Genomic DNA, 57,671 nt, shown 5'->3' with positions numbered 1-57,671 from the left:
AAAACAATTTTTACTTCGGAATTTAAAGCGTGTAATTTATTGATTACGATTGATAATACATCCCAAGATTGAATGATGCCAATTTTAACTACTGAAATTTCAAAACGGTCAAACAGGGTTTCAATTTGCGATAGAATCACTTCTACATCAGTCCAAATACATGCTTTAAAATCAATATCATTCTGAACGGTTATTGCGCTACAAACGGACAAACCATACACACCATGTGCTTCAAAAGTTTTAATATCTGAAGTTAAACCAGCTCCTCCCGAAGGATCGTGACCTGCTATAGTTAATATGTATTTGTTGTTATTCAAAATAACGCTTCATTTTTTTAAACTCCTTTAAAGGCTCGCTACTATTCCATATGCCTCCTAAAACACCAACGCCTTTAAAACCTAGTTTATTAAATTCTACAAGGTTTTCAGTGGTAACTCCGCCCATACCAACAATCCTTTTATCGATGTGATTTACATCAAAACCGCGACCTTCATAACCTTGTTTTGAGATAGACGAAAACACCGGACTTAACAGATGATAATCGAATTCAAAATAACAGGTTTCTAAACCTTCAGGTTCGTGAAAGGAAGAACTTATGGATTTACCAAACATGTTTAAATTTTTAAAGTACTGCCCAGGATTATCAATGTTATCCCTTCTTTTTTGCTCCTGAAAATGAATACCTTTTAAATTGAAATCGTTAATCAATTCATGAAAATAATGCACTACAATTCTATGGTGATATTTTTTATCTATTTGATTTAAATAAGCGCAATGTTCTTCGTAATTTTTATTTGGTTTCCTTAAGTGATAGTACTGCAAACCTTCTTGAAATAACTGATGTAGTATTTCAATTTCGTTTGGAACGTCTTTTTCCGGTGCTATTAAAACTATCATAATCTTAGCTCTTGGCTTTTAGCCCTTTACTATTCGCTCTCTTTTTTATTCAAAAGCAAATAGCTAAAGGCTAACAACTATAAATATACCTCTGAACCTTTCTCTTTAAATTCTTTAGATTTTTCTTCCATTCCTTTTTGCAACACTTCGTTATCATCCGATATTTTATTTTCTGCAGCAAAATCACGTACTTCTTGAGAAATTTTCATTGAACAGAATTTTGGTCCACACATAGAACAGAAATGTGCAATTTTTGCACCTGCCGCTGGTAGCGTTTCATCATGATACTCACGAGCACGTTCTGGGTCTAATCCTAAATTAAATTGATCTTCCCAACGGAACTCAAAACGAGCCATACTTAAGGCATTGTCTCTGTGCTGAGAGCCTGGGTGCCCTTTAGCTAAATCTGCAGCATGTGCAGCTAATTTGTATGTAACAACACCTACACGTACATCTTCTTTATTAGGCAATCCTAAATGTTCTTTTGGTGTTACGTAACATAACATGGCGCAACCGTACCAACCAATCATGGCAGCACCAATACCAGAAGTAATGTGGTCGTAACCAGGAGCAATATCAGTAGTTAAAGGTCCTAATGTATAAAAAGGCGCTTCGTCACAAACTTCAATTTGCTTTTCCATGTTTTCCTTAATCATGTGCATTGGTACGTGACCTGGTCCTTCTATAAAGCATTGCACTTCGTGCTTACGCGCAATTTGTGTTAGCTCACCTAAAGTTTCTAATTCTGCAAATTGCGCCTCGTCATTAGCATCGGCAACAGAACCTGGACGTAAACCATCTCCTAAAGAAAAGGCAACATCGTAAGATTTTAAGATTTCACAAATCTCCTCAAAATGCGTGTACAAGAAACTTTCTTTGTGGTGCGCTAAACACCATTTTGCCATAATAGAACCACCACGAGATACAATACCTGTTACACGTTTAGCTGTCATGGGTACATAACGTAATAATACCCCAGCGTGAATGGTAAAGTAATCTACGCCTTGTTCTGCTTGTTCAATTAAAGTGTCACGGAAAATTTCCCAAGTTAAATCTTCGGCAACACCGTTTACTTTTTCTAAGGCTTGATAAATGGGTACGGTACCAACTGGTACTGGAGAATTACGTACAATCCACTCGCGCGTTTCGTGAATGTTTTGCCCTGTTGATAAATCCATGATATTATCTGCTCCCCAACGGCAAGCCCAAACTGCTTTTTCTACTTCTTCTTCTATTGATGATGTCGTGGCAGAATTACCAATATTTGCGTTTATTTTTACTAAGAAGTTACGACCTAAAATCATAGGTTCTGCTTCTGGGTGGTTAATGTTAGATGGTATTACTGCACGTCCTCTAGCAACCTCTTCACGTACAAACTCCGGAGTAATTTTAGCTGGAATTGATGCTCCAAAATGTTCTCCTGGGTGTTGCTTTCTAATTTCGGTCATTTCATCTATTCGTTGGTTTTCACGAATAGCAATATATTCCATCTCTGGAGTAATAATACCTTTTTTTGCGTAGTGTAGCTGTGTTACGTTTTGTCCTTTTTTGGCACGTTTTGGTTTATGCTTTAAGTCAAAACGCATGTGATCTAAACTTTTATCGTTTAAACGCTCATTACAATATTTAGAGGTAAAAGAGTTCAATTCTTCTACATCACCACGATCTAAAATCCACTGCTCTCTAATTCTTTCAATACCATTGTGTACATTGATTTCTTTGTTAGGATCTGTATAGGGCCCGGAAGTATCATAAACAGTAACTGGTTCGTTTGGCGTTTTCTTTTTCGTCATAGAATCAACCGTATCACTCAGTTCAATTTCACGCATGGCCACCTTAATTTGTGGATGTATTTTTCCTTGTATGTAAATCTTTTTAGAATTAGGAAATGGCTTCCTTGTAATTTGCCCTTCTTTTGGTGCTGTGTCTTTACTTTTCATTTTGTCTAAGCTATTAGAAGTTGGCTTTTGGCCGTTAGTAATTAGATATTTGGTTTTATAGTATTGCTAATGGCTAACAGCCAAAAGCTAATGGCTATCTTATCCGCCTTGTGCGGCCTGAATTATTAAAATTTTATTGTTAGGATTTAAAAGATGGGTTTCCCAAGAGGAATTAGGAACCACAGTATCGTCTATTGCTACAGCAACGCCTTGTGTTGGAGATTTTAACTCGTTTAAAAGGTCTAAAACATTGCTATTTTCTCGCATTTTTAACGGAGAATCATTTACATAAATAGTAATCATATACAGTATATTTAAATATGCTGTAAATAATAAAGGCTTAAGATATCTTTGAAAAAAAACACAAAAAGAACAAATGTGTTTTATGAAAAGGTTGTAAATGTATATTGCAATACACTTTTCAACTTTTCCCTTCGGCGGTACTAACCGCATCAGGTTCAAAGGGTATGTCTCAGTTCCAAAAAGTAGGAACACCCCTAAAGTTTACAGTTGTAAATATATAAAATATTTAAATAAGATTAGAAACGAGTATTTTTTTCTTTTAATTACCTTGCGCTCATGCAAAACTCATTAGTAAGTATTCTTATTCCTGTGAAAAACACGGAAGATTTTTTAGAAGAATGTTTAGATTCTATACTACAACAAGAATACAAAAACTGGGAAGTTTTAGCTATTGACGATACATCAACCGATTCTAGTTTAGCTATTTTAAAGAGCTTTTCAGAGAAAGACACTAGAATAAAGGTGTACTCTAATTCTGGCACAGGGATCATAGATGCCTTACGTTTAGCTTACGCAAAAAGTAATGGAAAATTCATAACAAGAATGGATTCTGATGATATAATGCCAACTAATAAATTAGCTGTTCTAGTAAATAATTTAAAAGAAAATGGCAAGGGGCATGTAGCAACAGGAAAAGTAAACTACTTTTCAAAGGAAGGTATTAGCAATGGTTATGCACGTTATGAGAAATGGCTAAACGGGCTGACCGAAAATGGAACTAATTTTAAAGAGATTTACAAAGAATGTGTTATTCCTTCTCCTTGCTGGATGGTTTATAAAGAGGATTTTGAGGATTGCGGTGCTTTTTTTTCTAATAGATATCCAGAAGATTACGACCTAACATTCCGATTTTATGAAAAAGGGTTAAAAGTTATTCCTTGTTCAGAAATGCTTCATTATTGGAGAGATTATACTACACGTACCTCTAGAACTAGTGAACATTATGCGGCCAATTATTTTATAGACTTAAAAATGCATTATTTTCTAGAGTTAGATTTTAACCCAAACAGACCATTAGCCCTATGGGGAGCGGGCAATAAAGGAAAAGAAATTGCAAAAATCTTAGATAAAAAAGGTGTTGCCTTTACTTGGCATTGCGATAATTCTAAAAAAATTGGAAAAACGATTTATAAAAATATTATGCAACATTTTAATACAATTAACGATCTAAAAAATCCGCAATGTATAATTACTGTTGCCAACCAAGAGGAACAATTAGAAATAATAAATTTCTTTAAAGAAAGTAATAAAAAGCAAGGCAAAGATTACTTCCTCTTTTGTTAGAAATATTTTTTTTTAAATATTGTTACGTAATTCCTAAATAAACCAATAAACAGGTGCACATTTTTTAAGTATCTTTGGGAAATTAATTTGATGAATGCAATTTAAATATCCGGAAATTCTTTGGGGGCTTTTTCTACTAATAATCCCTATAATTATTCATCTTTTTCAACTTCGAAAATTTAAAAAAACTCCTTTTACAAATGTTAAACTATTAAAAGAAGTTGTTTCTAAATCTAGAAAAAGTAGTCAACTTAAAAAATGGTTGCTTTTAGTCACTCGATTAGGAATTATAGCCGCTTTAGTACTTGCTTTTGCTCAACCATTTTTTGCAAACAAAACAGCGTTAACGGAAAAAGAAACGGTTATCTATTTAGATAACTCCTTTAGCATGCAAGCGATTAAAGAAAATGGTTCCTTACTTTCTAATGCCGTACAGGAGTTAATAAAAGAAACTCCGAAAGACCAAAAAATAAGCCTATTTACAAACGATAAGGTGTATAGAAATGTAGATATTAAAGAAATACAAAATGATTTATTATCTATTGAAAATAGCAATACGCAATTACCCCTAAATGCTATATTGTTAAAGGCCAAAACACTATTTTCTAAAAATACCGCTTCCATTAAAAATACTATTGTTATTTCTGATTTTCAAAGGAATATGATTTCTTCAGAATTAGATTCTTTAGAAAACACAGACACTCATTTTGTTATAAAAAGGCCCGATAATAATCTAAATGTAAGCATTGATAGTTTGTATATAGATACTGTTATTAATGAAAATATAAATATAGTAGCTAAATTAACCAGCACTTCCGAGTTAGAAAGCACCCCTGTATCTCTGTATAATGGAAAAAAACTAATTGCAAAAACATCTGCTTCTTTTAATACCAACAAAAAGGCAGAAGTAACTTTTACTATACCAAAAAATAACACCCTAAAAGGATTAGTAACCCTTACAGATAAGGGGCTAAAATATGATAACAATTTTTACTTTAACCTAGACAAAAGACCAAAAATTAAAATTCTTGCAATTGGAGAAAACAATTCATTTTTAAAAAGAATATACACCAAAGAAGATTTTGCTTTTTCGGAGTACCAATTAAAAAATCTTAATTATAGCTTACTTCAAAAACAAAATACAATAGTACTTAATGAACTTACTAATATCCCTAATGCCCTTACCACGGCTTTACATTCGTTTACAAAAGAAGGTGGAACCTTAGTGGTAATTCCTAGCAAACAAATAAATTTGGATTCGTATAATACGTTAACTTCGGTATATTTCTCAACAAAACTAAATAAAGAAATTCCAAAAGAACAAGCTATTTCAAACATACATTTTTCGCACCCGATTTACGCTCAAGTGTTCGAAAAAAAAGTTACTAATTTTCAGTACCCTAAAGCACAATCTACCTACGAACTACAAACAAAGGCATCTGTTGCTTTATCTTATACCAACCGAACCCCTTTTTTAGTAGGGCAGGGTTCTTTTTATCTTTTCTGCGCCCCTTTATCCAAGGAAAATTCTAATTTTAAGAATTCGCCCTTAATAGTACCTACTTTTTATAATATGGGAGAGCAAAGCTTAAAGTCGCCACAACTATATGCAACATTAGGAGAGGAACTCAAAGTAGATATAGCAATGGAAACGAATAAAGACCATATTTTGTCCGTAGAGAAAGAAGAATACCAGTTTATACCAAGACAAGAATCGCATGCCAACAAAACTAGTTTGCACTTTGTTGAAAATCCTATTTATGATGGGGTTTACAAAATAACAAATAAGAAAAACCATATTCAAAATATCAGTTTTAATTATTCTAGAAACGAGAGCGATTTAAATTATATCTCTTTGGAAAATCTTAATTCTAAAACTATAGAAAACAGCCTAGAAACGTTATTTAGCAAAATGCAAAAAGATAATTCTATAAATGCGCTTTGGAAATGGTTTGTTACTTTTGCATTACTTTTTATGATTCTAGAAATGTTATTTCAAAAATTTTTAAAATGAGTAGATTAAATAATGTGTTTTTTCTAATAAAATAGCCAACGCAACACTATGAATGTACTTTTAAAATCTGCGACAATAGTAAATAGCTCTGACAAAAAATATCATTTAAAAAAAAGAGATATTTTAATAAAAAATGGAGTTATTGCTTCTATTGGCACTAAAATAGATTCTCCATCGAATACTAAAGAAATAAAATTAAAGAATCTACATATCTCTATTGGCTGGTTTGATAGTAGTGTAAACTTCGGTGAACCCGGTTATGAAGAAAGAGAAACTATTGCTAACGGCTTGTTAACCGCCTCTAAAAGTGGATTTACAGATATTATCTTAAACCCAAGTTCTACCCCTGTTCCCGATAGTAGTTCAGACATAGTTTTTTTAAAGAATGCAGCACAAAATAAAGGAGTTAATTTACACCCATTAGGATGCTTAACCAACTCAGCAAAAGGAGACTCATTAGCAGAATTGTTTGATATGCAAAATTCTGGCGCCGTAGGGTTTTATGATAACAAAAAAGCAATTACAAATCCTAATCTTTTAAAAATTGCGTTACAATATACAGACAGTTTTGAAGGACTTGTTTACTCTTTTCCTTTAGACACCAGAATTGCAGGAAAAGGGCAAGTAAACGAAGGGGCAGTAAGTACTAGACTAGGTCTAAAAGGTATTCCAGCGCTAGCGGAAGAACTTCAAATTGTAAGAGATCTATTGGTTTTGGAATATGCAGGTGGAAAACTACATATACCCACTATATCGACTGCCAATTCTGTAAAATTAATTGCTGAAGCAAAGAAAAAAGGTCTCAATGTTACTTGCAGCGTAGCCATACATAATCTTATATTTAGTGATGATGTTTTACAAGATTTTAATACAAACTACAAGGTATTACCACCTTTGAGAACCTCAAAGGATATAAGAGCATTAATAAAAGGCGTTAAAGATGGTGTTATAGACTTTATAACATCGGACCATACCCCCATAAATATTGAAAACAAAAAAGTAGAGTTTGATAATGCCGATTACGGAACTATTGGCTTAGAAAATGCCTTTGGAATTTTAAACCAAATGTTTGGGCTTGAAAAAACAATTATACTTTTAACTAAAGGAAGAGATCGATACGGTATTACAACACCTCTTTTAAAAGAAGGAGAAAAGGCATGCTTTACTCTTTTTAACCCCGATGAGACATTTAAAGCAAAAATAGAAGATAGTATCTCTACTAGTAAAAACTCTGCGTATATAGAAAAAGAGCACAAAGGAAAAGTATATGGCGTTATAGTTAATAACAACATATTATTTTAGCTATCTTTAACTTTTATAACCAACTAATAAAACCTAATACAATTATGGATCAAAGCACGAAAGAACAAGGAAAAACAATGGCTATTGTTAGCTACATTACAGTTATTGGATTATTAATAGCTTACTTTTCTACTAGAGGAGATAAAGAAAATGAATTCGTAACTTTTCATATAGGGCAATCTTTTAGAATTTTTATTCTGGGAATCGTAATATCAATATCTGTAGGAGTTCTTGTTTCTATTACAGGTCTATCTATATTAAGCTACCTATCTTATGCCCCATTAGTACTTATGATATTAGGAGCTATGAATGCTAATAATTTAAAAGAAGAGAAATTACCAATTATAGGTAATATTGGTTAAAATTGCTTTAACTGTATAGAAAACACAAAAGAGGTGCAATTAGCACCTCTTTTTTTGTATCAAAATTTATACCTTGCCAAAAATTTAAAGAATGCCAGAAGGAAAAACTACCGCCATAACCGCATATTTTACAATTGTTGGTGCTTTAATTGCCCTAAGTATGAATATGGAACCTAAACACGAATTTGCAAGATTCCATACCAGACAGGCTTTTGGGCTGCATTTAACATTTTTAGGATTTGCTTTATTTTTAAGCCAATGGTTTAATGAATATGCTTGGTATGGTCTTTACGTATTTTATGTTGTTTTATGGGGGTATGGCTTTATTGGTGCTATTACCGATAAAAAACAATCTGTTCCTGTATTAGGTCCTTATTTTCAAAAATGGTTCACTTTTATCCAATAATATATGACAACTGCCCCACTTTCTTTAGAACATATAATTAAACCGTCTACAATAACAGAAGGTAAAATTCCTGTTCTTTTTATGTTTCATGGTTACGGTAGCAATGAAGAAGATTTATTTTCTTTTGCTCCCGAATTGCCTACCGAACTTTGCATTATCTCTGTTAGAGCCCCCTACCCTATGCCTCCTCAAGGAAATGCTTGGTATGCCATTAATTTTGATGCCGACAATGGAAAATGGAGTGATGATGAGCAAGCCAAAGAATCTAGAGAAAAAATAGCTTATTTTATTGATGAAGCGTGTGAGGCATATCATTTAGACTCAGATAACGTAACTCTTTTAGGTTTTAGCCAAGGTACTGTTCTTAGTTATTCTGTTGCTTTATCATACCCAGAAAAGGTGAAAAATGTAATTGCTTTAAGTGGCTATATTAATGAAGCTATTCTTAAAGAAAACTATGCCGATAAAAAACATACCTCATTAAACATATATGCTTCACATGGGTCTGTAGATCAGGTAATTCCTGTACAATGGGCACAAAAAATTCCGACGTTTTTAAATAAAATAGGAGTTCCACATATTTTTGAAGAATTTCCTGTTGGGCATGGAGTTGCTCCGCAAAATTTTTATTCTTTTAAAAACTGGTTAGCAGATAAAATTTAATTACTACGAGTATATAAAAGATGATCCACTAGGGAAAAATCAACCCCCAAATCATCTTTTAGTTCGTATTTTACTAATATTTCACCCCAATATTTTCCATCGGAAAAATCTGCTATAATCCATTTATGGTTTAAGATTTTAATTTTGTTTATTTTAAAATCATTTTCCATACCTTCATAAGGAACCAACGGGTTACTTCCCTTTGATTCATTCGTTTCTAACAATTTATCAGCAATATAATTAGAAGAATCTTCTATATTTAAATGGTCATAATACGCTAAAGCATCATCATTATTTTCTAATGAAAAATACTGCATTTCTAAAGCCTTTAAAGTGGTAGTTTGCAGAGAATCTTTTAACTGCTCTACAACAATTTCTTGCTTTTTAATTCTGGCTTCATAAGAATCTACCATTTTACCGCTACTAACAAAAAAGTATAAGGCTATTAGGGCTGAAAAAATAAAAAGATAAAGAAAGAGTCTGTTTTTCATATACTAGTTTTATTGGTAATCAAGATTTAAATGTTTCTAGGTAATTTACTAAATACTTATTACAAGGTTATCGTAGGCCAAATGTACATTTTTTGGTAATTTTTTTTCCACTTCTTCATGAAAACCTAAGAGATGACTAATATGAGTAAAATAAGCTTTTTCTGGTTTTACTTTGTCCACAAAAGCTAAAGCCTCATCTAAATTAAAATGTGAATGGTGCTCCTCTTTACGTAAGGCATTAACCACAAGAACCTTAGAACCCCTTATTTTTTCTATTTCTTCTTCTGCTACCGTTTTTACATCGGTTAAATAAGTAAAATCTCCAAACCTATAACCAAAAACTTGTAAATTGCTATGATAAACCTCCACAGGAATAACGTGTATTCCTCCCACAACAAAAGGGGTATTATTTTCTACGCTATTTATATTTACTGACGGAGCACCTGGATATCTATTTTCTTTCGTAAAAACGTAATAAAACCTTTGTTTTAATGATTCTACTACTCTTTTGTGTGCATATATAGGAATATCTCCTTGTCTAAAAACAAATGGTCTTATATCATCTAAACCTGCAACATGATCAGAATGTTCGTGGGTAAACAATAATGCGTCTAATTTTGGAATAGGGTTGGCTAGCATTTGCTGCCTAAAATCCGGTCCACAGTCTATTACAACATTATATTCTCCCCAAGATACTAGTACAGAAACCCGTAATCTTTTGTCTTTAGGATTATCACTTAAGCATACAGGATGTGTACTCCCAATTACAGGGATTCCCTGCGACGTACCCGTTCCTAAAAAAGTAATTTTCAATCTATATGGTATTTATTTCAAATTTATAACATATTTATTTAATAGATTACCCAATCTTTCTAACTTTGCTAAAACTAAAACAACAAGATGGCTTCAGTTCTTAAAAGGGATAATGCTTTTGAAAATATTCCTTCTATCAAAGCAAAAACTTTGCGTATAAACCTTAATCCAGATATTTACGGAACCTTTGCAGAAATTGGTGCTGGCCAGGAAACTGCTAGGCATTTCTTTAGATCAGGTGGTGCTTCTGGTACTATTGCTAAAGCAATGAGTGCCTATGATAAGGATTTTAGTGATGCCATTTATGGTGTAGAACAAGATGGACGATACGTTTCCCAAGCTAGGTTAAAAACCATGCTTAATAGTGAAATGCATTTAATGGAAGAACGTATTAGTAGAGAAAACCACCCGGAGCGCTTGTTTTTCTCTTATGCAAATACTGTTGCCACAATAGATTTTTCTAAACGTTATAAAGGGCATGGCTGGGTCGGAATCCGTTTTCAACTAGATCCAAAACAAAAAGAATTCGATGAAATTATTTTACATGTTCGCTTTAAGCAAAATGAAGCTCGCTTACAACAAGAAACATTAGGAACTTTAGGTGTTAACTTAATATATGGTGCTTTTTATAAGTACCATAAGCCTAAAAAAATATTAAAATACCTATATGACCATATAGATAAGGATACGATAGAAATTGATATGATTAATTTCTCTGGACCCAACTTTAAAAATGTAGATAACCGTTTAATGAGTTTGCAGCTTATTAAAAATGATATGACAGATGCGGTTATGTTTGGTCCTGATGGAAATAACTTATTACCAGCAGCGATTCTTTATAAAAAGAACATTCTTGCTCTTAGAGGTAGTTTTAGACCTGTGACGAAGGTTAATGAAGATATGTTTAAAAAATCGTATGATATTTTTGTACGAGATAAAATGGTCAACGAAGAAAAGACCATTGTAATTTTTGAAATTACGCTATCCAATCTAAAGGCTTCTGGAGAGATTGATGAACAAGATTTTATGGATAGAGCGCAATTACTTTGCTCTTTAGGACATACAGTAATGATATCTAAGTTCCAAGAATACTATAGACTCGTAGAGTATTTTAATAATTATACTAAATCAAGAATTGGCCTTACTATGGGAGTAAATAACCTAGTAGACATTTTTGATGAAAAATACTACAGACACTTAAGTGGTGGAATATTAGAAGCCTTTGGTAAATTATTCTTTAAGGATTTACAAGTATATCTATACCCAATGAAAAACGCAGAAACTGGACAAATTATGACCAGTAATAATGTTAAAGTACATCCTAGAATGAAAGAGCTCTATAAGTTCTTTAAGTATAATGGAAAAGTAATGGATATTTTTGATTACGACCCAGAAATTATGGATATTTTCTCTAGAGATGCTCTTAAAAAGATAATAAATAATGAGGAAGGCTGGGAAGAAATGTTACCCGATGGCCTACCAGAAATGATTAAAGAAAAGCAGCTTTTTATTAGAAAAGAAAATATAGAAGAGTAAAAATGAAATACATAATTAAAAAAGCATCAGATTTATCTGATGCTTTTTTTAGTTTTATACATCTAAAAGTTGAGCAGCATGATCTTTAGTCTTTACCTTGTCAATAACTAAAGTTACTTCTCCCTTTTCATTTATTTTAAAGGTCTTTCGATGTATACCGTCATACTCGCGACCCATAAATTTTTTAAGACCCCAAACTCCAAAAGCATTAATAACTGTATGGTCTTCATCTGCCAACAACGGAAAAGGAAAGTCATATTTTTCTTTGAATTTGGCTTGTCTTTTTTCGGAATCAGCACTTACCCCTAACAACTCATAACCTTGCTCTTGCAGTTCCGCATAATTATCTCTTAAATTACAAGCTTCTGCGGTACAACCTGGAGTACTTGCTTTAGGATAGAAAAAGATAATTAACTTTTTTCCCAAATAATCCGATAAATTTATCGTATTTCCATCTTGGTCTTTAGACGAAAAATTTGGAACTTTATCTCCTACTTTTAATGTTTTCATACACAATTTTAATTAGTTTTATCTCCATAGATATTTGCATAAAAATAAACCAATTATGACAATTAAGGAAAAGGTTCCATTTGTAATTAATACATTAAAAGAATTATACCCCACTATTCCTATACCATTAGATCACAAAGATCCATATACATTATTAATTGCAGTACTCATGTCTGCTCAAAGTACAGATGTACGAGTAAACCAAATAACACCTCTACTTTTTAAAAGAGCTGATAATCCTTATGATATGATAAAACTATCCATAGAGGAAATTAGAGAAATTATAAAACCTGTCGGCCTCTCCCCCATGAAAGCAAAAGGAATTTTTGGTCTTTCTAAAATGTTGGTAGAAAACCATAACGGAATTGTACCACAAGAAATGGTAGTCCTAGAAACTTTCCCTGCAGTTGGCCACAAAACGGCTAGTGTTGTTGTTTCCCAAGCTTTCGGAATTCCTGCTTTTCCTGTAGACACTCACATTCACAGACTTATGTATCGTTGGGGATTAACTAACGGAAAAAATGTAGTGCAAACAGAAAAAGATGCCAAAAGACTATTCCCTAAAGAACTATGGAACGATTTACATCTACAAATTATTTGGTATGGCCGGGAATATAGCCCAGCAAGAGGATGGAATTTAGAAAAAGATATAATTACTAAAACTATTGGAAGAAAAACAGTACTAAACGAGTATTCTAAAACCAAAAAAGCCCGTAAATAACGGGCTTTATATTTTAATTTAAGATGACATTAAACTTTAAATCATCATGCTTTACCGTATAAAGTGCTCTAGAATAACTTATTAGAAATTCTATAGTTTCTGTACTTGCCTTTACCGGACTGAATTTTTTTTGGTACTCAAAGTAAATTTTTTCCATATTTCTAATATTGTTATACAGGGATAACGCTACTAAATTAGAAATATTGTTTATCTACTTTTACAAATCTTATGCAGTAAGTACTATATTATTTTTCTCGATTATTTTTCTAAGGTTAATTAAAGCATAACGCATTCTTCCTAAAGCAGTGTTTATACTTACTCCGGTGTTTTCCGAAATTTCCTTAAAGCTCATATCTTTATAAATACGCATTAATAAAACTTCTTTTTGATCATCTGGTAATTCTTCTACTAAAATTCTTAAATCAGAATTAATTTGATCCTTAATAATTTGTTTTTCGGCATTTAACTTGTCATCCCCTATAACAGAAAAGATATTAAAATCATCACTCCCTTCAAACATTGGCATTCTTTTGTTTTTTCTGAAGTGATCAATTATTAAGTTATGAGAAATACGCATAACCCATGGCAAAAATTTACCCTCTTCGCTATAAGTACCCTTTTTTAAGGTTTTAATTACTTTAATAAAGGTGTCCTGAAAAATATCTTCAGTAATATCTCTATCTAATACTTTAGAATAAATAAAACTAGTAATACGTTGATTGTGTCTGTTGATTAATACTTCTAGTGCTTTTTCATCACCGCTAATATAATCTCTTACTAATTCTGAATCTTCAATTTGTACTGACATATTAATTTTTTGTTTTTAAGATCAGGGGGCTTTTCTTAGTTAATGGTTTGTATTTAATGGTTACTAAAAAATCTAAGTGATTTCTTAATTATGGTCTAAAACTATATAAAACATGGGCCGTGGTAAAAAGTATGTTGTAAAACCCCTACTTTTTGATGTGAAACAAGGGTTTTCTATTTTTTGTACAATATTGAAGTATTAATCTAGTTGCAAAAACAAATAACATTATACATGTAAATCGTTGTTCTATAGAATAATCTGCTCTTACAATTAAAAATTGCACACCCTTTTATTTACACATTACAGATTGTTTTTAATTTCGGCGTATAAAAAAACCCTTAAGACATATATCTTAAGGGTTATATATTATGTAGCGAAAAGCTTAGTTTAAATTACTCTCGAATTTTATTCCTTTAGCTTCTGTAATTTTTAACGATTTAGAGAAATTCAATAAAAATTGAATTGTTTCTGGTTGCGCTTTAACAAGCTCACATTCTTTTTGACTCTTAGTGTAAATTTTCTCCATAGTACCTTTGATGTTGTTTCATATGGATAACGCCATCAATGCACAATGTAATAAAACTAGTCGACCTTTTACCAATTAAATCGTTAAAACTATATTATACTCTTCAATAATCTTTCTAAGGTTAATTAATGCATAACGCATTCTCCCCAGTGCTGTATTAATACTTACACCCGTATTATCAGATATTTCTTTAAAACTCATATCCTTATATATACGCATTTCTAAAACTTCTTGTTGATCTTTGGGAAGCTCTTTTATTAACAAGGACAAATCTGTATCTATTTGCTCTTTTATTAATTGCTTTTCTATATTTAATCTTTCATCTCCAATTATAGAAAAAATGCTAAAAGTATCCGATCCGTCAAATTTCGGCATTCTATTCGTTTTTCTAAAGTGGTCAATTATAAGATTATGAGCAATACGCATTACCCAGGGCAAAAATTTACCTTCTTCATTATATGCTCCTCTTTTTAGAGTTCTAATAACTTTCATAAAAGTATCCTGAAAAATATCTTCGGTTACTTCGCGATCACCAACTTTAGAATATATAAAACCGTTAATACGTTTGTTGTGTTTATCTATAAGAGATGCTAACGCTCTTTCATCTCCATTTATATACTGTTTTACCAGTACTGCATCGTCAATTTGTAGTGCCATAGTTGTTTACTTTTTAGGGTTAAAATTGAGGGCCTTTTCTTATGAAAAGGTCTTGTGGGTACTATCTTAACTTAAAAAAGTAAATATGTTTCTATAGGCTTATTAACGTTTAGTGTTTATCAAATATAGGCAAAATTAAATGTTATTAACAAATGAGTTTACATTTTTTTTAACTTTTAAGCTCCGTATTAAATACTTTGCACATAAATTAAAGGCATATTGTATCTTTGTTTTTCTAAACAATATCATGTCTGTACTACTAGAAGTTAACCCGAAAGAAAATATTATAATTAAAGGTGCAAAACTGCATAATTTAAAAAATATAGATGTTGTAATACCAAGAAATAAGCTCGTAGTAGTTACTGGTTTATCTGGTTCGGGAAAATCTAGTTTAGCTTTTGACACCTTATATGCGGAAGGTCAAAGAAGATATGTAGAAAGCTTATCTTCTTATGCTAGGCAATTTCTTGGAAAACTTAACAAGCCTAAGGTAGATTATATAAAAGGTATTGCTCCTGCAATTGCTATTGAGCAAAAAGTGAACTCTACCAACCCAAGATCCACTGTTGGAACCACTACTGAAATATATGATTACTTAAAACTTTTATTTGCTCGTATAGGAAAAACCTATTCTCCTGTTTCTGGTAAGCAAGTAAAAAAACATACCGTTACAGATGTTGTAAATCATATTAAAACTTATAAAGAGAATTCAAAATTACTATTACTAGCACCTATTTCGATTGCCGAAGACCGAGACTCTTTAAAATCTTTAGAGCTTTTTTCAAAACAAGGCTACGCCAGAATAAAATATAATGGAAAAGTTTTACGAATAGATCAAGCTCCGGAAAATATTGGTAAAGAATTTGATCTAGTTATTGATCGTATTATAACAAAAGATGACGAAGATTTTTACAATCGACTCGCCAATGCTGTAGATACCGCCTTTTTCGAGGGAAAAGGAAATTGTATTGTTGAGGACCTAGAGACTAAAAATGAAACTCCGTTTAGTAATAAGTTTGAATTGGATGGAATACAATTTTTAGAACCAAATGTACATCTATTCAGTTTTAACAACCCTTATGGTGCCTGTCCAAAATGTGAAGGTTACGGAGATGTTATAGGTATTGACCAAGATTTAGTTATACCTAACACTGCTCTATCCGTATACGAGAACGCCATATTTGCCTGGAGAGGAGAAAGTATGAGCGCTTATAGAGATGAGTTGGTAAACTCTGCTTATAAATTTGACTTTCCCATACACAAGCCTTGGTTTCAACTAACGGAAGAGCAAAAACAATTAGTTTGGGACGGAAACTCTTACTTTACTGGCCTATATGACTTTTTCGGTATGCTAGAAGAGAAAAGTTATAAAATACAGAATAGAGTTATGCTTTCTCGTTACCGAGGAAAAACAAAATGTTCCAGCTGTAAAGGTAGAAGACTAAGAGAAGAAACTAATCATGTAAAAGTTGGCGATACTTCTATTACAGATTTAGTTAATTTATCTATTAAAAAATTAATTCCATTTTTTAATGACTTAACTTTAAATGAGCACGACGCTAAAGTAGCTTATAGATTGTTACAAGAAATAAACACTAGGCTAGAATTTTTAAATAACGTAGGGCTTAGCTATTTAACCTTAAATAGAAAATCGAACACTCTTTCTGGGGGTGAAAGCCAACGTATAAATTTAGCAACCTCTTTAGGTAGTAGTTTAGTTGGATCTATGTATATATTAGATGAACCTAGTATTGGCTTACATCCCAAAGACACCGAAAACTTAATCGTTGTATTAAAATCTTTAAGAGATTTAGGAAATACAGTCATTGTAGTAGAACATGATGAAGATATTATGAAAGCTGCAGATCAAGTAATAGATATTGGCCCCAAAGCGGGCACACATGGTGGAGAAGTTGTGGCCAACGGCACTCTAAAAGAAGTATTACAAAGCGATTCATTAACCGCTAGTTATCTAAATGGCTCCATGACTATTGAGACGCCTAAAAAAAGAAGGACTTTTTCAAATTTCATTGAAATTAAAGGAGCCAGAGAAAATAATCTTAAAAATATAGATGCTCTCTTTCCTTTAAATGTATTAACCGTGGTTACTGGAGTTTCTGGAAGTGGAAAAAGCACTTTAGTTAAAAAATTGCTATATCCAATACTTTTAAAAGAAGTTGGCGGATATGGTGAAAAAGCTGGGCAATTTACTTCTGTTGAAGGAAAATACAAGGATATAAAGCATGTAGAATTTGTGGACCAGAACCCTATTGGACGATCATCGCGATCTAACCCAGTAACTTATATAAAAGCTTATGATGATATTCGAAGCCTATTTGCCGGACAAAAATTAAGTAAAATAAGAGGGTACCAAGCAAAACATTTTTCTTTTAATGTAGATGGTGGTCGTTGCGAAAAATGTAAAGGTGATGGAGAAATAACCGTAGAAATGCAGTTTATGGCAGATGTACACTTAGAGTGCGATGCCTGTAATGGTAAACGTTTTAAGAAAGAAGTTCTAGAGGTAAAGTTTGAAAATGCAAGTATTGATGATGTCTTAACCATGACAATAGATAATGCAATTGCCTTTTTTAAACAAAACGAGCAAACCAAAATAGTAACTAAATTGCAACCATTACAGGATGTAGGCTTGGGTTATGTTACTTTAGGACAATCCTCTTCTACTCTTTCTGGTGGAGAAGCACAACGTATTAAACTAGCTTCTTTTCTTGTCAAAGGAAAAACAAAAGACAAAGCCTTATTTATTTTTGATGAACCAACTACAGGTTTACACTTTCATGATATTAAAAAACTTTTAAAGTCTTTTACCGCTCTTATAGAAAAAGGACATTCTATTGTTGTTATTGAACACAATATTGAACTTATAAAATGTGCCGATTATATTATTGATTTAGGATTAGAAGGTGGTGACAATGGTGGTCAGTTAATTTCTCAAGGTACCCCTGAAGTGGTTTCAAAGAATAAGACTTCTGTTACCGCTCCTTATTTAAAAGAAAAATTAGGATGATAATGTGTTTTTAAATTCATCCAATTGTATTTGGGAATACGTAACACTCGCTTCAACACTAAATCAAAATATCGTAAAGCGCTTTAAAACAGTAATATAAGAGGTGTTCGTGTTTTTTGGCACGCTGTTTGGTATGTACTAAGGGAATACAAATATTTGTATTTAAAATTTAAACCTTATATCATGAGAAAATTAGTACTCCTTTTTACAGCGATTGTTTTAGGTACTTTAAGTATCCACGCTAGTACCACTGATGGTAAGGTTGCAACACGCAATGCTTATCTAAACAATAACTCTTTTATTTTTGTTGAAAATGGCATTACGTTTTCCGTATTTTCAGATGGCGAATTCGATTTTTACATTAGCAACAGATTAAGAAATCCTAACAGCAATATAACTTTTAATTCTGGTTACGATTATAGTCCATATGCTCAATACGATGATTACGGAGCTGTAATTCAAGTAGAAAATGTTCCTATATATTATGACTATTATGGAAGAGTATCTAATATTGGTAATATAGATATTGGATATAGAAATGGAAGAGTTTTTAGAGTAGGTGGAATGTACGTTTATTATAACCGTCGCGGATTTTATGATTACCATACTGGGTATATTAATAGATACAATAGACATTATGTTTATAGACCATTTCACAGGTTCTTTTTAAGACCATCTATTAATCTATGTTTAGTTTTCAATAAACCATATAGAAGGTACTATAGACCAACACGCTATACTTACTATAATCCGTATAGATTTAATACTCGAAGAAGTTATGCTAAACTAGGTCGTGTACACAGATACAATAAAATTCGTTCATCTAGATCTAAAATCTATAGAAATGATAAAAGAGTTGCTAGACGATCTAATGCAATAAGAAGCAATAGAAATGTTAATAGAAACACAAAATCTAGATCTACGAGAAATAATGCAAGTACCTATAACAGAAATAGTACCATTAGAAGAAGTACTGTTCAAAGAGGGAATACAAAAACTAATAGAAGTAATACCGGTAGAATTTCTTCTACCAAAAGAGAAGTTACAAGAACCCCTAGAAGTACTACGGTAAAACGTACTACTAGCACTTACAGAAAACCTGTAAGTAGAACAGCTGGAAGATCAGTTGCTCAGAGAAGTAATAGTACATCAAGGAAAGTAACACAAAGACCAATACAAAGATCTTCTAGAAGCACTAGTATGTCATCAAGAAGTTCTAGCAACAAGAGGTCTATTAGTAAAACACCTTCTAGAAACCGTAATACTGTTTCTAGAAGCTCAAGCTCAAGAAGAGTTGCAAGTTCACCTTCTAGAAGCTCAAGAAGTAACACAAGGTCTGCTTCTCCTAGAAGTAGCAGAAGACAATAATAAAAATAGTTTTTAGGTTGGTTAGTTATAAACCCTGTAGCAGATTTATTTGCTACGGGGTTTTTCTCTTTCTACGCTTTTTTCCACAAAGCATTAACTGTCTTTAAATCTTTTTTCATTGCATCATAAACCACTTTTTTATCTACAGAAATAGTGCGTTTACCTTTCTCTGCACCACCTAAGTTATACTCTAAATGTAATGATACTGGTGGCTTTAATCCATATTGTTTTAGCAACTTAAAATAAGTGTCAAAATCTACCATTCCCTCCCCTATGGGAACATTAATGAGTTTCCACCTACCATTTACCATTCCCCATTTAAAATCTTTTAATACGATTGTTTTAATATGAGATTTTAAAAGTTTTAAACCATTTTCCCAAGAAACTCCACCTTCTACTGTGGCATGGCGAATATCATATTGAACTCCAAAATAGTTTGCATCAACAGTTTCTAAAATTTTTTCTACTTCCCAATAAGAACCTCCTATTCGCAATCCCGAATGATTTTGATAACAACCTACAATACCAAATTCTTTATTAACAAGTCCTAACTTCTTAACACTATCAGCGCATAAAGATAATGACTCCTGCATTGAAACCCCTTTCATAAAGGAAAACCAATTACTCCTATAAAAAGATACCCCCTCATTTGCTGCTGTTTTTATAACGTCAACATCTACAGAACTTAATGCATTTTCTACTGTTGTTGTAATCATCGTACAAGACGAGCCACCTTTTTTAATTGCAGTAATTGCTTTTGGCAAAGTAGTTAATACATTATTTGGCTCTACATGCCCTTTTGGTCTAACAGTTAAATCAACTCCCGAAAAACCCATTTCCGCGGCTACAGTACCTGTAGATTCATAATCCAAGAATTGTAAATGCTTGGAAAAAATAGAAACTTCTAAATCGGTTTGTAACTCCAATGAATTTTTAATTATTGGATTAGATATACCATTAAATGGTATAGTTCCCATAACTCCTAAAGCGGTAAGTTTAACAAAATCTCTCCTTGTTTTCACAATACTTATTCTTTTTCTACAAGCAAAAGTTTTTCCCCATGCCACGGGCAGAATTTCCAACTACCACTTAACAGCTCATTATCCGTTGGACATTTCTTTTTAGGAACCAAAGACCCCAAAGGCAAACGCCAATTAAAGCTTTCTCCGTTATAAAAAACAGAAAAATTAGAGCTTGATGTTGGGTCCAAAATTTTACTTCCTTTTTCATCAATCCCCGGGAAAACGTAAAATTCCATATTCTTGCCCATTTGTCCAATAATATTGCTCAGTGTAGGTTTTAGAATATTCAATAAATTTTTAGTTTCATCTGGTAGCTCCTCTTGGTTCAATGGCTTATAAACCATACTTTTATCTGTAATTATTTTAATAGATTCTAATTCATTGTACGAAAAACCTAAAGCACCAACTTTACCATCTAAAGCGGCAATTATAGTATAATTTTCTACACTACGAATAATGTCCTGCTTAGCTTCTTCCGTTACGTTCGGATTTCCTTTTAAAGCTACCTCCCAATACATGGTAGGAATCCACCATATAAGCTTCATATTCTCCCCTGTCTTCTTCCATTGCTGTACTTCTTTAATAAATACTATCATATCTACATCTTCAGTCTGACTGAAAGCCTGTCCATACGATGCCAAAACCAATATTAGTGTTGCTATATACTTTTTCATTTAAAATTTCTTAAAAATTGATTTATTAAAAGATTAATGTCTTCTGATATTTTGAATTTATATAAAATACTCAAATAGATACTTATAATTAAAATACTCTTTAAAAGTATCGCCAAAATAGGATGTATAGCAAAAGGAATAAAATAAAACAAAGTTCCTAAAAGTAAAAGAATAAAAAGAACAAAAAATGTCTCTTTAGATAGTGGGCTCATATTAAATTTCCTCTTTACAAAACCTAACTTTATAGAATTATAAATAAAGAATGCTAAAAAACTTGCTATTGCGGCCCCGTTTAAACCATACTTAGGGATTAACCATAAATTAAATAAAATAGTAAGTATGGCCAATAGAACTCCTAAAAGTAAAACGGCTCTATAAAAATCAGAATTAAATAAGATAGAGTTATTATTACCCAAAAGAGCATCATATACTTTTGCCATTCCTATCCAAGCTACAATTACAAACCCGGCTGTATATGTTTCCGGAAGAAAAGAATATAAATCTTTTAAATTAACCAATAACAAAAGAAACAATAACCCAGAAATACTAAATAGAGTTAAGGAACTCTTTTTATACAATTTTTTAAGTTCCTTATATTTTTTTTTATTCAATAATTCTGCTGTTAATGGATATGTAATTTGATGCATAGCTCTAGAAGGCACTGCGATTGTAGAAGCCATAAAGCCTGCCACACTGTAATATGCAACATTCTCTATCTTTATAAATTGGTTAATCATTACTTTATCAACTTCTAACAGAACTATAGCCGTTGATCCGCCTAAAATAATCAAGGCACTATAAATAATTATATCTCCAATATCATCTGGTATCTCAATTTTTAATGAAGGCATGCGTAAACGATAAGCATATATTTTCATTATGAGCATCCGCATAATATATACCGCAGCCAAAAGAACTAAAAAAGTTTCTACCGTAATAACTTTAAAATGAATAAGCCCTAATAATATTGTTACTCCTAGTCTGCAAAAAATTTCTTTTAAAAAATTTCCAAAAAAAGACTTCATATGAACTTTCCCCCAAGCATAAAAAACTTCAAAATATGCCATAGCCAAGCCTATAACAAAGACATACCAAACATAATCCCTTACAATTTCATTTTTTTGAGATAAAAAAGTGGCAATTGTGTCATTAGCAATATAAGACAGAGCTCCAATAGGAAGAATTAATACTAAAGGAAGTAAAAGCATTAAGCTTAAAAAACTATCTTTCTTTTCCTTTTCTTTAAAAGTACTATAAAACTTAATTATAGTATTCGGAACTCCGAAAGCCATTAAAGGCATTATTACAGCCGAAGCGGATAAAATTACTTGCACTAAACCAAAATACGCATCCGTTAAAAAATTGGTATATAAAAACAAAACATTAATAGCTCCTAAGGCAAAGCCTAAATAGGTAACTATAGTATTACTAATTGCTTGTTTTCTAACTATTCCCATTACAGATGTTTCGCTAATTGTTCTGTCAATGCCTTTCTACTGTATTTTTCTATACTTTCCGAAGTATTTTTCAAATTCCTTTCCAGATAAAGATTAAACCACTTTAGTATAGCCCCTTTTAATGCTTCTTTATTAGAATACAAAAATGCCTTGCCTGTGTTCGTTTCTTCTATTAATTGCGCTACCTCCCAATTCTTTGGGCCAATCCCTAGTATAGGTCTCCCTGCTGCCATATACTCAAATAACTTACCCGGAATGATACCTTTAGTTTCATCCGAATCTATCTCTATTAAAAGTAATATTTGTGATTTTCTTTGAAAAGAAACTGCTTTTTCATGCGTTAAATAACCTACAATTTCAGTGTTAGGAATAAGACCGTGCTTTGTAATATTCTTTAAAACATCATCACTTACAACTCCAACTAACTGCAACTTAAAATGAATTTTAAATTGCTCATTTTCCTCCACTAACTCCGATAATGATTGCCATAAGCCGCTAGGGTCGCGACCTGTTAACAAGGATCCTATATGGGCTAAGGTGAAATCTTTATCTAAATCTTCAGCATTAGAAATAGAAGTATCATATCCGTTTGTAATTACCTCTATAGGTTGTTTTGTGATTAAGCCAAATTCTTCTTTTGTAGTTGCGCTGGTAACAATTATTTTATCCGCTGCATTTAATACTTCTCTTTCTAATTGCTTATGCTTCCTTTTAGATCCTGTTGTGAGTTTTAATTTTTTATGATAACCAATACTAGTCCAGGGGTCTCTAAAATCAGATACCCAGCTTATATCCAATTTTTTCTTTAAACCTAAACCTATTAAATGAACACTATGCGGTGGACCTGTGGTAATTATAGTTTTTATATTTTCCTTTTCAAGTACTCCCTCTAAAAATTTTATGGAAGGTTTTACCCAAAATTTACGAGCATCCGGAATGAATAAATTTCCTCTTATCCATAGAAACATTTTTTCTACTACAGATTGTTTTTTGGTCCGAATAAGCCCTGAACTTATCCTTTTGGTTTTTTTCGATGAAAGCATACTTGCCAGAGCATAAGGTTCAAAAATAGATTGCCTATAAATAGTAATTCCTTCCGGAACTTCTTTTAAAAGCGATGTGTCTTGAATAGGATAATGCGGATTCTTAGGAATATACAAAATAGGTTCCACATTAAAGTCCCTTAAATATGTAATGAATTTTAGCCAACGTTGCACTCCCGGACCTCCTGCTGGAGGCCAATAATATGCGATAATTAGCACTTTTTTCATTACTCCGTTTCTTTTCTTCGAGATCTCCAAAAAGTAAAACCTAAACCTGCCAATATTAGCACCCCTAATAATGAAGAACTAGCTAAGGCTATGGTACTACCTTCTTGCACTACTTTTGGTTCAAACTTAAATTCAATAGTATGTTTTCCTGCCGGAATTTTTAACGCACGTAAAACATAATTTACTTTAAAATGATCTGTTAGCTTACCATCGATATAGGCGTTCCATCCATTACCATAATGCATTTCTGAAAATACAGCAACACCAGCATTTTTATTATTTGATGTATATGTTAGTTGATTTAACTTATAATTTATTAATCTAATAACGGTAGTAGAATCTGTTTGAAAATTAAACCTATTGATTGTGGGAAAAGCTGCGGTATTTACAATAGCTTCATTTTTATTATCTAAAGTATCTAACTTTCGAATCTCTTCATTAGCAGAAGAAACAGGGATTAGTTTTTTAATAAACCAAGCATTACCATTAGCTTCCGGATTGGTTGCTGGATAGCTTCTGCCCTCTTCATCTTGCTGTACTACATACTTTACGTTTAGCATATTTAAAACACCAACATTGCCTTTATACAGATGAAATTCGAATAAATCTTGAATACCTGCTGGTTTTGCAGCATGATAACCTCCTATAGATTTATGAAAATAAGACGTACGCGCTCCATTTAAGCCCTCCTGAGGATCATACACTCTAAAATTGCCCTTATCCTTTGCTATTTGTAAGTCTACAGAAGTTTGTTTAAAAGGTTCATTCATTTGCCTTTTGCTAACAAAATCATTCTTATTCACATATCTTTTATCAACTCCAACTAAATCTACCAGTATTAAGATTCCAAGGCCTAAAACTAGAATATTCTCTTTTATTTTCCCTTTAATATAAAGCCATAAAACTACCGCAGCCAGAACTACAAACAATAAAGAACGTAAGGTATCACTGGTATAAACTGCTTCTCTATCTAACTGAATTAATGACATTAACTCATCTCCGTAATTTTGTTTAATAAAAGCATCATCACTACCAGAAAAATTAAACATTCCTTTAAATAGCAACAAAGCTATTAATAAGCCTACGACCGCCACAAAAGCTATTTTTAGTGCATTTATCTTTTTAATTACCGTAGTAGAATCTTTAAATAAAGCATGCACAGCCAAAATACCCAATACCGGAGCACAAAGTTCTAATATAACTTGTATAGAAGAAACCGCTCTAAATTTATCATACAACGGAAAATAATCAATCATAAAATCCGTAAGTAGACTAAAGTTCTTTCCCCAAGATAAAACCAAAGAAACAAGAGTACCACCTAATAACCACCATTTTGCCTTACTTTGTACCAAAAACAGACCCAAAACAAATAAGAAAAAAATTACCGCTCCAATATATGCTGGCGCTGCTACTCCTGGTTGATTTCCCCAATACAAAGGTAACCTACTAGAAAAATTAACGGCTTGCGTTCTAGAAATTCCTTGATCGGTTAAGAAATTAAATGTTTTAGAATTTTCTCCTAAATCTTCCCCATTGGAACCTCCAAACAGCCGAGGAACAAAAATATTTAAAGATTCTACAATTCCATAACTGTATTGTGTAATATATGCTTTACTAAGACCTCCTTTATTTTCTTTTGGAGAACCATCTGGGTTAATTGTTAATTCAGATTTTCCACGTGTACTCCAGTCCGCATATTCCTTGGTAGCCATTAGTCCTGTTGCATTTGTTGCTATTCCTAGAACTACCGCTAATAATAATATACCTATAGAAATTGCAAAATGCTTTAATTTCTTTTTTAGTATCGCATCTACGAGATACACCCCACCTAAAACCAAAATAAGAAGCATACAGTAGTAAGTCATTTGGTAATGATTTGCGCCTACTTCTAAAGCCATTGCTATGGCAGTTAGTACAAATCCCCAAATATATTTTTTCCTAAAAACAAGAATTATCCCTCCTAGCAACATAGGTAAATACCCTATAGCATGTGCTTTAGCATTATGCCCTACTCCTAAAATAATTATTAGATAGGTAGAAAACCCAAAAGCCAATGCTCCTAAAGCAGCTAATCTATAATCCACCTTTAAGCAACATAATAGAATATAAAATCCTAGAAAATAAACAAATAGGTAATCCGCAGGTCGCGGTAAAAAACGAATTAAATTATCCAGTTTTTTTACATAGTTATGAGGATAATAGGCCCCCAATTGAAAAGTTGGCATCCCGCCAAAAGCACTATTCGTCCAATAAGGCTCTTCCCCCGTTACTTTTCTAAAGTTATTTTGCTCCTTGGCCATACCTGTATATTGAACAATATCGGATTGTTGTATAACTTTACCCTGCAATACAGGATTAAAGTATAGCAAAGCTGCTATTACGAAAAATACAAGAACAAAAAAATGTGTAAGAAGTGATTTAAAACCTAATTTCATTGGAATACTATAGTCATTGATTAATCCAAAGATAGTTACTCTATCTCTTCAAAATCAATATACTCCCCAACTTTTTTATTATTACTCCGTTTTGGTGCCGTTTTTTTATCTATAATAACATCACCCACTTGCTCCTCTCGAGTAGAATTTTGCGAAGAGAATCCTCCCATTTTTTCTTTAAAATGCGCCTCCGTTTTCTTGGCAGCATAACTAAGTACTCTTGGTGCAAACCATTTTGCCACAGTTTTCAGCAAATAATAAACCAAAAGAATAACTAAAATTGTCTTTAAAAATGCCATTTTATTTTAAATGATTTATATCAAAAATACAATTCTACCGTTGTAATAGCAGAGCAAAAGTCATAAAATAATACTAAAATGATATTCATGGGGCATCCATTTGGAATGAATAAAACAAAAAAAACACTCTTTATATTGCTGTTTGCTATCCCAATTCTGGGAATTTCGCAATATACCGATGTCATAAATTCTAATAGACCTGGGCAATCTGTTAGCGCCTATGCTATAGGAAAAAATGTGATACAAGCAGAAATGGGTTTACTTTATGAACAACAAGACCATAGCTTACTAAACACACAATCTAACATTTGGGGTACTGAAATAGCTTTAAGATATGGACTACTTTTTGAGCGGTTAGAAATTAATTGGGAAGGTATTTTTCAAAATCAAAAAACTACGTTTTTAAATACTAATACAGAAGTATCAAATACGGATTTTAATAGAAACAGAATTGGTTTAAAATTTTTAGTCTACGACCCTTTCAAAAACCCTGAGTATAATAAACCAAATTTGTATAGCTGGAAAGCCAACCATAAATTTCAATGGCGTAACTTATTACCAGCAGTTTCTGTTTACGGTGGTGCTAATTTCCTAATTGGTGACAACCCTTTTTATCTAGGAGACCCAACCATTTCTTATAGAGCAATGGTAGCAACACAAAGTAGATTAACCCCCCGTTTTGTTATGATTACTAATTTCGCTTATGACCGAATTTCTACTGATTTTCCAGAAATGAGTTATTTGGTTTCTATATCTCATGCATTTAGGAATCCTAAATGGAGCGTGTTTGTAGAAAATCAAGGAATTAAAAGCGACCGATATGCCGATAATCTTCTTAGAGGTGGGGTTGCGCACCTATGGAGTGAAAACTTACAAGCTGATATAAATTTAGGGGCTAGTTTTAAAAATACACCATCCAGAGTATTCATCTCTATGGGAGCTTCATATAGGTTCGATATGCATAAAGATAAATTAATACCTATTGATGATCAAAATGCCGGAGAAAATGGAGGGCCTATAAAAAAGAACTCCATGAAAAAGAAGAAGAAAAAGAAAGAAAAAGATGGAGGTTCTGGCGCTGAAGACATAGATTTAGCTCCTTCTAAAAAACAAATGAAAAAATTAAAAAAGGCAGAAAAGAAAAAGAAAAAAGCCAAAAAGAAGGAAAAAGAAAAAGACGATGGTGTAATAGAGTTTTAAATTATAGAACTTAAACATCCTTAATAGATTTCTTAGAAGAACACTGGTAGTTATACATTTGAACTATCTTTGTTCTTCTGTCTTTTTACTTAGACAGGTAATTTTATAAACATCATAAAAAATGCCTTTTAAAAAGTTACATCCTTCTCTTAAAGAAGCTCTAGAAAGATTACTTATAGAATCTGCTACCCCTTTTCAAAAAAAAGTAATTCCTAAAATTAAAAGTGGAGCAAATGTTTTTGGCATTGCTCCTAAAGAGAGCGGCAGAACAACTGCAATGATAATAAACACATTGCATAAATTACAATGCCAATCACAAGGAGATGCACCAAGAGCAATAATTATAGTAGAAAACAAAAAAGAAGCTCATGAATTATATGACAAATTTTTTGCTTTTACGAAATACACAGATTTAAGGGTATATAAAGGGTATGAAGAATTGCATATAGACATTCAGAAATCCGAAATTTATATGGGAATTGATATTCTTATTACTACACCCAAAAATATTCAAAAGCTTTTCCTTACCAATGGCGTAAGTGTTTCCCAATTAAAAATATTTTTTGTAGATGATGCTGATTTTCTTATACAACGTAAAGAAGTAACTATTTTAACGACAACATCTGAAAGTATTAAAAAATGTCAGTATGTAGTATTAGCTAAAAAACTAAGCCCAAGATTAGAAAAACTTAGAGATTATTTTATGGAGAATTCCGTTGTCGTTAAAATCTAAAAACATATAATTTCTTAAACCTACGATTACTATTCTTACCTTGTACCTTATTCCCCTAGTTATTCTAAAAATTTAGTATGATACTTTTAAAAGAAGCCATTACAAAAAGTGATTTAAAGAAATTCGTTAAGTTTCCTTTTAGTCTTTATAAAGATTGTAAATTTTGGGTTCCTCCTATAATTAATGATGAGTTAGCCACATTTAACAAAGATAAAAACCCTGTTTTTAAAGATGCTGAGGCACGCTTTTTTCTTGCGTATAAGAATAATACAATTGTCGGCCGTATTGCTGCTATTGTAAACTGGGTAGAAATAAATCAGCAAAAAGTAAAAAAAATGCGTTTTGGTTGGTTCGATTTTATTGATGATACGGAAGTTTCTGAAAAACTTTTAAATAAAGTAAAAGAAATTGGACAAAATTACAAGCTAGAATATATGGAAGGCCCTGTCGGTTTTTCGAATTTAGATAAGGTTGGTGTTCTTGTTGAAGGGTTTAATGAAATGGGAACTATGATAACGTGGTACAACCATGAATACTATGCTAGCCATTATGAATACTCAGGTTTTGTAAAGGAAAAGCAATATGAAGAAAACCGCTTTCCATTCGCCAACGCGGATCCCAAATTTTTTGCTAAAGTGGACAAAATGGTACAAACTAGATACAAAGTTAAACCACTTTCTTTTACAAAAACTGAAGAAGTTATGCCTATGGCAGACAAAATGTTCGATTTATTCAACGAAAGCTATGCTAGCCTCTCTTCCTTTGTTCCTATAAATGATATTCAAAAAGCCTATTTCAAAAAAAAATACATAAGTTTTATTAATCCGGAATACATAAAATTCATTTTAGATAAGGATGATAAATTAATTGCATTTGGTGTTGTAATGCCCTCATTTACAGAAGCATTACAAAAAGCAAAAGGGAAACTTTTTCCATTTGGTTTCTACCACTTGTTAAAGGCTAAAAAACATAGCAAAGATGTGATCTTTTATCTAATTGGGGTGCATCCCGAATATCAAAACAAAGGAGTAACCGCTGTAATGTTTAATCAATACCATAAAACATTTTCTTCCTTAGGAATACAAAACTGCATTCGTACTCCAGAATTAGAAGATAATATTGCTATTAAACAAATTTGGAAACATTTTAATCCAGAAGTCTATAAAAGAAGAAGAACGTATAAAAAAAATCTTTAAAATAATCATACATTATTCGTATTCCGCCAGTATAGCATATTTAATCAGAAATAAAATATAAATATCGTCATAGGAAAGATTGTCTAAAAAACCATTTAATAATACATTTTATTATTTGGAATAATCCATATATATGGTTCTTTTTTGTAAATACTCATCTATACCATAGATTCCGTCTTCTCCACCCAAACCAGATGTTTTATGCCCAGAATGATATCCTTGAATATACCCAACAATACCTCTATTTATAAAAATAGTTCCTACTTGTAAAGAATCTATTGCTTTTTCATGAATTCTATAATCATTAGTATACAAATACGCTGACAAGCCTTCTTCCCTTTCATTATTCATAGACATAGCCTCCTCAAAACCAGAAACTTTTATTATTGGCAAAACTGGCGCAAACAATTCATTCTTTGTAGTTGCCTGTCCATTTTTAACGTTCGTTAGTATTGTTGGCTCATACCAATTTCCCTTTTCAAATTCTTTTCCATCTGGTCTACCTCCTCCTAATACTAATTCTGCACCTTGCGTAATATTTTCTTTAACCAAACCATCTACACGCTCCAAGCCTAATTTACTTACATTTGGTCCCATCTGAACATTAGAATCAAACGGATTTCCTACTCTTATCTCCTTTACTCTTTTTATTAATTTATCTGTAAACTCATCCGCCACCTTCTCATCTACCATTACCATTTCATTACAAATACAAACTTGTCCGCAATTAGCATATCTAGATATTGCTGCAGCTTCTACTGCCTTATCAATATCCGCATCATGACAAACAATAAAAGGTGCCTTACCTCCTAATTCCAAAATCATCCCCGTAATATTGTCTGCCGCAGCACGATACATTGCTCTACCTGCATTAGTACTTCCTGTTAAACTTATTAACTTAGTTATAGGACTCTCTACCAATAAAGACGCGGCTTTAGCACTCTTTGTAGAAACCATATTTACAATACCTTTAGGAACTCCGGCATCGTGTACTAAACGACAAAATTCAGATGCTGTTACAGGTGTTAGTTCATGAGGTTTTAACACAATACTATTACCAGTGACTAAGGCTGGCCCTAATTTTCTTCCAATTAAAGCTAAAGGATAATTAAAAGCACATAATGCTACTGTTACTCCATAAGGAACTTTATAAATAGTTAAACGCTCTTCTGGGTTCTCAGAAGGAAAAACAGCCCCTTGAATACGTCTTCCTGCTTCTGCTGAGTATATTAAATACCTAACCGTGTCATCCACTTCACCTAAAGCTTCTGGCCAAGTTTTCCCTTGTTCCATTACTAATAATTTAGCAAAATGCTCGCGCTCTAACTTTAATCTATCTACAATAGCATAAATGTAATTAGCTCTTGTTTGCGCAGGCAACAACCCCCAACTTAATTGGGCTTTTTCCGAAGTTTCTAAAGCATATTGAACATCTTCTATATTACAAGCTGTAACTGTTGCAAAAACCTGATTACTAGCAGGATTCTCCACCTCAATGGATTCTCTTGTAGAAGATTTAAGCCACTCTCCATTAATATAACATGGGTAATGCGTAACTGCTTGTTTCATAATTCTAATTTTAAATATTTAATTAAATTTTGGTTTTCGTTTTTCTACAAACGCTAAAAAACCTTCCTTAGCATCTGCTGTATCGTAAAGAAAATTCACCGCTTCTGTCTCCAATTGCAAAGACGCTTCTGCACTTAATCCTTTATGATTCTGAACATATTTTTTAATAGCAGACATAGCTTTTCCTGCTCCTTGGGCAAGATTATTAACATATGTATTTACTTCTTTATTAAAAGCATCTTTAGTATATATATGATTGAATAAGCCATATTGATACGCTTTATCCGGAGATATAGAATTTCCAGTAACTAATAATTCCATTGCTCTACTTACCCCTATTAAATCAATTAATCTAGGAGTTCCGCCATTACCTGGCATTAAACCAAGTTTTACTTCAGGCAGACCAATCAAATAGTTTCCTTCACTCGCCAAACGAATATCGCAAGCCATTATCATTTCTAAGCCCCCACCCAAAACATGTCCTCTAATAGCTGCTACTACAATCTTATCGCTAGATGTTATTTCTCTGCTAACTTCTTTTGCTGCCAAGACCATATCTGCATTTTGTTCTGAAGTGTTAGTGCTAAATATTTTAATATCTGCTCCAGCGCAAAAAAACTTTTCCGAGGTACTATTAAGCAAAATCACCTTTACCTCTTTATCTTGGCTTGCTTTACGAATAGCACCACTCAACAATTTTAAATAATCCAAATAATAACTATTTGCAGGAGCCCTGTTTAAACTAATTGTTACCACCGCATTAGATTTATTTACTAATAGCTGAGATGTTATATCATCCATTCCTTTTATATTTTAAAACAATACTTTAGCTTCTTCAAATTTAGAATAACTATAATCTCCGAACTTAAAAATAAACTAATCTAAAATATTTTTAAAGAAGTAATATCCTTATTTCTAATATCCTATTGCTCTAGGTCTTTGCGTTCCACTGTCATACTTTTTTCCTCGCTGTCCCGTTAATTCTTCAAAAAAATGATAGTACGAACCATAACCTCCATGTTTATTCTCTTGTTCTAACCTTTCTTGCTTCCATTTATTAAATCTCTGAGTTGCGGTTTTTTGATCCCCAATCAAGAAAAAATAATCATTTTTAGAAATTACCTTTCCTTTTTTATCTGTAAGCTCTAAATAAACATAAAATTTCTCTTTTACGTTTTTAAGAACCTTTTCTTCTATTCTAAAGAAAGATTGAGCACTATTTTCTTTAATACTTGCAACATCAAAACTCTTTTGAGATAAAACTTTCCCTGAATCGTCCTTTATTTGAAATTTAACATTGCAGTCTTTATAGGACTTATAGTAATCATTTATCACCCAAATATTCCCTACAAATGGTTCTTTAGTACTCCATCTTCGTTTTTTAAATTCGAAATTTACTAACAAAGGCTGATACGCTTTTTGAACAAAATTATAAGACCTTTTTGGTTTCTGATAGTTATCTACAATGCCCCATTTCATATCTGGACCATAAGTAATATAATGGCACAGAGCTATACCGCTTAAACTAGGTTTATCCCTTCTAAAATGCTCAATACCATTCTGGAAAATAATACCTTGAGAATCTTGTGTGGCATTAACAAATTCTTCCAATGAGCTTTTCATTTCACTTCCGAATACATCCCAATTCTGCATACGTAACCTTATTAAATCTGCCCAATGGTGGCCCCAACTTAATCCGGGAGGCCATAATTCTTCTTCAGGAATAAATTTCTTTAAACTCTCTACGGATGGTACAGATGTTATTGCGAACTCGGGCACAATGGGATATCCATCAGCTTTTGTTTGATACCAATCTTCATGTAACCACTCCCCCATATCATAAAAGTAACGCAATGCATGTACCGCTTCTTTTGGCTTAAATCCTGCTTTTTGAGCAACATGATCTGTCATTGGAGAATCAGGAACGTATGGTAATTTTGCATACGCCTGAAGAGAATCTCCTAGGCGCTCTAAGAATTTACGCCCAAATTTTGGATCTCTAGTGCGAAACATCATTTCTTCTCCTCCTTCCATCATAATAAGAGAAGGATGGTTACGCCTTTCTTTAATTACCCGAACGCCTTCATTGAATATTTCTGCAAGATTTTTTTCATCTGTCGGTATATTACCGGTACCTAAAGGAATCATGTCTTGCCATATAGTCATTCCCATCTCGTCCGCATACCGATAGAATTCTGGTATCTCTGGAGGATGCCAACCAAAAATTCGAATATTATTCATATTCATTTCTTTAGCCAAACGAATTAACTCTTTATATTCTTCAACAGAAGTTCTTCCTGTGAAAATATCTGGTGGGCCACCCCAACATGCAGAGCGGATAAAGTGAAATTTGCCGTTTATATAAGTGGATCTAGGAAAAGTAAGATCTACATTTTTTACAAATCCAGGATTCCATTTAGAAGTAACTTCTCTAATACCAAATACGGTCTCATTAACATCATGATTAATATCTCCTTCTTTTAAAGAAATTTTTGCTTTGTATAAATTTGGTTTTCCCAAATCCCAAGGATACCATAATTGTGCATCCTTTACTTTAATATTTTCTTCTATTTTATGGGTCCCGGGAGGTATGGTTTTAGAAAATTCAACTTTTATATATTTCATTTTAAAATTCTTCCCTTCCAAAGATGCAATAAAAGACATTTCTTTTGCTGCATTTGTTGTATTCTCCACAGTCATTTCTAAATTTACATCCGCAGAACCATCTTTATTTATAGTATTATTAGCATAAACATCTTTAAAACGTACCTTCCCTGTTGTCACTAATTTAACTGGACGCCAAATTCCTATTGGCGTTAAATCTCTCCAATAATCTCCGAACCATGGTGTTTTTTTACCAGCTACAAATGCGTTCACTTGTGGTGGTGCATCTAACTTTATTACCAACATATTCTTGCTCTTAAGAACATCATCCTTACTTATTCTAAGAAACTCATTTACATTAAAAGAGAATTTAGAAAACACACCTTCATGCTTCCCTAAATAATGCCCGTTCAACCATACTTCGCATGCATAATCCACTCCTTCAAAAAGAACATCAACCACTTGATTTTCAATATCTTCTGTAACTCTAAATTGTAAAGCATACCACCATTCGTATTGTTGTACCCATTGAGCTTTAACACTATTACGTCCAAAATAAGGATCCTCTATTACCCCGGCCTTCCATAAATCTGTATAAACATCACCCGGTACAGAGGCATTATTCCAAACTAAAGTCTCTATATCTTCTGATGGAAGCTTATGTAAACCTTTTTTTACTCCTTCTCCTGGAAGCATCATTTTAAACCGCCATCGCATTCCACTAAGATCACGAACAGATAGGCTATTTTCATCGTGAGAAAGGGTTGTGTTTGGCTGACCATAAACCAATGAAACCAAACAAAATATTACGGCCATAGTCAAAATAATTCTTTTGTTCATTTTAAAGTAACTCAGCATAATAAATATTTTATACACAAATATACTCAACAAAACAATTATTTCAAATACAAAATATAAATTTATATTTGAAGTATACTGAATTTACAATCGAACATCTTACAGCAATGTAAGTATGGGAACAAACTATATGTATGGCATAAAAAAAGTCCTAAACAATTACATTATTTAGGACTTACTATATTTACAAAGTAAAACTTACTCACCCATTGCAGCAGAAACAGCCGCAGATAGCCTTTTGTACGTTCCATTTTCTAATCTTTCCCTAATTGCTGAGAAAGCTGTTAATGTCTCTTCTACATCTTGTAAAGTATGTGTGGCAGTAGGTATTAAACGCAATAAAATTAACCCTTTTGGAATTACTGGATATACCACAATAGAACAGAAAATTCCATGATTTTCTCTTAAATCTTTTACCAAGGCCATTGCCTCTGGAATACTTCCGTTTAAATATACTGGAGTTACACAGCTAGTGGTTGTACCAATATCAAAACCTTTTTCTTTAAGGCCCGACTGTAATGCATTTACGTTTTCCCATAATTTAGCTTTAAGCTCTGGTTGCGTACGCATCATATCTAAACGCTTTAATGCCCCCTTTACATATACCATTGGTAATGATTTAGCAAACATTTGTGAACGTAGATTATATTTTAAGTAATCTATAATCTCTTGATCAGCAGATACAAATGCTCCAATACCAGCCATAGATTTTGCAAAAGTAGCTAAATACACATCTATATCATCTTGCACACCTTGTTCTTCACCTGCTCCAGCTCCAGTTTCCCCTAAGGTTCCAAAACCATGAGCATCATCTACCAATAGTCTAAAGTTAAACTTTTTCTTAAGAGCTACAATTTCTTTAAGAATTCCTTGCTCTCCTCGCATTCCAAAAACTCCTTCGGAAATAACTAAAATACCTCCGCCAGTTTGTTCCGCCATTTTTGTGGCACGCTGTAAGTTTTTTTCTAAACTTTCTGGATTGTTATGAATAAATGTAAAACGCTTACCCATATGTAAACGCACTCCATCAATTATACAAGCATGACAATCTACATCATAAACTATTATATCATCTTTGGTTACCAAGGCATCGATTACAGACATAAATCCCTGGTATCCAAAATTCAGTAAGTACGACGCTTCTTTTTTCGAAAACGCAGCTAGTTCATTTTCTAACTGCTCATGATATTCTGTATGACCACTCATCATTCTTGCTCCCATCGGGTATGCCGCGCCATACTCTAATGCTGCCTCTCCATCTACCTTTTTAATTTCTGGTAAATTAGCAAGCCCTAAATAATCATTAATACTCCAAGTTATAACATCGCGTCCTTGGAATTTCATTCTATTAGATATTGGTCCTTCTATTTTAGGAAAAACAAAATATCCTTCAGCTTGGGAAGCCCATTTTCCAAGGGGGCCTTTATTTTCTATAATTCTTTCAAATAAGTCTCTCATCGCATTACTTTGGTTCTGCCTGCAAAAATAGATATTTTTACTAAGGTTTCATAAAATATTAATGCACAAAAAAGCAGCTACTTTTTTAGTAGCTGCTTTTCTATAAGTTATATAACTTAAATCTTATTTTACAATTTCTACTTCTGGTTTCTCTTCTACTGTGGTAGTATTTAAAAAACCCTGATTTTCCATCCAAGTATCACTATACACCTTACTCATATATCTAGACCCATGGTCAGGGAAAATAACTATTACATTACTATCCTTAGTAAATTCTCCTTGCTCACTTAATTGTTTAATTGCTTGTACTACCGCTCCACTAGTATAACCTACAAATAGTCCTTCAGATTTAGCTATAGCTCTTGCCATATGGGCACTTTCTTCATCTGTTACTTTTACAAATTTATCTATTACACTAAAATCTGTAGCAGTGGGGATTAAATTTTTCCCTAATCCTTCTATTCTATAAGGATAAATTTCTTCTTGGTCTACTTTGCCTGTCTCATGATAACTTTTTAAAACTGAGCCAAAAGCATCCACACCTATAACTTTAACATTTGGATTTTTCTCCTTAATGTATTTTCCTGTTCCAGAAATTGTTCCTCCTGTACCACTACAAACTACCAAATGGGTTAAATTTCCGTTTGTTTGTTTCCAAATTTCGGGACCAGTTGATTTATAATGCGCCTCTAGGTTTAATTTATTAAAGTACTGATTTATGTATACAGAACCCTTTGTTTCACTATGTAACCTCTTTGCTACTTCATAATACGACCTAGGATCATCTGCGCTCACATGTGCAGGACAAACATAAACCTTGGCTCCCATTGCACGTAACATATCTATTTTATCCGCAGAAGATTTATCACTTACTGCTAAAATACATTTATATCCTTTAAGAATACTTACCATAGCAATACTAAAACCAGTATTACCGGAGGTGGTTTCTATTATAGTGCTACCTTTAGTTAGTATACCTTTACGCTCTGCTTCTTCAATTATATGTGTAGCTATACGATCCTTAGACGAGTGTCCTGGATTAAAAGCCTCTACCTTCGCGTAAAAATTACCAGTAAAACTAGAAGCTATTTTATTAAGCTTAATTAGGGGGGTATCTCCTATTAATTCTAGGACATTATTATAAGCATTTATCTTATTTTCCATAAAATGGTATCTAAGTTAAGAAGATTATCAATTATACAATTGACAAAAATTCAGCTACAAAATTACTATTTTTTTTGACTTAATGGTGTTTTTCCCTCTAAATCTAATATAAAGGCATATTCCTTAGCCACTTCTTTTAAGGACTCGAACCTACCTGAAGCCCCTCCATGACCAGCATCCATATTAATATTCAACACTAAAATATTAGTATCCTTTTTATACTCTCTTAATTTTGCCACCCACTTTGCTGGCTCAAAATATTGCACTTGAGAATCATGCAAACCTGTAGTAACTAACATATTTGGATACTTCTGCTTTTTAACCATATCGTAAGGAGAATAAGATTTCATATACTCATAAAATACTTTTTCATTAGGATTTCCCCATTCATCATACTCGCCCGTTGTCAATGGAATAGAATCGTCTAACATTGTTGTTACTACATCTACAAAAGGTACAGAAGCTATAACACCATTATACAATTCCGGAGCAATATTTATAACAACACCCATTAATAAACCTCCTGCAGAACCTCCCATTGCATACAAGTGCTCGGCACTTGTATAATTGTTTTCGATTAAAAACTTAGAACAATCTACAAAATCCGTAAATGTATTCTTCTTTTTTAGAAGCTTACCATCCTCATACCATTGTCTACCTAAATACTCTCCGCCACGAATATGAGCTATTGCAAAAATAAAACCTCGATCTAATAAACTTAAACGAATAGTAGAAAAATATGGGTCAATCGTGGAGCCATAAGACCCATAAGCATATTGCAATACAGGAGTTTCCTCATTAATATTTGTGTTTTTATGATACACTATAGACATTGGCACTTTAACACCATCTCTGGCTGTTGCCCAAATTCTTTCGGACTTATAATTATCTTTATTAAAAGTACCACCTAATACTTCTTGTTCTTTTTTTATAGTTTTTTCTTTTGTGTCCATATTAAAATCTATAACTGAACTTGGTGTTGTCATTGAATTATATCCGTATCGCAAAATATTAGTATCATAATCCGGATTAGTACCTACATAAGCGGTATAGGTTTCATTTCCAAAAGGCAAGTAATAACTACTGGCATTATCCCATCTAACTATTTTTAACTTATTTAACCCATTTTCCCTTTCAGAGAGAACATAGTAATTTTTAAAAATATCAATATCCTCTAACAAAACATTTTTTCTATGCGGTATAAAATCTTTCCAATTTTCAGAAGTTGTAGCCTCTTCGCTAACTTTCATTAGTTTAAAATTGGTTGCTTCATCTTTGTTGGTAAGAACATAAAAAGAATTTTCATAGTGCGAAATAGAATACTCCACTCCTCTTACTCGTGGTGAAAACATAGAAAATTCCCCATCAGGGTTATCGGCATTTAAAATTTGAACTTCAGAAGTTAAGGTACTATAGGATAATATTGCAATATATTTTTTAGACTTAGTTTTATATACTGCAGTGCCAAAGGTATCATCTTTTTCATGAAAAATAAGTAAATCGTTCTCTGCTAACTCCCCAAATTTGTACTTATAAATTTTATCAGAGCGTAAGGTTACACTATCTTTCTTTGTATAATAAATAGTCTTATTATCATTTGCCCATACTGCTCCACCTGTAGTATCTTCTATTCTATCTGAATAAATCTCCCCAGTCTTTAAGTTTTTAATTTGAAGTATATATTGTCTTCTTGAAACAGTATCCACACCAAAAACCGCTAAATTGTTATCTGGGCTAATTGAAATTCCTCCAATTTTAAAATAGTCATGACCTTCGGCCATTTCGTTTCCATTGAACATAATTTCTTCAGGTGCTTCTAATGTATCTTTATGCCGAGAATAAATTGGATACTCCTTACCAGTTTCATAGCGAGTAACATACCAATAACCATTTTGCTTATACGGTACAGAAGAATCATCCTCCTTTATTCTAGATTTCATTTCAAAAAACAAATCATTCTGAAACCCCTTTGTATGTTCCGTTACCTTAGAATAAAACTCATTTTCCTTATTTAAGTATTCTATTACTTCTTGATTTTCTCTGTCATTTAACCAGTAATAATTATCTACCCTAACATCCTCATGTTTTATTAATTCTTTTGCTATTTTCTTTGCAACTGGAGCAATAGGTTTTGTCATATCTTTTTTATCATTTTGGCAAGAATATGCAAAAGTAATACTAATTAGAAAAACTATGCCTTTCATATATACATGTAGAAGCTTAATTTAAATTAAACATTTTGTAATTTTGAAAGTATAAATTTTAAATATAAAAAATATGTTCGGAGACATGATGGGTATGATGGGAAAACTCAAAGAAACCCAAGCTAAAGTAGAAGCTACAAAAGTAAGACTAAATACAGTTACTTTACAAGAGAACTCAGCTGACCAATTGTTGAACGTTACAATAACAGCCAATAGAGAAATTAAAGAAATAAAAATTGACGATAGTTTATTACGAGACAAAGAACAATTAGAAGATTACCTAATACTAACAATAAACAAAGCCATAAACAAAGCAACTGAGGTAAATGAAACAGAACTTGCAGCAGTAGCGAAGGACGGTATGCCCAATATTCCGGGAATGGATTCGTTATTTAAATAAATGGCAAGTTATTTGCTGTATAGCATATATAAAATATATATTATGAAACGTTTTTTGATATTACTATTATTTCCAGTTCTTCTTAGCGCACAAGGTGACCTACACGGAACTGATGATGTTAAATGGTTAACGAATTATGATAAAGCCCTAAAAAAGGCGAAAAAGGAACATAAAAATGTTTTAGTATATTTTACAGGAAGTGATTGGTGCCCCCCTTGCAAAAAACTTAAAAAAGATTTATTTGAAACGACTGAATTTTCAGAAATTTCTAAAGATTACATTCTTCTTTATGTAGACATTCCCAGGAATAAAGATTTATTAACTAAGGAGCAGTTAAAACATAATTATGAGTTAGCATCTAAGTACAATGAAAAGAACACTGTACCCTTGCTTAAAATACTAGATTCTAAAGGAAGTTCTCTTGATGAATATTCTGGATATAGTATGACGGGAGAAACGCAATACCATATTGAGCTTTTAAAAAAGCATCAGTAAAAACATATCCTAAATCAAAAAAGGGACATCTAAAATAGATGCCCCTTTTTTTTGGTTGGTAATTAAATTTAGTTGTTTATCAATCTAAATTCAGTTCTTCTATTAACAGCATGCTCTCTTTCTGTACAAGAAACACCTTCTCTACATCTGTTTTTTACTTTATTTTCACCATAACCATTAGCTACTAATAAGCTAGAGTTAATTCCTTTCGTAATAAGGTAATCCGCTACTGCTTTTGCTCTTCTTTCTGATAAATCTTGATTAGAACTAGAATTACCTCTAACATCTGTATGAGAAGCAATTTCTAACTTAACACCAGGATTCTTTGCAAGAACAGGCATTAATCTACTATCTATAATACTCTTAGCAGCAGAAGTTAATGTAGCACTTCCTAAGTTCCAGTTAATAGGTAAAGCTTGGTATTCAACTAATGAACACTCTACTTCTTTCCAAGTAGTTAAACCTCCTTTTTGCTTTAAAACCTCTTTAGATATAGTTTTAGTAACCGCAGGTACAGTTTCTTCAGTCGTAAAAGCATCTTTATCCAAAACGGTTTTAGTAATTGTTTTATATTCTGCAGAAATTACAGTCTCTACAACCTTAGCTGGCTCTAAAAGAACTCTTTTAGTATAGCTAGCATTCTTAGAACCAATTGGTGTTTTTGCTACAGAGGCATCAGCTCCTAATACTTGTGTATCTATAGTAGTAAACTCAGCTGGGTAACCTTTATAACACCAGTATCTACAATCATCTGGATTACCAGAAGCACAGTCAGGCGCAGAAGCTCCTAATTCCCATTGCGCATATGCTGGCTTAATTTCAATAGTTTCTGAAGATGGTCTAAAACTAGCTGGAGTAATTCTTAATGTGTTACCTCCTTCTTTAGAAACATAAGAAACAGTTTCTGTTCCCCATTTTTCTGGAACAACAGTTAATTTTTTTCCAGCAGCCTTTACTTCTACTCTTTCTGTTACTGTTTTAAAAGTTGCTGGAACCGTTTTTAAAACTTTATAAGCTGGCTTTACAGTTAAAGTAACTGTTTCATTCACATATACATCCGGTGTAGTACAACGAACATAACATTTTCCTGGTTCTGGATTAGCCGGCAAATCCTGAGCCAATGTTACTGATGCAGTCATTACTGCAAAAAGAAATAAAATTTTTTTCATAATGGTAATAGTGTTAATTAATGTTAAATAATTATAGTCAAGCGAATTTACCTCTAACAGGAAAAAATTGCATTAACTAAGGGCTAAAATACCATAATAATCGATAAAACGCATAAAATGCCCGACAAAATACATCTTTTATTTAGAAAAAGTTAACATTTTGAAACGTTACAGATGTTTTGTTTCTATGAAAAATAATTTAACTTTAAAAGAACTAATCCTCTCTACTATGGTACTTATAAAGAAAGACAATGAAAACGAATATCGCTTTAAATTAAAAGCTCAAAATGGAAAAGTTTTATTAACTAGCATTTCTTTTTCTAATAAAAAAGAAGCTTCTAATACTATAGAATATTTAAAATCTAGTCCTTCAAAAGAGTTATCTTTCGAAAGAAAGACAAATTTCGAAGGGAAGTTTCTTTACAATCTCAAAAATGAACATGGCTCCTTAATAGGTCATAGTCAATTATATTCTTCTGAAGCGGGTTTAGAAAATGGTATTTCTAATTTAAAAAGAAGAATTAACTCTTTATCTGAAGCGGACTTACTTTAAACTTAACAAAATCGACAAAAATGCTTCATGTTGTTCTTTGGTATAATCTAAATGCGTAACTATCCTTAATTTACCTTGCCCCATTCCAATTAACAATACCCCATGTTTTGAAAGCTGATTTATAAATTCCGTTTCAGATTTATAATTTTCATCTATTTCAAAAATTACAATATTGGTTTCAATAGGTTCCACTTTTTTAATAAAAGATAAGGTAGATAGTATTTTACCAATTTCCTTTGCTTTATCGTGGTCCTTTTTTAATCTTTCTATGTTGTTATCCAAAGCATAAATTCCTGCTGCCGCCAAGTAACCCGACTGACGCATACCTCCTCCAAAAATCTTACGAATTCGCAAAGCCTTATTCATTGCATCTTTACTTCCGACCAAAACGGATCCTACAGGACATCCTAAACCTTTACTTAAACAAACACTGATAGTATCAAAACAAGCCCCATATTGCTTTGGCGTTTCCCCTTTAGATACTAGAGCGTTCCATAATCGAGCACCATCCAAATGATACCTCAAATTATTAGTCTTACATACGTTTTTAATTTTTTCCAATTCCGAAAATTCCCAACAAGCACCACCGCCTTTGTTTGCAGTATTTTCAATACTTACCAATGTTGTTAATGGACTATGATAAAAATCTGGAGGATTAATCGCTTCTTCTACTTGGACAGCGGTTACCATTCCCCTATCCCCATCTAACAATTTACAACATACTCCACTATTAAAACTAACGCCACCTCCTTCATAATTATAGATATGAGAGTATTTATCGCAAATTAATTGATCCCCAGGATTGGTATGTAATTTTATAGCAGTTTGATTTGCCATTGTTCCACTTGGAAAAAATAATGCTGCTTCTTTACCGAACATATTCGCTACTTTATTTTCTAAAGTATTTACAGTAGGATCTTCCTTAAACACATCATCCCCCACTTCTGCCTGCATCATAGCTTCTAACATTGCTTTAGATGGTTTAGCAACTGTATCGCTTATTAAATTTATCTTCAAAATAGTACTGTTTATTATAATTAAATTTAATGCATACAATTCATTCCTATTGGTGACCCGTCAGGAATTTTAGGGGAGTTTATTATTGCAAAATTTCTCGGATTCTCTTTAAAATCAACAATTCTTCTATACATTTCTAAAGAATTCATATCACTTTTACTTGCAAGAACTCCTTGAAGCTCATTTAACTTTAAATAAGCTAGTGCATTTACTTGAGCGTGCACTTTTTCATTATTTGCAAGCTGCATTAGATAATATAAAACCCTATAGTTTATAGTATTTTGTACTTGCTGAAAATAAATATCTTTATGCGTTTTTTTTATAGTATTATCAATTAAAGAGACTAACACTTTATTTAACCCTAAATTATTATTATCTAAGGCTTTTTGTTGAATTAATCTAGATGCTCTCTCAGGGTGTAATAAAAACCTAAGGGTCATATCTGCTACTGTTTCTGCCGCAGAAAGAGCATCAAACGAGACTCCAGTTCTCCCCATTAAAGATTCTCTAGATTTTCCATAACCAATGGCGCGTGGAGGAAACAAAGCCAATTTGTTTTTAGGAATAGCAACTACACTAGCATCCAAAGTTTTAAGGATACTATTTAAAGCTTTTGTTTGTTCGTTTTCAGGAATGACTTTTACCGTAAATTGCCCGTCTCCTTTTGTTGTATAATTATAATCCAAACCTCCAACTATCTTTGTAGCCGCTTCGGTTTGATACCTATGAAAAAAGTATACTGGAGCAAAAACATCCTCTAAAACTGCGTAGGCCTCACCCTTTTTTATGTTGTCTTCCGAAAAATTTTCTATAGCCAGTTTTCTTACTTTTAACACTTCCTCCAACGCATCGGTTATGCTTTTGCCATTATCCCACAAATGAGCAAGTGCATGAGCACCACCTGCAGGCCTTGCATCTTGGTCAGAAATATAACGTAGTCCTTGATTTTGAGCTCTTTTTAATATTTCATTTAATCCTTTTTTTTCCTCATTCTTACTTGAAAATTCGGAATATGAATATGCTACTGTAACCTTATCCCATTCCCCTATTCCCGATGCATAAGCATTAGAAAAATCTATCTCATTTTCCTTAATAGAAAATTGAGGGTGCGGATAATCCATAACAGATGCTCTATTTACGGCACTAGCAGCAAAATTATGAGCAAAACCTAATGTGTGTCCTATTTCATGGGCTGAAAGCTGGCGGATTCTAGCAATAGCCAAATCTAACATCGTTTGGTAATTATCGTCTCTTTCTGCAAAAGGCTTATTCATTAATGCTTGAGCTATTAAAAAATCTTGTCTAATACGTAAACTCCCTAAACTTACATGCCCTTTTATAATTTCTCCGGTTCGCGGATCTGTAATACTACTGCCATAGCTCCACCCCCTAGTAGAACGGTGTACCCATTGAATAACATTATATCTAACATCTAACGGATCTGCATCATCTGGTAGTATTTTTAGCTGAAACGCGTTTTTATACCCTATTGCTTCAAAAGCCTGGTTCCACCATCTTCCTCCTTCTAACAAAGCAGAACGAACGGGCTCTGGCGTACCATTATCCAAGTAATACACAATAGGTTCCACTGCTTCACTAATTACTGCGTCCTTATTCTTTTTTTCTAGTCTATGTCTAGTTACATACCTCTTTGTAATAGACTCTTGTACTGGAGTAGCATAGTCATAATAAGAAAAGGGGTAAGATCCACATCGCGGGTCGAAAACACGTTTTTTATATCCATTATCGGGCAAAGCAATAAAAGAATGGTGTTGCGCTACCGTAATTCTACTACTATTTGGTGCAACTGATTTTATGTGTCTTCCTTGTGCTTCTCCTGTAAAAGTTAAAAGAACATCAAACTCTACATTTTTAGGAAATGCTTTAGTTCTTTCTAAATCAAAGGCACTCTTAGAAAGATCTAAACTATAATTCCCTTGTTTTAGTTGTTTTAATCTTTTGGAAACTCCATGCGTGTCTTGCATTAAGAAATTGGATATATCAATAATATACTTTCCATTTTTCTCTTCTTCAATTTTAAAACCATATAGTACAGATGTAGCAAAAGCTTGCTCTACTGACTTTTTCTCTAAAGTGTTATTAGTTAATGCTCTATACTTAAGGTTTGGCTGTACCAACAATAATTTATTTCCTGCTTTCTTAAAATAAACAACCTGCTCATTTCCTAATTGCCCCCTGTCTAAACCAATATCATTACTTCCTATACCACTACTTAAAGAATACACATATAAAAACTCCTTATTAAGTTCTGAAACCTCTAAATAAACCTTATCCTTCTTATCATCATAAAAAAAACTGTATAACCCAGTATACTTACTATATTCTTTCCTGTTTTCTGTAAATTGTGCTTTAATATTTACGGATATAAATAGAATAAGCCCAAAGACATAAAATTGTTTCATAATACAAGTAATTGATTTTCTAAATTTATAGAAAATAGATTGCACAACCATACTTATATTCTATTTTTGCTAAAAATGAAATTACAATGATAACTACAGACCATTACACAGGTCTATTTGATCGCCTTGGTGCGTTAAGGAGGTATCTTTGACGTTGATGCCAAACTTATTGAAATAGAAAACGAACAAGAAAAAACCTTGGCTCCAGATTTTTGGGATAATGCTCAAAAAGCCCAAGAACATATGAAATTTATCCAATCGAAAAAGAAATGGGTAGACGATTATACAGCAGCAGAAAATCTAGTTAATGATTTTGAGGTTCTCCTTGAATTTTTAAAGGAAGGAGATGTTTCCGAAGAAGAGGTTGAAGCTCATTATAAAAAGACTTTAGATTCCATTGAGGATTTAGAGTTTAAAAATATGCTCTCTGACGAAGGTGACGAACTTACTGCTGTTCTTCAAATTACTGCAGGTGCTGGAGGTACGGAAAGTTGCGATTGGGCAGCAATGCTCATGCGTATGTATATGATGTGGAGCGAAAAAAACGGTTACAAAGTAAAAGAGCTTAACTACCAAGAAGGAGATGTAGCTGGTATTAAAACTGTTACTTTAGAAATTGATGGAGAATTTGCTTTTGGTTGGTTAAAAGGTGAAAATGGGGTGCATCGTTTGGTACGTATTTCCCCTTTTGACAGTAACGCTAAAAGGCATACATCTTTTGCTTCTGTTTACGTATACCCACTTGTAGATGACAGTATCGAGATTGCTATTAACCCCGCTGATATTGAAATAACTACAGCTCGTTCTAGTGGAGCTGGCGGACAAAATGTAAACAAAGTAGAAACCAAAGTTCAGCTTACCCACAAGCCAAGTGGTATTCAAATTTCTTGTTCCGACTCTAGAAGTCAACATGACAATAGAGCTACAGCATTAAAAATGCTCAAATCGCAATTATACGAGATTGAATTACGAAAAAAAATGGAAGCCAGACAAGAAATAGAATCTAGTAAGATGAAAATTGAATGGGGCTCTCAAATTCGTAATTATGTTATGCATCCTTACAAATTGGTTAAAGATGTTAGAACTGCCAAAGAAACAGGAAATGTAGATGCAGTGATGGATGGCGAAATTGGACAGTTTTTAAAAGCCTATCTAATGATGATGGGTCAAAAAGAAGAATAAAAACTAATTATGATAAAAATATACCATAACCCAAGATGCAGTAAATCTAGACAAGGATTACAAATTCTTGAAGATTCCGGAAAAGAATTTAAAGTAATTAAATATTTAGAAGAAGTACCTTCTAAAGAAGAACTACAAGAAGTCATTACACGTTTGGGAATTACTCCTATACAATTAATTCGAAAAAATGAAGCCATCTGGAAAGAATTGTTCAAAGGAAAAACACTTTCTGATGATGAAATAATTGAAGCTATGCTAACTTATCCTAAATTAATTGAAAGACCCATCGTGGTTAAAGATAATAAAGCTACTATAGGAAGACCTCCTGAAAATATAAAATTATTAATGGAGTAGTTTTATCCTTTTTTATAAATTTCTAAAATTATTGGTACATTTATTGAATATCAAATTGTTATAATAGAAAACTATTAGACTATAAATTTATAATTTAAAAGCAATGAAATTAAATATAAAATGTTTTTTGACTCTGGCTACCATACTTTTATTGGGCGGTGAATTACAAGCACAATACGGTTATGGAGGTGGTGGCTATGGTTATGGTGGCGGAGGTTATGGCAGAGGAGGCTATGGTAGGCAACGTAATTCTATACCGCAAGTTGAGACTACTCCTAAAAAGGAAGAACCAAAAACTGCAGCTCAAATAGTGGATAACGAAATGCCAAATATTACAGAAGCATTAAATCTTAATGAATTTGAAACCGCCGTATTAAGCTCAGTTTTAAAGAAATATCTACAACAAAGGATAGAAATGCAAATTTTGGAACTCAGCCCAGAACAAATGAGAGCTGGGATGGAAAAAATAACTAAGAACCAAGATGCAGAACTTAAAGCTGGTCTACCAATAGAAAAGTACGATGCTTTTGTTGCCATGCAAAAGAAAGGTATTGCCAAAACAAAAAAGGAAAACAAGAAAAAGAAAAAAAAGAAGAAGAAAAAGAACTCCAAAGATTAGAGACAAACAAAACCAATAATAAAAAAGGGATGAAATTTGAATTTCATCCCTTTTTTATTATGCTTCTCCACGAGCAGCTCGTTTAGCCTCCCGTCTTTCTTTTAATAATTCTTTAATATTACCGAATAACCAATAAGGCACTACAAAAGTTAACAAGAAAATCATTAACCAAAACCCTATGGTTAAAATGGTTAAAAATGATAAAAATCCTAAATATTGGTCAAAGTCAAACATGGTATATAATATTAACGATGCAAAGATACTTTTAAAAACATTAAAACTGCAAATCAAATTAAAAAAAAATAGACAATTGATTTTCTTAATTTTTAAACTTAGCCTTTACTTAGATAATAAACATGTACTAATTAAGAAAAACATGATCAAAATCATTGCACATTCTAAGTCCAATTATGACAGAACAACTATAGCTTAAAAAGCTACTTTTATAACAATAATAGCCGTAATTACAGCATAAAATAGATGGATATAAATACGTAATACCCTACCTTTGATACAAACAAAATCTTTTTAACAATGAGCTTTAGAATAGAAAAAGACACTATGGGAGAAGTTAAGGTCCCAAGTGATAAATATTGGGGAGCACAAACAGAACGCTCCAGAAATAATTTTAAAATAGGTCCATCTGCATCCATGCCGTTGGATATTGTTTATGGCTTTGCATATTTAAAAAAGGCTGCCGCTTACGCTAATTACGATTTAGGTGTTTTGGCTGTTGAAAAAAGAGACTTAATAGCAAAAGTTTGCGATGAAATTTTAACTGGAATGCACGATAATCAATTTCCCTTGGTTATTTGGCAAACTGGTTCTGGTACGCAAAGCAATATGAATGTAAACGAGGTTATTGCAAACCGTGCGCATGAAATTGCAGGAAAAAAAATAGGAGAAGGAGAAAAAACTATTCAACCAAATGACGATGTAAACAAATCTCAATCTTCCAATGACACCTTTCCGACAGGAATGCACATTGCTGCTTACAAAAAGATATTAGAAACTACTATTCCTGGTGTAAGCCAACTAAGAGACACTTTCGCTAAAAAAGCAAAAGAATTTAACAATGTAGTAAAAATTGGTAGAACCCATTTAATGGATGCTACCCCCCTAACCTTAGGACAAGAGTTCTCTGGCTATGTATCTCAGCTAGATCATGGATTAAAGGCGTTAGAAAATACTTTAAGTCATTTAAGTGAATTAGCTTTAGGAGGTACTGCTGTAGGAACAGGGTTAAATACTCCGAAAGGGTATGATGTTTTAGTTGCTAAATATATCGCTGAATTTTCTGGTTTTCCTTTCATTACGGCTGAAAATAAATTTGAAGCACTTGCTGCTCATGATGCAATTGTAGAAAGCCATGGTGCCCTAAAACAATTAGCAGTTTCTTTAAACAAAATAGCTAATGATATAAGAATGATGGCCTCGGGACCTCGCTCAGGAATTGGAGAAATTATTATCCCTGCTAATGAACCTGGAAGTTCTATTATGCCGGGAAAAGTAAACCCAACACAATGCGAAGCACTTACCATGGTTTGCGCACAAGTAATGGGTAACGACGTAGCCATATCCATAGGAGGAACACAAGGACATTATGAACTAAATGTTTTTAAACCACTAATGGCTGCCAATATATTGCAATCTGCCCAATTAATTGGAGATGCTTGTATTAGTTTTGATATTCATTGTGCTGCGGGAATAGAACCAAACCATAGCGTTATTAAAGAATTACTAAACAACTCTTTAATGCTTGTAACTGCTTTAAATACTAAAATTGGATATTATAAAGCTGCTGAAATTGCAAATACTGCCCACAAAAATGGAACTACATTAAAAGAAGAAGCAGTTAACTTAGGTTACGTTACGGCGGAAGATTACGATGACTGGGTTAAACCAGAAGAAATGGTTGGTAGTCTTAACTAAGAATTACAAAATAATACGTAAAAAAAAGAGCCAATCAAAAATGATTGGCTCTTTTATATTAATGGATAGTGTGTGTACTATTTTAATGTGAACTTAGAAGTTCCAAGTAATTTTAATTTATCATCATAAACGTTTACCATATAGTTACCTTTTTGGAAATCTCCAGAAGGCTTACCTATATAATCACAAACATCTAAAGACTTGTTCTCATAATAGAAACTAGTCCCTTTACTATATGTAACAGAAGCACCAGAGTCATTAGTTTTAGAATAACTTTCTCCTAAAACATTTCCTTGAGGATCTAACACCTCTATAAAGAATTCTCTATCGCCAGCGCCTGCTATAACATTATCCGCTACAGTAAAACAGATTTTAAATTTGTCTGTTCTACCCGCTCTAGAAGTTGATACTAATTTTCCACTGTTACGCTCTTTAACTGCATCTACAGAGAATTTAGATAAGTTTAAGGCAGATCCTTTTTCAACTACATCAGCTAACTGTGTATTTTGCACTACTAAAGAATCATTAAAAACTGTTTGTTTTTCCAATTCTACATACGTACTATCTCTTTGCATTGCGATAAGTGTATTAGATTTGGTAAGAGAATCTACTTGTTTTAATAACTGCTCTCTTTCTGCCTTTAATACTCTAACTTGTCTTCTATATCTAGATAAAGACGCAATATCTCCTTTCATAGCTTTAACAGAATCAATATATTTTGCAATGTTATCTCTTGCAGAAACTAATTCTTCATTAGTTGCATTACTTTCCAAAATTGCTTTGTCGTATTCAGATTTTAAGCTGTTTAAATCTTCTACTACTAATTCTTTCTCTTTGGTAAGAACAGTTTCTGTCTTTTTCTTTTCTTGATAAAGACTAACAGTATAGATTATAACACCTAATAAAATTACCCCTAAAAGTCCTGCTAGAACTTTTAAACCATTGTTATTTTTCGATTCACTCATAATGTAAAAAATTAATTAATCTTGTTTAACTTTTATAAAATTGGTTGTTTGTTCTCTTATATACGCAGCAAAGCGCGATTTAGATTTTTGAAGGTAAGAAATAATTCTATTTATCGTTCTTATTATTTCACACTTATTTTCTTTTATCCTAAATTAGATTAATTCCGCCTTTATCACCACAACTTCTATAAAAGTAAAACACACAAAAACTTTCACATTTAAAACTATCGCTAAACAATTACATTCTTTTAATAGGTAAGAAAATAATATCCCGATTAAAACTAAAAAAGCCTCTAACTTGTCCGTTAGAGGCTTTTTTTATTTTAATAAGAAAGAAACTAATTATCGAATTAGTTTCTTATACTTAATTCGTTTAGGCATTAAATCTCCTCCCAAACGGGCTTTTTTATTTTCTTCATAATCAGAGAAAGAACCTTCAAAGAAATATACTTGCGAATCCCCTTCAAAAGCTAAAATATGAGTACAGATACGATCTAAGAACCAACGGTCGTGAGAAATAACTACTGCACATCCTGCAAAATTTTCCAAACCTTCTTCTAATGCCCTTAATGTATTCACATCCAAATCGTTGGTAGGCTCATCTAAAAGCAAAACATTACCCTCCTCTTTTAATGTCATCGCCAAATGCAAACGGTTACGTTCTCCACCAGAAAGCATACTTACCTTCTTGTTTTGTTCACTACCAGAGAAATTAAATCGACTTAGATAGGCTCTAGAATTTACTTGCCTTCCTCCCATCATAATCAACTCTTGCTCATCACTAAAATTTTGCCAAATAGTTTTTTCAGGATCAATATTAGAATGACTTTGATCTACATAGGCAATTTTAGCTGTTTCTCCAACCACAAATTCTCCTTTGTCAGGAGTTTCCTCCCCCATTATCATCCTAAAAATAGTAGTTTTACCAGCTCCATTTGGACCAATAATACCAACAATACCCGCTTGCGGCAAATTAAATTTTAAATCCTCATAAAGTAATTTATCGTCATAAGCTTTACTTACTCCCGTGGCCTCTATAACATTGGTACCTAACCTAGGACCATTAGGAATGTAAATTTCTAATTTTTCATCTAGTTGTTTTTGGTCTTGACTCATTAACTTGTCATAATTCTTAAGACGTGCTTTCTGTTTCGTTTGCCTACCTTTAGCTCCTTGACGAACCCACTCTAACTCTCGCTCTAATGTTTTTTGTCTTTTAGATGCCGTTTTACTTTCTTGAGCTAAACGTTTAGATTTTTGATCTAACCAAGAAGAATAATTCCCTTTCCACGGAATACCTTCCCCTCTATCCAATTCTAAAATCCAACCAGCAACATTGTCTAAGAAATATCTATCATGCGTAACTGCTATAACAGTACCTTTATATTGTGCCAAGTGGTGCTCTAACCAATGTACCGATTCTGCATCTAAATGGTTCGTAGGCTCATCTAACAATAAAATTTCTGGTTCCTGAAGAAGTAACCTACACAATGCAACGCGCCTTCTTTCTCCTCCAGAAAGTACACTTATTTTTTTATCTGGCTCTGGTGTGCGTAAGGCATCCATTGCAATTTCTAACTTTGTATCTAATTCCCATGCATTAGAAGCATCTATTTGGTCTTGTAAAACAGCTTGCCGAGCCATTAACTTTTCCATTTTATCTGCATCAGAATATACTTCTTCTAACCCAAACTGGTCATTAATACTATTGTATTCTTCTAATATTGCTACTGTCTCAGCAGCTCCTTCTTTTACTATTTCTAGCACTGTTTTTTCCTCATCTAACTTAGGCTCTTGCTCCAAGTAGCCTACTTTATACCCAGGAGAAAAAACAACATCTCCTTGGAAATTTTTATCTACTCCCGCTATTATTTTTAACAAGGTAGATTTTCCAGAACCATTAAGTCCCAAAATTCCAATTTTTGCTCCGTAAAAAAAGCTTAAGTGTATGTTTTTTAAAACTGGTGTATTTGCTGTTTTAAATGTCTTGGTAACCCCAGACATAGAGAAGATTACTTTCTTATCGTCGGACATAGTATGTTTTTAATATGAAAAAGTGTGAAATTTGTATTATACTCTACCTTTTAGGGCGTTAAAAACCCAAGCAATGGCAAAAAAACCGATTCCTACTGAGGCAAAACCTATACCAGACACTTCTCTATATTTAAAAGCGCCTAGTGCTATTAAAGCCACCCCCACGAATATCATAATAAACGTTGCCCACGCCAGTACGGTATTTTTATTCATTCCCATAGTATTTTTTGGTTTAGTTTTTTGGTAATTCCAAATATCGTAAAAATTCCAACATTTATATGCGAAACGCTTACTTTATTCTTCAAAAGGAAAAACAACACCAATTTTTGCACGAATAGAATCTAATAATTCCGCAAGTTCAATACTATTTACATGTGTCCATAAATTACTTTCCATCTTGTTATCTATAATACAATGTTGCACTTCTTCTATTTCATGAGAAAAACCAATTCCTTTTGTAGGCAAAGAAACTGTTTCTAAATTTTCCTCTATTTGCATTGTATAGCCTTGAGCCGCATGCCACCTTTCCGGAATTACAATAGACCCAACAGAACCGGAAAACTCAGCAATAGTTTGAGAATTAGAAGTTAATCCGGAATATAACATTGCCTGCGCATTTTCATATTTAAATATCATTGACGTTTGCACCTCCACTCCCGTTTCATAAAAATTAGAGGTTGCCAAAATTGATTGTGGCTTCCCCAAAAACAAATAAGCAAGAAAAACAGGATAAATACCTATATCTAACAAAGAACCTCCTGCCAAATCCGGATTTAATAACCGGCTATCTTTTTCTCTTTCTGTGCCATAAAAAGCAAAATTTGCATACAAATAACTAAGTTTCCCTATCTCCCCATTGTCCACAAGCTGTTTAACTTTTTTAATAGCCGGATTAAATCTACTCCACAAACCCTCCATTAAAAAAACGTTATTCTTTTTAGACGCTGCCACCATAGCCTTTACCTCCTTTGCATTAACTCCTAATGGTTTTTCGCACAAAACATGCTTACCATGATTCATTGCTTTTACACTTAAATCCACATGTTTATTGTGAGGTGTTGCGATATAAATCACCTGAACTTCTTTATCATCAAAAAGTTCTTGATAACTTCCATAAGCCCTCTCTGCACTATACTCTCTAGCAAAATTTTCTGCTTTATCTAAATCTCTAGAAGCAACTGCGGACAGCAGTGCATTAGGCACTAAACGTAAATCAGAAGCAAACTTTTTAGCAATATTTCCTGGTCCAAGAATCCCCCATTTTATCATAATTCTCTTTTTGATTTTTCAATTTTATCAAATGTAATCAATTTTACTCCTTATCTTTATCCAGACTATTAAAGAAAAAACAGGAATGGATTTAAGCTTCAACAAAAACGAAGACCACAATAAATTACTTTTATCAGAATTAAGAAAAAAACTAGCTCAAATAAAATTGGGTGGAGGTAAATCTAGAATAGAAAAACAACATTCTCTAGGAAAAATGACTGCAAGAGAACGTATTGACTATTTATTAGATGACAAAAAAAACAGTATAGAAATTGGGGCCGTAGTAGGAGATGGCATGTATAAAGATCATGGTGGTTGCCCGTCAGGAGGTGTCATTATTAAAATGGGGTACGTTTCTGGAAAACAATGCCTTGTGGTAGCTAACGATGCCACTGTTAAAGCTGGCGCATGGTTTCCTATTACCGCTAAAAAGAATTTAAGAGCACAAGAAATTGCGATGGAAAACAGATTACCCATTATATATTTAGTAGATAGTGCTGGGGTTTATTTACCATTACAAGATGAGATTTTTCCTGATAAAGAACACTTTGGACGCATATTTAGAAATAATGCAAAAATGAGCAGCATGGGAATTACCCAAATATCTGCTGTTATGGGAAGTTGTGTCGCTGGTGGAGCATATTTACCTATTATGAGCGATGAAGCACTTATTGTAGATAAAACTGGAAGTATATTCCTTGCTGGAAGCTACCTTGTTAAAGCCGCAATTGGAGAACAAATTGATAATGAAACTTTAGGAGGCGCTTCAACCCATTGCGAAATTAGTGGCGTTACCGATTATAAAGAAAAAAATGATTCTTCTGCCTTAGATACCATAAAAGGAATCATGGGGAAAATCGGAGAATTTGAAAAAGCCGGATATAATCGCGATAAAGCTCTTAAACCAAAAGAGAACCCAGAGGATATATACGGTCTACTACCTGCTCTTAGGCATGAACAATACGATATGTTGGAAATTATAAAAAGAATAGTAGATAATTCTGACTTTGACCAATACAAAGAAGGCTATGGTAAAACCATTTTAACAGGTTACGCCAGAATAGATGGGTGGGCGGTAGGTATTGTTGCCAACCAAAGAAAAGTAGTAAAAACTACTAAAGGGGAAATGCAATTCGGAGGTGTAATTTATTCCGATTCTGCGGATAAAGCTACTCGATTTATTGCTAATTGTAACCAAAAGAAAATTCCTCTTGTTTTTCTTCAAGATGTTACTGGTTTTATGGTTGGTAGCAAAAGTGAACACGGCGGAATTATAAAAGACGGTGCAAAAATGGTAAATGCTGTTAGTAACTCTGTGGTTCCAAAATTTACCATTGTAATAGGAAATAGTTATGGCGCCGGTAATTATGCTATGTGCGGAAAAGCATATGATCCCAGGTTAATTGCAGCTTGGCCTAGTGCAGAACTTGCAGTAATGAGTGGTAACTCTGCTGCTAAAGTGCTTTTACAAATTGAAAAAGCTTCTCTAAAAAAGAAAGGAGAAACAATAACTCCAGAAAAAGAAGCAGAATTGTTTTCACAAATTAAGCAAAGGTATGACAATCAAGTATCCCCTTATTATGCAGCAGCTAGACTTTGGACTGATGCTATTATTGACCCTCTAGATACTAGAAAATGGATATCCATGGGAATAGAAGCAGCAAACCATGCTCCTATTGAAAAGCCCTTTAATTTAGGGGTTTTACAGGTTTAGACTCTCCAAAGTAGCCTTCCTATTTATTTTTCCGTTTGGGGTATATACAAAACAAGGTACAGAATGTGCCTCCTTGGGTATTTGGTATTTTCCAATATTGGGCAATTGTTTTATTTTACCAACAACTTCTAGCGTATCTATTTCTCCTTCGATAAGAAGTACCAATTTTTGACCTAAAATTTCATCAGGAATCCCCGCTACAAAAAAGCGATTTTTTATAATGCTCGATAGTTTTTCTTCTATTTGCTCTGGTATTAACTTTACACCTCCAGAATTTATAATAGAATCGTACCTACCTAGCCAAGTAAACTCTGTTTCTGAAAGTAGCTCTACTAAATCATTAGTAACCACTGGTATATTTGATATTTGCGGTGCATTAATTACTAAACACCCTCTATTGTCTTTAGATAATATTACTTCAGGAAGAGCTATAAATGTATTCTCCGAATTCTTGCTTATTTTTTTTAAAGCAATATGCGTAATGGTCTCGGTCATTCCATAAGTTTCAAAAACTCTGGTTTTTATGTCTTTTATTTTCTCTATTAACGTTAAAGACATTGGTGCTCCACCAATAATAACTGTTTTTATACTTTTAATTTTATCTAAAGAATTCTGTAGCTGCATAGGAACCATAGCCGAGAAATCAAAAGCTCTAGATATTCCTTCTAAAGGATTAGATTTTGCTGAAATAGCAGTTAAATGCAATCCTAAAACCATTGCCCTAACTAACATCATTTTACCTGCAATGTAACTTACCGACATGCATAGCAATGCCGAATCTTTAGGTTTTAGATGAAAGAAAGCCCCAGTAGCTCTAGCAGAATTAACCATATGTTTTTTCTGCAGTTCTATAGATTTAGGAACTCCTGTAGAACCCGATGTTTGCACTACGACAGTTTCAGTTGCATTGATCCATTGTTGCAGAAATTCTCCTATTTCTTTTTCAAAAGTTACTCCTTCTTTTATTAAATAACACGATAATTCAGTTATTCCTTTTTTAGAAACAACCACTCCATTTAGTTGAAAATCCGAATGTATGTTATTCCAATCCAATTTCTGAAATATTTTCCTCTAAAAAATCTTCTTTAGACTGTATTGAACCTGTCAATTTTTCTTTCCAATTAATCCAATTATACCTTTTAGAAAAGATATAAAGTAAAATTGGGAAAATCACAAAAATAGGAATAAACACATCTAAACCCAACTCAGGATCAGAAATGTCTCTATAGATAGAATCTGTTTGGAAAGCTGTCCAATCTGCGGTAACCAATAAAGCAGTTATTAAGTTATTAGCCGCATGAAACCCCAAAGCAAGTTCCAACCCCTCATCCATTAAAGTTAAAATTCCTAGAAAAAACCCTGTTCCTATATAAAACACCATGATACCGTACCCCAATTTTTCAACCTCCGGATTTGCTATATGCAGCAGGCCAAAAATCAAAGAAGTAATTACTAACGGAACCCATCTGTTTTTTGCCAAAATTCCTATCCCCTGCATTAAATAGCCCCTTAAAAAATATTCTTCGAAACTAGTTTGAATAGGTATAAACAAAATTGCCACTATTGCCAAAATAAGAAATGGTTCTAACTTAAAATTAAGTACATAATTTTCCGGAGATAGAAATACATCTATACCCAATAAAACTGCTGAAATAATCCCCCAAAGCAAAAAAGAGAAACTTACTCTTTTCCAATCTATTTTATTCCTAGAAGTTGTTAGTGCTATTATTTTTTGCTGATGTAATACAGATGCTGAAAAAAAAGTGGCAACC

The 57,671-nt window shown here is 32.8% G+C and carries 54 protein-coding genes and 1 riboswitch (2 of these 55 only partly in view); of the genes, 21 read left to right on the top strand and 33 right to left on the bottom strand.

Annotation, left to right across the window (positions count from 1 at the left end; genetic code table 11):
• The 4 genes from Q0856_RS05850 to thiS all read right to left on the bottom strand — a co-directional run.
• Positions 1–317, bottom strand: the 5' end (the start) of a protein-coding gene (locus tag Q0856_RS05850) for a hydroxymethylpyrimidine/phosphomethylpyrimidine kinase (protein ID WP_298503401.1). The gene continues 463 nt to the left of window position 1, outside the view; only the first 317 of its 780 coding nucleotides appear in the window; it begins with the start codon at positions 315–317; its stop codon lies beyond the left edge, outside the window.
• The gene (locus Q0856_RS05845) at positions 310–897 is read right to left on the bottom strand and encodes a thiamine phosphate synthase (RefSeq protein WP_298503400.1); all 588 of its coding nucleotides are present in this window, start codon (positions 895–897) and stop codon (positions 310–312) included. Before Q0856_RS05845 ends, Q0856_RS05850 begins: the two co-directional genes overlap by 8 nt.
• Before the next feature lie 77 nt (positions 898–974).
• On the bottom strand, positions 975–2,837 hold the full coding sequence (gene thiC, locus Q0856_RS05840; protein WP_298503398.1) for a phosphomethylpyrimidine synthase ThiC: 1,863 nt from the start codon (positions 2,835–2,837) through the stop codon (positions 975–977).
• A 99-nt stretch (positions 2,838–2,936) separates the two neighbouring features.
• A complete protein-coding gene (gene thiS / locus Q0856_RS05835) occupies positions 2,937–3,140 on the bottom strand; it encodes a sulfur carrier protein ThiS (protein WP_298486304.1) in 204 nt (67 codons plus the stop codon).
• Positions 3,141–3,249: 109 nt separating this feature from the next.
• Positions 3,250–3,346: riboswitch (TPP riboswitch) on the bottom strand.
• 70 nt (positions 3,347–3,416) lie between these two features.
• On the opposite strand from thiS, the gene Q0856_RS05830 reads away from it, so the two are divergent.
• From Q0856_RS05830 to Q0856_RS05805, 6 genes are all read left to right on the top strand, one after another.
• Positions 3,417–4,424, top strand: a complete 1,008-nt coding sequence (locus tag Q0856_RS05830; protein WP_298503396.1) for a glycosyltransferase family 2 protein — start codon at positions 3,417–3,419, stop codon at positions 4,422–4,424.
• A gap of 94 nt (positions 4,425–4,518) precedes the next feature.
• Positions 4,519–6,438 (top strand): BatA and WFA domain-containing protein, encoded by a 1,920-nt coding sequence (locus tag Q0856_RS05825; RefSeq protein WP_298503394.1) that lies wholly within the window; start codon positions 4,519–4,521, stop codon positions 6,436–6,438.
• Between the two features lie 48 nt (positions 6,439–6,486).
• Entirely contained in the window at positions 6,487–7,740 is a 1,254-nt protein-coding gene (locus Q0856_RS05820) for a dihydroorotase (RefSeq protein WP_298503392.1), read from the top strand.
• A gap of 44 nt (positions 7,741–7,784) precedes the next feature.
• Positions 7,785–8,102, top strand: coding sequence for a DUF4870 domain-containing protein (locus Q0856_RS05815; RefSeq protein WP_298503391.1), 318 nt, complete (start codon positions 7,785–7,787; stop codon positions 8,100–8,102).
• A gap of 91 nt (positions 8,103–8,193) precedes the next feature.
• The gene (locus Q0856_RS05810) at positions 8,194–8,508 is read left to right on the top strand and encodes a hypothetical protein (RefSeq protein ID WP_298476185.1); all 315 of its coding nucleotides are present in this window, start codon (positions 8,194–8,196) and stop codon (positions 8,506–8,508) included.
• A 3-nt stretch (positions 8,509–8,511) separates the two neighbouring features.
• Complete coding sequence (locus Q0856_RS05805; RefSeq protein WP_298503389.1) at positions 8,512–9,171, top strand: alpha/beta fold hydrolase; 660 nt, start codon at positions 8,512–8,514, stop codon at positions 9,169–9,171.
• On the opposite strand, the gene Q0856_RS05800 is transcribed toward Q0856_RS05805, so the two are convergent.
• Positions 9,168–9,662, bottom strand: a complete 495-nt coding sequence (locus Q0856_RS05800) for a hydrolase (protein WP_298503388.1) — start codon at positions 9,660–9,662, stop codon at positions 9,168–9,170. The genes Q0856_RS05805 and Q0856_RS05800 overlap by 4 nt on opposite strands.
• A gap of 48 nt (positions 9,663–9,710) precedes the next feature.
• Positions 9,711–10,475, bottom strand: a complete 765-nt coding sequence (locus tag Q0856_RS05795; protein ID WP_298503387.1) for an MBL fold metallo-hydrolase — start codon at positions 10,473–10,475, stop codon at positions 9,711–9,713.
• Between the two features lie 87 nt (positions 10,476–10,562).
• On the opposite strand from Q0856_RS05795, the gene Q0856_RS05790 reads away from it, so the two are divergent.
• Entirely contained in the window at positions 10,563–12,011 is a 1,449-nt protein-coding gene (locus Q0856_RS05790; RefSeq protein WP_298476197.1) for a TonB-dependent receptor, read from the top strand.
• Positions 12,012–12,065: 54 nt separating this feature from the next.
• Here the strand turns inward: Q0856_RS05790 and bcp are convergent, their stop codons facing one another.
• Complete coding sequence (bcp, locus tag Q0856_RS05785) at positions 12,066–12,521, bottom strand: thioredoxin-dependent thiol peroxidase (RefSeq protein ID WP_298503386.1); 456 nt, start codon at positions 12,519–12,521, stop codon at positions 12,066–12,068.
• 55 nt (positions 12,522–12,576) lie between these two features.
• Here bcp and nth point away from each other — a divergent pair, with 55 nt between their 5' ends.
• Entirely contained in the window at positions 12,577–13,242 is a 666-nt protein-coding gene (gene nth / locus Q0856_RS05780; RefSeq protein WP_298503385.1) for an endonuclease III, read from the top strand.
• Between the two features lie 13 nt (positions 13,243–13,255).
• Here the strand turns inward: nth and Q0856_RS05775 are convergent, their stop codons facing one another.
• From Q0856_RS05775 to Q0856_RS05760, 4 genes are all read right to left on the bottom strand, one after another.
• Positions 13,256–13,399, bottom strand: a complete 144-nt coding sequence (locus tag Q0856_RS05775; protein ID WP_298476206.1) for a hypothetical protein — start codon at positions 13,397–13,399, stop codon at positions 13,256–13,258.
• A 69-nt stretch (positions 13,400–13,468) separates the two neighbouring features.
• Positions 13,469–14,050 (bottom strand): sigma-70 family RNA polymerase sigma factor, encoded by a 582-nt coding sequence (locus Q0856_RS05770; RefSeq protein ID WP_298476209.1) that lies wholly within the window; start codon positions 14,048–14,050, stop codon positions 13,469–13,471.
• A 382-nt stretch (positions 14,051–14,432) separates the two neighbouring features.
• Complete coding sequence (locus Q0856_RS05765; RefSeq protein ID WP_291871329.1) at positions 14,433–14,576, bottom strand: hypothetical protein; 144 nt, start codon at positions 14,574–14,576, stop codon at positions 14,433–14,435.
• Between the two features lie 75 nt (positions 14,577–14,651).
• Positions 14,652–15,233, bottom strand: coding sequence for a sigma-70 family RNA polymerase sigma factor (locus Q0856_RS05760; protein ID WP_298476213.1), 582 nt, complete (start codon positions 15,231–15,233; stop codon positions 14,652–14,654).
• Between the two features lie 247 nt (positions 15,234–15,480).
• Between Q0856_RS05760 and uvrA the strand changes: the two genes are divergently transcribed.
• Both uvrA and Q0856_RS05750 read left to right on the top strand, forming a co-directional pair.
• Positions 15,481–18,261: an excinuclease ABC subunit UvrA gene (gene uvrA, locus Q0856_RS05755; RefSeq protein WP_298503383.1), complete on the top strand. Its 2,781-nt coding sequence runs from the start codon at positions 15,481–15,483 to the stop codon at positions 18,259–18,261.
• Positions 18,262–18,444: 183 nt separating this feature from the next.
• Positions 18,445–19,629, top strand: a complete 1,185-nt coding sequence (locus Q0856_RS05750; protein ID WP_298503381.1) for a hypothetical protein — start codon at positions 18,445–18,447, stop codon at positions 19,627–19,629.
• A gap of 71 nt (positions 19,630–19,700) precedes the next feature.
• Here the strand turns inward: Q0856_RS05750 and Q0856_RS05745 are convergent, their stop codons facing one another.
• Genes Q0856_RS05745 through Q0856_RS05720 form a run of 6 tightly spaced genes read right to left on the bottom strand, consistent with a single transcriptional unit; the run spans position 19,701 to position 26,787 of the window.
• The gene (locus Q0856_RS05745; RefSeq protein WP_298503379.1) at positions 19,701–20,651 is read right to left on the bottom strand and encodes a TIM barrel protein; all 951 of its coding nucleotides are present in this window, start codon (positions 20,649–20,651) and stop codon (positions 19,701–19,703) included.
• A gap of 5 nt (positions 20,652–20,656) precedes the next feature.
• Entirely contained in the window at positions 20,657–21,325 is a 669-nt protein-coding gene (locus tag Q0856_RS05740; RefSeq protein ID WP_298503377.1) for a hypothetical protein, read from the bottom strand.
• Positions 21,322–22,782 carry a polysaccharide biosynthesis C-terminal domain-containing protein gene (locus Q0856_RS05735; RefSeq protein ID WP_298503375.1) on the bottom strand — a complete coding sequence of 487 codons (1,461 nt, stop codon included), beginning with the start codon at positions 22,780–22,782 and terminating at the stop codon, positions 21,322–21,324. The genes Q0856_RS05740 and Q0856_RS05735 overlap by 4 nt, the downstream gene beginning before the upstream one ends.
• Positions 22,782–24,053 (bottom strand): glycosyltransferase family 4 protein, encoded by a 1,272-nt coding sequence (locus tag Q0856_RS05730; RefSeq protein WP_298503374.1) that lies wholly within the window; start codon positions 24,051–24,053, stop codon positions 22,782–22,784. Before Q0856_RS05730 ends, Q0856_RS05735 begins: the two co-directional genes overlap by 1 nt.
• Complete coding sequence (locus Q0856_RS05725; RefSeq protein WP_298503372.1) at positions 24,053–26,488, bottom strand: YfhO family protein; 2,436 nt, start codon at positions 26,486–26,488, stop codon at positions 24,053–24,055. The genes Q0856_RS05730 and Q0856_RS05725 overlap by 1 nt, the downstream gene beginning before the upstream one ends.
• Before the next feature lie 35 nt (positions 26,489–26,523).
• A complete protein-coding gene (locus tag Q0856_RS05720; protein WP_298503371.1) occupies positions 26,524–26,787 on the bottom strand; it encodes a DUF4834 family protein in 264 nt (87 codons plus the stop codon).
• Between the two features lie 87 nt (positions 26,788–26,874).
• Between Q0856_RS05720 and Q0856_RS05715 the strand changes: the two genes are divergently transcribed.
• The 3 genes from Q0856_RS05715 (at position 26,875) to Q0856_RS05705 (ending at position 29,916) form a co-directional block, all read left to right on the top strand.
• The gene (locus tag Q0856_RS05715) at positions 26,875–27,987 is read left to right on the top strand and encodes a transporter (protein ID WP_298503369.1); all 1,113 of its coding nucleotides are present in this window, start codon (positions 26,875–26,877) and stop codon (positions 27,985–27,987) included.
• 121 nt (positions 27,988–28,108) lie between these two features.
• The gene (locus Q0856_RS05710) at positions 28,109–28,720 is read left to right on the top strand and encodes a DEAD/DEAH box helicase (RefSeq protein ID WP_298503368.1); all 612 of its coding nucleotides are present in this window, start codon (positions 28,109–28,111) and stop codon (positions 28,718–28,720) included.
• Positions 28,721–28,797: 77 nt separating this feature from the next.
• Positions 28,798–29,916 carry a GTP cyclohydrolase gene (locus Q0856_RS05705; protein WP_298503366.1) on the top strand — a complete coding sequence of 373 codons (1,119 nt, stop codon included), beginning with the start codon at positions 28,798–28,800 and terminating at the stop codon, positions 29,914–29,916.
• 111 nt (positions 29,917–30,027) lie between these two features.
• On the opposite strand, the gene Q0856_RS05700 is transcribed toward Q0856_RS05705, so the two are convergent.
• The 6 genes from Q0856_RS05700 to Q0856_RS05675 form a co-directional block, all read right to left on the bottom strand.
• Positions 30,028–31,485: an aldehyde dehydrogenase family protein gene (locus tag Q0856_RS05700; protein ID WP_298503365.1), complete on the bottom strand. Its 1,458-nt coding sequence runs from the start codon at positions 31,483–31,485 to the stop codon at positions 30,028–30,030.
• An 18-nt stretch (positions 31,486–31,503) separates the two neighbouring features.
• Positions 31,504–32,286, bottom strand: coding sequence for an enoyl-CoA hydratase-related protein (locus tag Q0856_RS05695; RefSeq protein WP_298503363.1), 783 nt, complete (start codon positions 32,284–32,286; stop codon positions 31,504–31,506).
• 114 nt (positions 32,287–32,400) lie between these two features.
• Positions 32,401–34,929 carry a sugar-binding domain-containing protein gene (locus tag Q0856_RS05690; protein ID WP_298503361.1) on the bottom strand — a complete coding sequence of 843 codons (2,529 nt, stop codon included), beginning with the start codon at positions 34,927–34,929 and terminating at the stop codon, positions 32,401–32,403.
• A gap of 216 nt (positions 34,930–35,145) precedes the next feature.
• Positions 35,146–36,405: an aminotransferase class I/II-fold pyridoxal phosphate-dependent enzyme gene (locus Q0856_RS05685; RefSeq protein WP_298476260.1), complete on the bottom strand. Its 1,260-nt coding sequence runs from the start codon at positions 36,403–36,405 to the stop codon at positions 35,146–35,148.
• Positions 36,406–36,528: 123 nt separating this feature from the next.
• Positions 36,529–37,569 (bottom strand): pyridoxal-phosphate dependent enzyme, encoded by a 1,041-nt coding sequence (locus tag Q0856_RS05680; RefSeq protein ID WP_298476263.1) that lies wholly within the window; start codon positions 37,567–37,569, stop codon positions 36,529–36,531.
• A gap of 65 nt (positions 37,570–37,634) precedes the next feature.
• Entirely contained in the window at positions 37,635–39,773 is a 2,139-nt protein-coding gene (locus Q0856_RS05675) for a S9 family peptidase (RefSeq protein WP_298503360.1), read from the bottom strand.
• A 73-nt stretch (positions 39,774–39,846) separates the two neighbouring features.
• Here Q0856_RS05675 and Q0856_RS05670 point away from each other — a divergent pair, with 73 nt between their 5' ends.
• Together Q0856_RS05670 and Q0856_RS05665 are read left to right on the top strand one after the other, a co-directional pair.
• On the top strand, positions 39,847–40,173 hold the full coding sequence (locus Q0856_RS05670; RefSeq protein WP_298503358.1) for a YbaB/EbfC family nucleoid-associated protein: 327 nt from the start codon (positions 39,847–39,849) through the stop codon (positions 40,171–40,173).
• A 42-nt stretch (positions 40,174–40,215) separates the two neighbouring features.
• A complete protein-coding gene (locus Q0856_RS05665; RefSeq protein WP_298476272.1) occupies positions 40,216–40,668 on the top strand; it encodes a thioredoxin family protein in 453 nt (150 codons plus the stop codon).
• A 68-nt stretch (positions 40,669–40,736) separates the two neighbouring features.
• On the opposite strand, the gene Q0856_RS05660 is transcribed toward Q0856_RS05665, so the two are convergent.
• The gene (locus tag Q0856_RS05660; RefSeq protein ID WP_298503356.1) at positions 40,737–41,837 is read right to left on the bottom strand and encodes an OmpA family protein; all 1,101 of its coding nucleotides are present in this window, start codon (positions 41,835–41,837) and stop codon (positions 40,737–40,739) included.
• 187 nt (positions 41,838–42,024) lie between these two features.
• Here Q0856_RS05660 and Q0856_RS05655 point away from each other — a divergent pair, with 187 nt between their 5' ends.
• On the top strand, positions 42,025–42,390 hold the full coding sequence (locus tag Q0856_RS05655) for a YegP family protein (RefSeq protein ID WP_298476278.1): 366 nt from the start codon (positions 42,025–42,027) through the stop codon (positions 42,388–42,390).
• On the opposite strand, the gene Q0856_RS05650 is transcribed toward Q0856_RS05655, so the two are convergent.
• The gene (locus Q0856_RS05650) at positions 42,382–43,407 is read right to left on the bottom strand and encodes a GntG family PLP-dependent aldolase (RefSeq protein WP_298503354.1); all 1,026 of its coding nucleotides are present in this window, start codon (positions 43,405–43,407) and stop codon (positions 42,382–42,384) included. The two genes, Q0856_RS05655 and Q0856_RS05650, sit on opposite strands and share 9 nt — an antisense overlap.
• A gap of 26 nt (positions 43,408–43,433) precedes the next feature.
• Complete coding sequence (locus Q0856_RS05645; RefSeq protein ID WP_298503352.1) at positions 43,434–45,830, bottom strand: zinc-dependent metalloprotease; 2,397 nt, start codon at positions 45,828–45,830, stop codon at positions 43,434–43,436.
• An 86-nt stretch (positions 45,831–45,916) separates the two neighbouring features.
• Between Q0856_RS05645 and prfB the strand changes: the two genes are divergently transcribed.
• The 3 genes from prfB (at position 45,917) to Q0856_RS05630 (ending at position 47,985) form a co-directional block, all read left to right on the top strand.
• Positions 45,917–47,012 (top strand): peptide chain release factor 2 gene (prfB, locus tag Q0856_RS05640; protein WP_298476287.1). Its coding sequence is split into 2 segments (ribosomal slippage): positions 45,917–45,979 and positions 45,981–47,012, totalling 1,095 coding nucleotides; the frame shifts between segments, so codons are not numbered across the junction.
• 9 nt (positions 47,013–47,021) lie between these two features.
• A complete protein-coding gene (gene arsC / locus Q0856_RS05635; RefSeq protein WP_298476291.1) occupies positions 47,022–47,366 on the top strand; it encodes an arsenate reductase (glutaredoxin) in 345 nt (114 codons plus the stop codon).
• 103 nt (positions 47,367–47,469) lie between these two features.
• The gene (locus Q0856_RS05630) at positions 47,470–47,985 is read left to right on the top strand and encodes a hypothetical protein (RefSeq protein WP_298476294.1); all 516 of its coding nucleotides are present in this window, start codon (positions 47,470–47,472) and stop codon (positions 47,983–47,985) included.
• Between the two features lie 57 nt (positions 47,986–48,042).
• On the opposite strand, the gene Q0856_RS05625 is transcribed toward Q0856_RS05630, so the two are convergent.
• Entirely contained in the window at positions 48,043–48,219 is a 177-nt protein-coding gene (locus Q0856_RS05625; protein ID WP_298476299.1) for a hypothetical protein, read from the bottom strand.
• Between the two features lie 300 nt (positions 48,220–48,519).
• On the opposite strand from Q0856_RS05625, the gene fumC reads away from it, so the two are divergent.
• A complete protein-coding gene (gene fumC, locus Q0856_RS05620; protein ID WP_298476302.1) occupies positions 48,520–49,917 on the top strand; it encodes a class II fumarate hydratase in 1,398 nt (465 codons plus the stop codon).
• 77 nt (positions 49,918–49,994) lie between these two features.
• Here fumC and Q0856_RS05615 read toward each other — a convergent pair whose 3' ends face one another.
• The 4 genes from Q0856_RS05615 to Q0856_RS05600 form a co-directional block, all read right to left on the bottom strand.
• Positions 49,995–50,882 carry a hypothetical protein gene (locus Q0856_RS05615; RefSeq protein WP_298476305.1) on the bottom strand — a complete coding sequence of 296 codons (888 nt, stop codon included), beginning with the start codon at positions 50,880–50,882 and terminating at the stop codon, positions 49,995–49,997.
• Between the two features lie 342 nt (positions 50,883–51,224).
• Positions 51,225–52,916 (bottom strand): energy-dependent translational throttle protein EttA, encoded by a 1,692-nt coding sequence (gene ettA, locus Q0856_RS05610; RefSeq protein ID WP_298503351.1) that lies wholly within the window; start codon positions 52,914–52,916, stop codon positions 51,225–51,227.
• A gap of 36 nt (positions 52,917–52,952) precedes the next feature.
• The gene (locus Q0856_RS05605; RefSeq protein WP_291868584.1) at positions 52,953–53,135 is read right to left on the bottom strand and encodes a CAL67264 family membrane protein; all 183 of its coding nucleotides are present in this window, start codon (positions 53,133–53,135) and stop codon (positions 52,953–52,955) included.
• Between the two features lie 75 nt (positions 53,136–53,210).
• Positions 53,211–54,185: a Gfo/Idh/MocA family oxidoreductase gene (locus Q0856_RS05600; RefSeq protein ID WP_298476313.1), complete on the bottom strand. Its 975-nt coding sequence runs from the start codon at positions 54,183–54,185 to the stop codon at positions 53,211–53,213.
• 85 nt (positions 54,186–54,270) lie between these two features.
• Here Q0856_RS05600 and Q0856_RS05595 point away from each other — a divergent pair, with 85 nt between their 5' ends.
• Positions 54,271–55,899: a carboxyl transferase domain-containing protein gene (locus Q0856_RS05595; protein WP_298503349.1), complete on the top strand. Its 1,629-nt coding sequence runs from the start codon at positions 54,271–54,273 to the stop codon at positions 55,897–55,899.
• Here the strand turns inward: Q0856_RS05595 and Q0856_RS05590 are convergent.
• Together Q0856_RS05590 and Q0856_RS05585 are read right to left on the bottom strand one after the other, a co-directional pair.
• Positions 55,888–56,952: an AMP-binding protein gene (locus Q0856_RS05590; protein ID WP_298503346.1), complete on the bottom strand. Its 1,065-nt coding sequence runs from the start codon at positions 56,950–56,952 to the stop codon at positions 55,888–55,890. The two genes, Q0856_RS05595 and Q0856_RS05590, sit on opposite strands and share 12 nt — an antisense overlap.
• Positions 56,939–57,671 carry the 3' portion of a CPBP family intramembrane glutamic endopeptidase gene (locus Q0856_RS05585; protein ID WP_298503344.1) on the bottom strand. Its footprint extends 230 nt past the window's final position, so only the last 733 of its 963 coding nucleotides appear in the window; its start codon lies off the right edge, out of view — the gene reads right to left on this strand; it ends in the stop codon at positions 56,939–56,941. The genes Q0856_RS05590 and Q0856_RS05585 overlap by 14 nt, the downstream gene beginning before the upstream one ends.

Origin of the sequence: uncultured Maribacter sp. (genome assembly GCF_947496775.1) — a bacterium.
In the GTDB taxonomy this organism is placed as follows: domain Bacteria; phylum Bacteroidota; class Bacteroidia; order Flavobacteriales; family Flavobacteriaceae; genus Maribacter_B.
This window is presented reverse-complemented; position numbering and strand designations above follow the sequence as displayed.

Bases quoted from the DNA above. Each gene is read 5' to 3' on its own strand.
- bcp (WP_298503386.1), bottom strand. From the start codon at position 12,521: ATGAAAACATTAAAAGTAGGAGATAAAGTTCCAAATTTTTCGTCTAAA.
- fumC (WP_298476302.1), top strand. From the start codon at position 48,520: ATGAGCTTTAGAATAGAAAAAGACACTATGGGAGAAGTTAAGGTCCCA.
- Q0856_RS05605 (WP_291868584.1), bottom strand. From the start codon at position 53,135: ATGGGAATGAATAAAAATACCGTACTGGCGTGGGCAACGTTTATTATG.
- Q0856_RS05800 (WP_298503388.1), bottom strand. From the start codon at position 9,662: ATGAAAAACAGACTCTTTCTTTATCTTTTTATTTTTTCAGCCCTAATA.
- Q0856_RS05730 (WP_298503374.1), bottom strand. From the start codon at position 24,053: ATGAAAAAAGTGCTAATTATCGCATATTATTGGCCTCCAGCAGGAGGT.
- Q0856_RS05830 (WP_298503396.1), top strand. From the start codon at position 3,417: ATGCAAAACTCATTAGTAAGTATTCTTATTCCTGTGAAAAACACGGAA.
- thiS (WP_298486304.1), bottom strand. From the start codon at position 3,140: ATGATTACTATTTATGTAAATGATTCTCCGTTAAAAATGCGAGAAAAT.
- Q0856_RS05675 (WP_298503360.1), bottom strand. From the start codon at position 39,773: ATGAAAGGCATAGTTTTTCTAATTAGTATTACTTTTGCATATTCTTGC.
- Q0856_RS05845 (WP_298503400.1), bottom strand. From the start codon at position 897: ATGATAGTTTTAATAGCACCGGAAAAAGACGTTCCAAACGAAATTGAA.
- Q0856_RS05710 (WP_298503368.1), top strand. From the start codon at position 28,109: ATGCCTTTTAAAAAGTTACATCCTTCTCTTAAAGAAGCTCTAGAAAGA.
- Q0856_RS05670 (WP_298503358.1), top strand. From the start codon at position 39,847: ATGTTCGGAGACATGATGGGTATGATGGGAAAACTCAAAGAAACCCAA.
- Q0856_RS05660 (WP_298503356.1), bottom strand. From the start codon at position 41,837: ATGAAAAAAATTTTATTTCTTTTTGCAGTAATGACTGCATCAGTAACA.
- Q0856_RS05725 (WP_298503372.1), bottom strand. From the start codon at position 26,488: ATGAAATTAGGTTTTAAATCACTTCTTACACATTTTTTTGTTCTTGTA.
- Q0856_RS05715 (WP_298503369.1), top strand. From the start codon at position 26,875: ATGGGGCATCCATTTGGAATGAATAAAACAAAAAAAACACTCTTTATA.
- nth (WP_298503385.1), top strand. From the start codon at position 12,577: ATGACAATTAAGGAAAAGGTTCCATTTGTAATTAATACATTAAAAGAA.
- ettA (WP_298503351.1), bottom strand. From the start codon at position 52,916: ATGTCCGACGATAAGAAAGTAATCTTCTCTATGTCTGGGGTTACCAAG.
- Q0856_RS05770 (WP_298476209.1), bottom strand. From the start codon at position 14,050: ATGTCAGTACAAATTGAAGATTCAGAATTAGTAAGAGATTATATTAGC.
- Q0856_RS05760 (WP_298476213.1), bottom strand. From the start codon at position 15,233: ATGGCACTACAAATTGACGATGCAGTACTGGTAAAACAGTATATAAAT.
- Q0856_RS05695 (WP_298503363.1), bottom strand. From the start codon at position 32,286: ATGGATGATATAACATCTCAGCTATTAGTAAATAAATCTAATGCGGTG.
- Q0856_RS05690 (WP_298503361.1), bottom strand. From the start codon at position 34,929: ATGAACAAAAGAATTATTTTGACTATGGCCGTAATATTTTGTTTGGTT.
- Q0856_RS05595 (WP_298503349.1), top strand. From the start codon at position 54,271: ATGGATTTAAGCTTCAACAAAAACGAAGACCACAATAAATTACTTTTA.
- Q0856_RS05820 (WP_298503392.1), top strand. From the start codon at position 6,487: ATGAATGTACTTTTAAAATCTGCGACAATAGTAAATAGCTCTGACAAA.
- Q0856_RS05680 (WP_298476263.1), bottom strand. From the start codon at position 37,569: ATGGAAAATAAGATAAATGCTTATAATAATGTCCTAGAATTAATAGGA.
- Q0856_RS05655 (WP_298476278.1), top strand. From the start codon at position 42,025: ATGAAAAATAATTTAACTTTAAAAGAACTAATCCTCTCTACTATGGTA.
- Q0856_RS05705 (WP_298503366.1), top strand. From the start codon at position 28,798: ATGATACTTTTAAAAGAAGCCATTACAAAAAGTGATTTAAAGAAATTC.
- Q0856_RS05625 (WP_298476299.1), bottom strand. From the start codon at position 48,219: ATGTTTGACTTTGACCAATATTTAGGATTTTTATCATTTTTAACCATT.
- Q0856_RS05825 (WP_298503394.1), top strand. From the start codon at position 4,519: ATGCAATTTAAATATCCGGAAATTCTTTGGGGGCTTTTTCTACTAATA.
- Q0856_RS05810 (WP_298476185.1), top strand. From the start codon at position 8,194: ATGCCAGAAGGAAAAACTACCGCCATAACCGCATATTTTACAATTGTT.
- Q0856_RS05740 (WP_298503377.1), bottom strand. From the start codon at position 21,325: ATGAAAAAGTATATAGCAACACTAATATTGGTTTTGGCATCGTATGGA.
- Q0856_RS05720 (WP_298503371.1), bottom strand. From the start codon at position 26,787: ATGGCATTTTTAAAGACAATTTTAGTTATTCTTTTGGTTTATTATTTG.
- thiC (WP_298503398.1), bottom strand. From the start codon at position 2,837: ATGAAAAGTAAAGACACAGCACCAAAAGAAGGGCAAATTACAAGGAAG.
- Q0856_RS05645 (WP_298503352.1), bottom strand. From the start codon at position 45,830: ATGAAACAATTTTATGTCTTTGGGCTTATTCTATTTATATCCGTAAAT.
- Q0856_RS05665 (WP_298476272.1), top strand. From the start codon at position 40,216: ATGAAACGTTTTTTGATATTACTATTATTTCCAGTTCTTCTTAGCGCA.
- Q0856_RS05805 (WP_298503389.1), top strand. From the start codon at position 8,512: ATGACAACTGCCCCACTTTCTTTAGAACATATAATTAAACCGTCTACA.
- Q0856_RS05630 (WP_298476294.1), top strand. From the start codon at position 47,470: ATGAAATTAAATATAAAATGTTTTTTGACTCTGGCTACCATACTTTTA.
- Q0856_RS05685 (WP_298476260.1), bottom strand. From the start codon at position 36,405: ATGAGAGACTTATTTGAAAGAATTATAGAAAATAAAGGCCCCCTTGGA.
- Q0856_RS05700 (WP_298503365.1), bottom strand. From the start codon at position 31,485: ATGAAACAAGCAGTTACGCATTACCCATGTTATATTAATGGAGAGTGG.
- arsC (WP_298476291.1), top strand. From the start codon at position 47,022: ATGATAAAAATATACCATAACCCAAGATGCAGTAAATCTAGACAAGGA.
- Q0856_RS05790 (WP_298476197.1), top strand. From the start codon at position 10,563: ATGGCTTCAGTTCTTAAAAGGGATAATGCTTTTGAAAATATTCCTTCT.
- uvrA (WP_298503383.1), top strand. From the start codon at position 15,481: ATGTCTGTACTACTAGAAGTTAACCCGAAAGAAAATATTATAATTAAA.
- Q0856_RS05765 (WP_291871329.1), bottom strand. From the start codon at position 14,576: ATGGAGAAAATTTACACTAAGAGTCAAAAAGAATGTGAGCTTGTTAAA.
- Q0856_RS05815 (WP_298503391.1), top strand. From the start codon at position 7,785: ATGGATCAAAGCACGAAAGAACAAGGAAAAACAATGGCTATTGTTAGC.
- Q0856_RS05750 (WP_298503381.1), top strand. From the start codon at position 18,445: ATGAGAAAATTAGTACTCCTTTTTACAGCGATTGTTTTAGGTACTTTA.
- Q0856_RS05775 (WP_298476206.1), bottom strand. From the start codon at position 13,399: ATGGAAAAAATTTACTTTGAGTACCAAAAAAAATTCAGTCCGGTAAAG.
- Q0856_RS05735 (WP_298503375.1), bottom strand. From the start codon at position 22,782: ATGGGAATAGTTAGAAAACAAGCAATTAGTAATACTATAGTTACCTAT.
- Q0856_RS05615 (WP_298476305.1), bottom strand. From the start codon at position 50,882: ATGAGTGAATCGAAAAATAACAATGGTTTAAAAGTTCTAGCAGGACTT.
- Q0856_RS05600 (WP_298476313.1), bottom strand. From the start codon at position 54,185: ATGATAAAATGGGGGATTCTTGGACCAGGAAATATTGCTAAAAAGTTT.